This window comes from Brachybacterium sp. Z12, assembly GCF_014400405.1.
In the GTDB taxonomy this organism is placed as follows: Bacteria; Actinomycetota; Actinomycetes; order Actinomycetales; family Dermabacteraceae; genus Brachybacterium.
The window spans coordinates 2555048-2610689 of the sequence record NZ_CP060496.1 but is presented as its reverse complement, the minus strand read 5'-3'; the positions used below and the strand labels follow the sequence as shown (position 1 = coordinate 2610689).

The following is a 55642-nucleotide window of genomic DNA, read 5'->3' as shown; positions in this document are numbered from 1 at the left end:
GCGATCTCCTTCCTCTCCTCCGCAGAAGCGGGCGGGATCCGTGGCGAGACGCTACGCGTGTGCGGCCAGAACATGGTGGGGAAGTGAACGCCGCCGTGAACACCTCCGCAGCGCACAGCGCCCGGGAGCAGGTCAAGGACCTCTCCGACGTCCCCTCCTTCCCCGCCGTGTACGCCGCGGCGCTCGACCCCCGCGCTGCGCGGGGCCGGGGGCGCGGCGAGCCCGTGCTACCGACGATCGCGTACCGGGTCCGACAGGTGCGGATCGACGCCGAGCGCGCCCGCGACTTCGACCACCTCATGGGCGGGCCCGCCACCGACCTGGTCCACCCCGGCGTGCTGCACGTGCTCGCCTTCCCCGTCTCCCTCGCCCTGATGGCGCGGCGCGATTTCCCTTTCGCGCTGCTCGGGCTCGTGCACCTGCGCAACCAGGTGCTCCAGCACCGACCGGTGCGGGTCGGGGAGCTCGTGGACGTCGAGTGCCGGGTGCGCGACCTGCGACCGCATCGCAAGGGCCGCACCTTCGAAGCCGTCTCGACGATCCTCGGCGCCGACGGCGAGATCATCGCCACCGACGTCTCCACCTACCTGGCCAAGGGCGATGCACCGTCCCCCGAGCCTTCGACGCCCGACACGGTCCCGACCGATGGCGGCACCCCCACGGAGCGTCGCGCTTTCGAGGCGCCGACGCCGACGGGACGCTGGTCGCTGCCGGCCGATGCCGGTCGGCGCTACGCGGCGGTCTCCGGTGACGTGAACCCGATCCACATGTCGGCCCTCAGTGCGAAGACCTTCGGCTTCCCGAAGGCGATCGCGCACGGGATGTACACCGCCTCCCGCGCCTTCACCGAGTCGCGCGTGGACCTGTCCCGCCCGCTGCGCTGGGACGTCTCCTTCGACGCCCCGGTGACGCTGCCCGGCACCGTGCTGGTCGCCTATGAGGACGTCCGCGACGCCGGCACCGTCCGCTGTGTGGGCTGGCGGGCAGGCCGCGGGGACAAGGGCCCGCGGCGCTGCTTCGAGGTCGAGGTGACCACGCTGGACCGGTGAGCCGACGGCGGTCTCAGTAGTCTTCGCACTATGGCCATCACCCTCACGCGCCTCGACCCCACCGGTGCGGACCGCGACGCCCTCGTCGAATTCATGACACGGAACGAGTTCCCGTTCCATGTGCGCGAGCGCTGGAGCGCCGCAGACGTCGAGACCGCGATCAGCGACGGCGCATACCGCGACGAGGACAATGACTCGTTCTGGATCGACCACAGCGAGTTCGGGCGCATCGGATTCCTTCGTCTCGAGGACCTGAGCGACGAGGATCCGCTGTTCGATCTCCGTCTCGACGGTCCGTTCCGCGGCCGCGGTCTCGGAGCCCAGGCGCTCGATGCGGCGACCGACCACGTTTTCCGCACCATGCCGAGCGTCGGCCGCTTCGAAGGGCAGACCCGTGAGGACAACACTGCGATGCGGAAGACCTTCGTCCGCTGTGGCTGGCTGAAGGAAGCGCACTATCGCGAAGGCTGGCCGGTGGACGGCGGCGCGCCGCTCGCCTCGGTGGCATACGGCATCCTCCGACGAGACTGGGAGTCCGGACAGACGACCACGTTCGTCTGGGACGACCTGGTTCTCTGAGATCTCCGCAGCATGGATGCATTTCGATGACCGGGAGCATTCGATGACCAGGAACGCCTGTGGTGAGGCTGTTCGAAATGCGGGTACGCGACATTGTCGATGACTATCCCGCCACGCACCATCGTCGTGCCGCACGGGTGAGGCAGCAGGCCTGTGCGGATCCCCGCCCATGGTTCCTCCCCAGCGTTCACTTATCCACATCTGAGAGCTACTGAAAAGTAATATGACGCTCACGCTTCCCTTTATCGAATTGGAGTGCGAAAATACATGCATGTCATTCGATTTCGGCGGTGAGCGCACAGCGGTCCCGGGGGCTGACGACAGCTCCCGGGGGATGATGCCGCGCGACGGGCCGCCGAGGCGTCGCATGCGGGGCGGAGCGGCGGGCGCAACGCCGTCATCGCCGCGAATGATGAAGAACTCTTCATCGGGGGACCGACATCGATCGGGCCCGCTCCGCGCTCGCGGAGCTCGGTGCTCAGGGTTCGCGGTCGCTCGACGGACTGTCCCCTCAGGACACGATCGCGCTGCTGGTGGGTCTGCAGAAGATGTCCAGTGCAGTGGCGGCGGTGCAGGTTCGAGCCCTCGTCCATCTCGAGGCAGTCGTCAAGGAGGACTCCCTGCATCGCGGGGAGACGCCGAAGCAGGCGCTGAAGGTCGCGCGCACCGAGGCTTCTGCTGCGCTGAAGCGGTCGAAGGCGGCGACTGGGCAGACCATGTCCTCCTGCCGCCGACTGGTCCGGTCGATGCCCGGCATGCTCGCCGCCCTCGCTGAAGGCAAGATAGTCGCGGCCTCATGCCACCAGGTGAGCACGGTGATGGGCCCGGCCACCCCGGAGCAGCGTCGGCAGGTCGACGAGATCCTCACTGAGCATCTGGGCCACCTTGAGGACTGCGGTCCGCAGGAATGGGGCGATGAGGCGGACAAGGTGCTGCACACCCTGGACCCCGATGGCGCCGCTGCCCGCCACCAGCAGGCGAAGCGCGAGCGCAGCGTGACGGTGCGCCGGGGTCGGCACGGCATGTCCACGATCACCGCACACGTCAGCGGGCTCGATGGCGCGAGGATCCGCAAGGGTCTGTCGGTCGCCGCGGAGAAGGCGCGCGCAGGTGGTGATCGGCGCGGCCACCAGCAGATCATGGTGGATCTCTTCGCCGACGCCCTGATCGGTCGCGGGGACGGCGTCGACCCGACCACCCTCGACATCGGGGTGATCATCACCGACCGCTCGCTGTTTGCACCGGCCCACGCCGATGCCGCCATCATCGAGGGGTACGGCAGCGTGACCTATGAGCACATCCGCGCGGAGATGCAGCGCGCGATGGTGGAGGACGGGGACTCTGATCTCGCGCTGACGCTCCGTCGGCTCTACGCGGATGCTGACGACGGCCAGCTCGTCGCCGTCGAATCCCGTGCCCGGGAGTTCCCGAAGGCCCTGGCGCGCTTCATCCGGTTCGCCCACCAGACCTGCCGCGCGCCCCACTGCGACGCGAACATCCGCCAGACGGATCACATCGTGCCCTGGTCGCAGGGTGGTGAGACCTCGCTCGCCAACGGCAATGGCCTGTGCGCGGCGGACAACCAGAAGGAGGAGTCCGGGCAGACGGTGCGGGTGATCACCGACGAGAACGGGGTCCGCCGCACCGTCGAATGGACGAGCCGCTACGGACAGACGGCCCGACGGCGAGGCACCAACGTCGATCCCGTCGGCACGGCGCTCCGCCTCCGACAGCGAGAAGAGTCCGCACGACGAGCGGCGGAGCGAGATGAAGCCGCACAGATCGACACCGCACAGATCGACACCGCACAGATCGACACCGCGCAGTTCGACGCCGAGCGCTCACGAGACCATGCCGCCGACGAGCCGGGTAAGTCCTTCCATCGCGCCTTCGCCCGGATCGACCCGGAACGTTTCGCGCATCTGGACGTCCACCCCGCCGCGCCCCTGTCCCGCCGAGCCCAGAACTGGCTGCGCCGCCGACGCGCCGACTACGTCGTCGGCCGGCACCAGGCGGTCCCCAGCGGTGGTCCGCCGGGCGCGGATCGCACCTGACTCGACAGCGCGGCGTGCATAGTCCTCATCGGAGCTCGACGGCCCACGAGGTACACGCAGCGTCAGCGGGCGGTGGTGTCTTTGCACCCGGCGGGAGGCACTCTGCGGGAGCGAGTTCGGCGTCGGCCGCATCGGGACCGTCGTAGGCCTCCTCAGCCATGCACCGACTCCTCAGCCATGCGCCGACGGGAACAGCCCGACCTCCAGCGTTTCCAGCAGGTGGCGGGTGAACTCCTCGGCCCGCACGTCCGTGAGCACCTCGACGTTCGGGGCCCGGCCCCAGCGGCCCAACTCATCGCCCACGGTCTGGCCGCGGGTCAGGGTGCCCGTCAGCTCCACGTCCACCGCCAGCGGCCGGGTGCCGGCGAAGTCCCCGGTCACCGCATGGGCGGCGACCAGCGGGTCGTGGACGTGCGCCATCCAGCCGAAGCCGTCGGCCTCATGGAACTCGAAGTAGAAGCGCAGGGCGTCGGCGAGGATCGAGGCCACCGGATGGCCGGTCGCGGCGGCGAGGGCTGTGAACCTGTCCAGGGTGCCCTGGGTGAAGCGCACGGTCTCGGTCGCCTCGAGCGAGCCCAGCACCGGGCGCTGCGCGGCGCCGGTGAAGGCGGCGAGCACCTGCTGGGCGGCCTCGGGATCCACGGCGATGTTCCATTCGCTCGTCGGCCCGGTGTTCCCGCGATGGTGGATCGCCCCGCCCATGATGTGCAGGCGCTTCAGCAGCCGCGGCAGCTCGGGGTCGATCTGCAGGGCCAGCGCGAGGTTGGTGTGCGGGCCCAGGACCAGGCCCACCAGCTCCCCGGGGTGCGCGCGGGCCGCGTCGACCCAGAGCTGCGCCCCGGAACGAGGGTCCTCCGTGCGTGTGATCGCAGGCAGCACGGCGTGGCCGAGGCCGCCCGGACCGTGGGTGTCGTCGGCGTACATCGGCGGCTCGACCAGCGGCTGCGCGGCGCCCAGGGCGATCGGCGCCTGGATCTCGAGCAGCTCGCCCAGGGCGAGGTTGTTGCGATGCACCGCAGAGGCCGGGACGTTCCCACCGGTGGAGACGATGCCGACGATCTCGGTGCCCGGATGCGTGGCGAGATAGGTCAGGGCGATCGCATCGTCGATCCCGGTGTCGCAATCGACCAGCAGCGGCAGGTTCATCCTCCCAGGGTACGGGGCTGCGGATCGCAGCAGCCTCGCTGGTGAGGTCGTGGACTCGAGCAGAGGCCGGGCGCTGAGCCCTGGTCGGAGGGCGTGCCCCGCGGGAGGATGGCGGTATGGCACATCCGCAGATGTTCGAGGACGATCCGCTTGACCCTCACGCGACGTCAGGGAGGACGGTGGTCCCATGACCGAGACGACACAGCACGAGGACCTCACCGTGGGGCGCGTCGCCGACCTGGTCGGCGTCAGCGTCCGCACTCTGCACCACTGGGACGGCATCGGCCTGGTGCGTCCCGGCGGACGCAGCTGGTCGGGCTATCGGCTGTACGACGCCGAAGACGTGGCCCGGGTCCACCGGGTGCTCGTCTACCGCGAACTCGGTCTGGCGCTCGCCGAGATCGGACGGATCCTCGATGATCCCTCCGTCGACCCCGGCGAGCACCTCCGCCGCCAGAAGGGTCTGCTCGCCGAGCGGATCCGGCGGCTCGAGAGGACGGCACGCGCCGTCGACGAGATGATCGAGAGGACCACCATGACGCACGAGACGAACATCAGCTTGAGCCCCGAGGAGCAGGCCCGCATCTTCGGCACCGACTGGGATCCCGCCTACCAGGACGAGGCCCACGAACGCTGGGGAGGGACCGACGCCTGGCAGCAGTCCGCCGCCCGCACCCGATCCTGGGGCACGGAGCAGTGGCAGGAGGTCAAGGACGAGCTCGATGAGCTCGAGACCGCGCTCGCCGAGGCGATGGGCCGGGGAGTGGCGCCCGGCGGCGAGGAGGCGAACGCCCTGGCCGAGCGTCACCGTGCCACCATCGCCCGGCACTACGACTGCACGCACTCCATGCAGGTGGTGCTGGCACGGATGTACACCGAAGACCCGCGCTTCGCCGCGCACTACGACCAGCGCGCCGCAGGGCTCGCCGCGTGGTTGCGACGCGTGATCGAGGAGAACGCCCGCACCCACGGCGTCGACCCGGAGACCGCGACCTGGGAGTGAGGCTTCCCTCCTATGAAGAGAAAGGTGTCGCAGAACTGGCACCTTTCTCGCCATGGTGGGCCGGGCGCGCGGCGACCACGCACTACAGCCCTGGTGCGCGGCGAGCACGCACTACGCCGGCGGGGAGAGCTCGCCGAAGGCCTCCAGCAGGGGCATGACTCGCGGCCCCAGCTCCACCTGGGTGAGCAGCAGGCCCAGCGTCCCGTCGGGGTCGACGAAGAAGTCCGTGCCCGCGCCGCCGGACCAGCTCCAGCGGCCGCGGTGCGGGCCGTCGGCGACCACGCTCACCCCGAAGCCCCAGCCGGTCTGCTCCCAGAAGCCGGAGAAGAACGAGCCCGGTTGCTTCGCACTCGCGGGCACCTGATCGCTGCGCAGCATCGCCAGGTGCTCGGCCCCCAGCAGCTCGCCGTCACGCAGCGCACGCAGGAAGCGCAGATAGTCAGGCGCCGTCGAGAGCAGCTCGCCGTGGCTCATGTCCTGCGGAGGCGGGCCGATATGGGGGCCGCCGCCGATGCCCTCGAGCTCGACCAGCTGCCCGTCGGACTCCGTGTACAGGGCGGGCAGGCGGTCACGCTTCGCCACGGGCACGAAGTATCCGGTGTCGGCCATGCCCAGCGGGCCGAGCAGGGAGCGCTCGAGGTGCTCACCGGCGCTCATCCCGGTGAGACGGGACAGCAGGATCCCCAGCAGCCCGAAGGAATGGTGATAGCGCCACACCGTGCCGGGCTGTCCCACCAGCGGCAGGGAGCTGAGCGCCGCGAGCCAGTCGTCGGCCCCGAGGCTCGGCGGCAGCAGCCCGGCCTCGGTCCCGTTCGCCGCCATGGCGTGCTGCAGCGGCGAGTCGGCGAGGATCATCCCGTACCCGGACATGTTCGTCAGCAGGTGGCGCAGTGTGATCGGCCGCTCGGCGGGGACGGTGTCGGAGAGCGGGGCGTCGGGGGTGGTGAGCACGCGCGGCGCGCTGAGCTCGGGGAGCCAGGTCGCCACCGGGTCGTCGAGTGCGAGCGCGCCCTGTTCGACGAGGCGCAGCGCCGCCACGGTCGTGACCAGCTTCGTCATCGACTGGATGCGGACGATCGCGTCGGCCCGCATCGGTGGGCCGTCCACGGCCATGGATCCGATCGCTACCGGCTCCGGCTCGTGGCCCAACGCGAGCACGGCTCCGGGCACGGTGCCGTCCTCGACGGCGCGGAGCAGGAATGCGGGCGGCGAGGTCTGCGATGACATGCGCACAGCGTACGAGCGCGGCGCCAACGGCGACAGGGCCGAGACGGGGGATGTGCGGGGAGCAGGACCCGCCCGCGAGGCCCGGCAGAGGTTCCTTCTCTACACTCGCTCCATGAGCACCTTTGAGGATTTCGTGCTGTTGGAGCCTCGGGCTGTGCCGCTCGGTGGCCCCCGCGGGATGACCGTGCATCGCACCCTGCCGGCGAAGCGCACCTCGCTCATCGGCGCCTGGTGCTTCGTGGACCATTTCGGTCCCGACGACGTCTCCGCCGGTGACGGCATGCAGGTGGCTCGCCATCCGCACACGGGCCTGGCGACCGTGTCCTGGCTGTTCGACGGCGCGATCACCCATCGCGACTCGATCGGCAGCCACGCCCTAGTCCGGCCGGGGGACGTGGACATCATGGTGGCCGGCTCCGGTATCACCCACTCGGAGTTCTCCACCAACGACACCACGATCCTGCACGGCGTCCAGCTCTGGTACGCCCTGCCCGACCGCACCCGGTTCCGTGACCAGCACTTCGAGGTGCACAGCCCGCCCGAGATCCGCACCGCCACGGCCCGCGCCCGGGTGGGGCTGGGCAGCTTCCGGGCACGCGATGACGACGACGCGGTGCTGGAGCACACCAGTCCCGTGCACACCGACACCGCGCTCGGCATGGTCCAGATCGAGCTGAGCGCCGGATCCGGCCTGCGCATCGCACTGGACGTCGGGCATGAGCATGGCCTGCTCGTGGATCGCGGCGCCGCGCAGCTCAGCAGCGGCGCCAGGAGCACACTGGTGGCGGAGCGGGAGCTGATGCTGGTGCCGGACGGTACCGCCGAGCTCGAGCTCCGCGCCGAGGAGGGGGAGGATCTGCGCGTGATGCTGCTCGGTGGTGAGCCGCTCGGCGAGGAGATCCTGATGTGGTGGAACTTCGTGGGCCGCAACCATGAGGAGATCGAGCAGTTCCGGGCCCGCTACCAGGCGGAGATCGGTGCGGAGGGTACGCTCGCCGAGGCCCCGATCTCTCCGGAGGTCCGCTCCCGGGGCGGCCTGGAGGCCGACGCTGAGCAGTTCGGCCCCTTCGCCCCGCACACCCCCGCGGCTCTGCCCGCCCCCACGCTTCCCCACGGCCGGCTGCGCACACGCGGCCGCGTCGGCATCCCGAAGGACTGAACCCGTGCCCCAGAACCCCGCCGCAGACCCCTTCGACGCAGACCCCTTCGCAGACGATCTCTTCACGGGCGATCCCATCGACGCGGGGCCGGTCACCCCGGTGTCGCAGGGCCCGGACCAGACCGACCGCGTGATCATCGCCGCGGCGGAGGAGCTCGGGACCGGCTGCCCCTGCGACATGGTCGTGGTGGACGATGCGACCGGCGAGCTGACCGCCTTCGCGCTCGAGTCCGTCGCCGGGCACGAGGACGCCGTGGTGCTCAGCTGGGCCTCCTCCCTCACCCTCGCCACGATGCTGCAGGAGCGCTTCGCCGCGCAGATCGAGGCGGGCCGCCTGCGAGTCCCGACCGGTCCGGAGGCGATCCCCCGAGCAGGCCGCGGCCGAGGCCGACGGGCACATGCTGGTGCTGATGCGGCTGCCCAAGGCGGTGCACGCGCTCGAGGACCGGGCCCGTCGCCTCGCCGAGGCGGTGCGCGTCAGCGGCCAGAGCGGGCTCGAGATCGTCGCGGGCGGACGGGTCAAGCACATGACCCGGGCGCAGAACGACGTGCTCGCGACCGTCTTCGGCGAGGTCCGGGCGAGCCGCGGGATCGGGAAGTCCCGGGCCCTGGTCGCGACCGAGCTGCGGGAGGAGGCGCCCGCTCCGGCCGCTGCCGAGAGCACTGCCCGGCTCACGGTGCGCGGTCAGCAGCGGGACCTCGCCCTGCGCGGCATCGGCGCCGTGTTCGGCGGCGCCGGGGCGGACGCGGGCAGCCAGCTGCTGCTCAGCGCACTGGACCCGGCCGCGGCCGCAGGGGAGCTCGGCACCCTGACGCCCCGGTGGCCACCGCACTGGATCTGGGCTGCGGGAACGGGCTGATGACCGCGTACCTCGCCGCGGCTCTGCCCGAGACGGCGGTTCTGGGCAGCGATGCGGATGCCGATGGCGTCCAGTCCACCCGCGCGACCCTCGCCGCCAACGACCTCGAGCGCGAGGGCGTGGAGGTGTCCTGGGATGATGCACTGTCCCGGGTGGCAGATCGGAGCGTGGACCTGGTGCTGCTGAACCCGCCCTTCCACGACGGCACCGTGGTGGACGCGACGCTCGTGCAGGGGCTGCTCGACGCGGCCGCGCGGGTGCTGCGTCCGGGTGGGCAGCTGTGGTTCGTGCACAACTCCCACCTGCGCTACCGCACCGAGGTCGAGCGCCGCATCGGGCCCGTGCAGCAGCGTGCCCGCGACCGCCGCTTCACGGTGCTGAGCGCGACCCGCGCCTGAGCCCGAAGGCCGGTCCGTCCACCCGGAACGCAGGAGCGCCGCCCCACGAGATCGTGGAGCGGCGCTCTGCGGTGCGACGAGTGGTCAGCCCACCATGCTGCGCAGCACCGAGGTGAACATGGCCAGACCGTCGGTCCCGGAGCGGGTGCCCTCACCCGGCTGGTCCGGGCCGAAGCCGGCCTCGACCGCATGCTCGGGGTGCGGCATCAGGCCCACCACGTTGCCCTCGGCATTGGTGATGCCGGCGATGTCGTGGCGCGACCCGTTGGGGTTGGACTCGAAGCCTGCAGGGCCGTGGGTGGCACCGGCGGCGTAGCGGAACACGATCCGGCCCTCCGCCTCGAGCTCGGCGAGCGTGCGCTCGTCGGCGACGTACTGGCCGTCCTGGTTCTTCAGCGGGATCCGGATGACCTGGCCGGTCTCGTACCCGGTGGTCCAGGCAGTGCGGTTGTTCTCGACCGTGAGCGGTTGATCGCGGCAGAGGAACGCACGGTGCGCGTTTTTGATCATCGCGCCGGGCAGCAGATGCGTCTCGCACAGGATCTGGAAGCCGTTGCAGATGCCGAGCACCGGCATCCCGCCCTTCGCGGCGTCCACGACCTTGTCCATCACCGGGGCGAAGCGGCTGATCGCGCCGGCGCGCAGGTAATCGCCGTAGGAGAAGCCGCCCGGCAGCACGATCGCCTCGACATCCTGCAGATCGTCCTCGCCGTGCCACAGCGCGACAGGGTCAGCGCCGGCGAGCCGCACGGCGCGCAGCGCGTCCCGGTCATCCAGCGTGCCCGGGAAGGTCACCACACCGATGCGCATCAGGCTGCACCCTCCGCGGAGTCGACCTCGATGGCCACGACGTCCTCGATCACGGGGTTCGACAGCAGCGTCTCGGCCGCTTCGCGCAGGGAGGCGAGCACCTCGTCGGTGACCTCACCCTCGACCTCGAGCTCGAACCGCTTGCCCTGGCGCACCGAGGCGATGCCCTCGAAGCCGAGTCGCGGCAGCGCGGCGGCGACTGCCTTGCCCTGCGGGTCGAGGATCTCGGGCTTCGGCATGACGTGGACCACGACACGTGGCATGGGTGCTCTCCTGGGGACGACGGCCTCGATGGGCGGGCCGGACGGGTGGGGCATCAGGGGCGGGCTCGGGATCGACGCGGTGCGGCCGACGGGTCCGTGCCCGACCCCTTCATCGTAGCGAGCGTGGAGCCCTGCGCGGCAGTCCGCCCACGGTGGGGGACGCGTCGCCGGGCGAGGGTCTCAGAGCAGCCCGCGCTCGAGGGCGAGGGTGACCGCCCGGGTGCGGTCGTCCACGCCGAGCTTCGCGAAGACCCGCAGCAGGTGGGACTTCACCGTCGACTCGGCGATCGAGAGGCGCGTGCCGATCTGCGAGTTCGACAGTCCCTCCGCGACCAGGCGCAGCACCTCCAGCTCCCGCCCGGTCAGCTCTTCGGGGCGAGGCCCCCGCAGCGAGGAGGCCAGCACGGAAGCGGCGGCGGGGGCGAGGGTGGTGCGTCCGCTCGCGGCGCTCGCGATCGCCTCGAGGAGCTGCGGGGCAGGGGTGTCCTTGAGCAGGTAGCCGGTGGCGCCCGCCTCGATCGCCCGCAGGATCGCGGAGTCGGTGTCGTAGGTGGTCAGCACCAGCACCGGGACCGGCTGGTCCGCCGCGGCGAGGATCCGGGTGGCGGAGACTCCGTCGGTTCCGGGCATCCGCAGGTCCATCAGCACCAGGTCGGGCCGCTGACCTTCGCTCACCAGGCGCTCGACGCGACTCACTGCTTCGTCCCCGGAGCCGGCCTCGGCGACCACCCGGTGTCCGGCGCCCTCGAGCACCGCCCGCAGTCCGGAGCGGAAGATAGGGTGGTCGTCGGCGAGCACGATCCGCAGCGGCTCAGCGGTCACGGGGCACCTCCGGGGCAGGGGAAACGATGGCTGGGCCGGCAGCAGAATCAGCAGCAGAGCCAGCGAGAGAACCGGCGGCAGAGCCGGTGGACGAGCCGGCGGGAGGCTCCGCCGGGGAGCCGACGGCAGAGCCGGTGGATGAGTCGGCGAGGCGCTCCGCCGGGGAGCCGACGGCAGCATCGACGGGCGCTCCGGGCAGCACGGCGCGCAGCGAGGTGCCGCGGCCCCGGGCCGTCTCGATCTCCAGGCCGCCGCCCTCGGCCTCGAGCCGGGACCGCATCCCGGTCAGGCCGAATCCGGCGGTGGGCAGGGCGGGGTCGAAGCCGATCCCGTCGTCCTCCACCTCGAGCACCGCCTGACCGTCCTCGCGGGCGAGGCGGAGCCGCACCGTCGCCGCCGCGGCATGATGCTCGATGTTCCGCAGCGCCTCTTGGAGGGTGCGTAGCAGCACTACCTCGGCGCGCGTGGACAGCGGCGACCAGGCGGAGGTGTCCACCGAGCAGTCCACGGCGGTGCGCTGGGCGAGGTCGTCGGCGAGGCGGTCGAGGCTCGCGGCGAGGTCCAGCGGCTGCTGGGAGCGGGAGATCAGCGCCCGTGACTCGGCCAGTCCCTCACGGGAGAGCTCCTTGATCTGGGCGAGCAGCGGTGCGGGCTCGACGCCCGGCTGCCGGGCGGCCTGGGTGAGCATCGTGATGGAGGTGAAGGACTGGGCGAGGGTGTCGTGGATCTCGGCCGACAGGCGCACCGACTCCTCGTGGGCTCCGCGTCGGTGCTCGAGGGCGCCCAGCTCAGCGCGGGTCCGCTCGAGCGTGGTGACGGTGTCGGCGAGCTCCTCGGCCAGGGCGTGCCGCTGCGCGGAGATTGCCTCCGAGCGCCAGATCCAGGAGGCGATCACGAGAGAGAAGGCCGTGCGGCCGGCGCCGGTGGCGATCGCGATGGCGAGCGCCGGGCCCGTCGGCCCCGTGGAGAGCGTCTCCGGCAGCAGCACCAGCACCAGCCCGGTGCCCAGCACGAGCGTGGCGATCGCGCCGGAGCGGTAGCTCGGCAGCAGCACCCACATCAGCATGAACGAGGCGAACAGGTGCAGGCCCTGATCCGTGACCACCAGCGCGAGCAGGGACAGGGCGATCAGCACCGCGACGCTCATCGGGCCCGCTCCGGGAAGGCGCCGCAGCACCACCGCCCAGTGCGCGGCGGCGTAGGCGGCCACCCACAGCCCCATCACCAGCGGGTTCCCGGGCTGCGAGCTCAGCACCGGCCCGAGCACCGCGGTGACGAGCACCAGCAGGTGCAGCGGCCAGTTCGTCATCCAGCCGCGCTGCTCGGCCGAATCCTCCTCGAGGTGGCCGCCGGCGACCATGGTGCGCACGTCAGCCGGCGTCACGAGGGCTCCACCGGAACGTGGTCCTCGCCAGCACCAGCATCACGACCAGCCATGCGGTCAACACTAGTGCGGCCAGCGGCAGCACGGGCATGTCGCTCAGGCCGAAGGGCGCGATCTCGATCTCCTGCCCGAACTGCTCCGGCAGCAGCGAGACCCGCAGGCCGCGCGCGATCCAGGCCTGGGGGAACACATATCCCAGGTGCTGCAGCCAGGTGGGCAGCTCCGACATCGGGATGTAGCTGCCCGAGAAGAAGCTCAGCACCACGGTGATCGGGGTGGCCGCGGCGATCGCGGCGCGCCCCGAGGGGAGAGCGGAGGCGAAGGCGACCCCGGCGGCGGTGGCCGCGGCCGTGCCCAGCAGGAGCACCCACGCGAAGGTGAGCACCTGGTGCGGCATCGGCACATCGAACAGCATCCGCGCCACCACCAGCAGCAGGGCGGTCTGCAGCGTGGTGTTGATCAGCACCAGCACCACCTTGCCCAGCAGGTAGGCGCTGCGGGGCATCGGGCTCACCGCGAGGCGGCGCAGCGTGCGGTCGTCGCGCTCGGTGGCGATGATCTCCGCAGTAGACTGGAACCCGGAGGTCATCACGGCAGCGGCGATCATCCCCGCCAGGTAGTAGGTGGAGGTCTTCACCTCGGTGCCGTCCGGCATGGTCCAGGACTGGTCGAAGATGGTCGCGAAGATCGCGAACAGCACGATCGGGAAGGCGAAGCCGAAGAACACCTGCAGCGGCTCGCGGTAGAACTGCAGCATCTCCACGCGGGTGCGCATCGCCACCGCGGAGACGAGGCCGGGGAGCGGCGGGCGTGGGCGGGCGCTGCGGGGCGCAGGGACGGGGCGGCGGTCATCGGGACTCCTCCGAGACGAGGTCGAGGTAGATCTCCTCGAGGGACGGCCGGCGCACCTCGAGGTCGGGCAGATGGGGGTGCGCGGCCAGGAGCTCGCGCAGCAGCGGATCGGGATCGGGGACGGTGCGCCGCTGCGGTCCGTCGGGGCCGGTCCAGCTCACCGTGGCGGAGTCGCCGTGGGTGCGGTGGATCTGCGAAAGGGTGCCCTCGGCCACGATCCGCCCGGCGCGGATCACCGCGACGCTGTCCGCGAGATACTCGATCTCGTCGAGGTAATGGCTGGTCAGCACGATCGTGGTGCCCAGATCGCGCAGCGAGCGGACCAGCTCCCAGAACTCACGGCGCGCGGCGGGATCGAAGCCGGTGGTGGGCTCGTCGAGGAACACCAGCTCGGGCTGCGCGACGATCCCGAGCGCCACGTCGAGCCGGCGACGCTGCCCGCCGGAGAGCGTCGCGATGCGCGAGGCGGCCTTCTCCGCGAGGCCCGTGGCTGCGAGCAGCTCGGTCACGTCCCAGGGGTCCTCGCAGTAGGCGGCGTACTGGGCGACCATCTCGCGCACCGTGAGGGAGGCGCGCTCGGAGCCGCTCTGGGCCACGATCCCCAGGCGGTTGCGGTCCTTCTCGCACAGGCGCTGCGGATCCATGCCGAGCACGTCGATCGTGCCCGCGTCGGGACGGCGCAGCCCTTCGCACATCTCGATGGTGGTGGTCTTCCCCGCGCCGTTGGGGCCGAGCAGTCCGAAGATCCAGCCGCGCGGGACGGTGAGGGAGATGTCGTCGACCACCCGGCGTCCCGCGTAGGACTTCGTGAGGCGGGAGACGGTGAGCGCCGGGGGCGGCATCTCGGTGGGCAGAGGGGTGGTCTGCGGGCTGGTGCTGGTCATGCGTCCATTCTCGTGCCGGCAGGGGCGTGCGCGGCACCACCGGTGCGCCACACCCGCCTCCACCGATCGGTGGAGGGGACACCCCGCCCACCGGGCGGGGGCGGTCCAGCCGGCGGGTGGGAGTGGTCCAGCCGGCGGGCGGGAGTGGCCCAGCGTCCGGGCGCGAGCGGTCCAGCCGCCGGGCGGGGGCGGTCGGGCCCCTGGGCAGGAGCGACCGACGGGGATAGGTTCGGAGCAGCCCCGTTCCGTGCGCTTCCGGGAGGAACCGATGAAGATCCGCCACCTCGTCCACTCGTGCCTGCTCGTGGAGGTCGCCGGCCGTCGCCTGCTGATCGACCCCGGAGCCTTCAGCGCCGAGGCGGTGCGGGCCCTGGGCGAGGAGCTGCTCGCCGGCATCGATGCGGTACTGGTGACCCATCAGCATCCCGACCATCTCGAGCGCGGACTGCTCGCGGAGGTGCTCGCGCTCGCCCCCGACGCCCAGGTGCTCGCCGAGCCCGAGACCGCTGCGCTGCTAGAAGAGCCCGCCGACGGCCACGCCCCCGTGCCGGCGGAGCGGCTGCATGCCTTCGCCGCGGGACAGAGCCATGAGCTGCCCGCCCTCGACGGCATCGCCGCGGTACGGATCGATGCCGTGGGCGGGCAGCACGCCGTGATCCACCCGGACATCCCCCGAGTGGGCAACTCAGGGCTCGTGATCAGCGCAGGGACCGAGCCGAGGCTCGGCATCACCGGGGACTCGCTCGAGCCCCTCGCGGAGTTCCACGGCATCGACGTGCTCGCCTTCGCCGTCGTGGCCCCCTGGTCGAAGATGGCCGAGACGATCGACTTCCTGCGGGAGGTGAAGCCGGTGCTCGCCCTGCCCGTCCACGACGCGATCGCGAGCGACGTCGGCCGCCCGATCTTCCTGCGCCAGTCCACGCACCTCGCCCCCGAGGGCACCGAGGTGCGCGACTGGCCGGCCGACGGGACGATCGAGATCGCCGGGAGCTGAGCACGCCATGGAGCATGACGCCCCGCAACAGATCCAGGACGCCGTCGAGCGTGCCTTCCGCGCGGTGCCCCGCGATCGCTTCCTGCCCGCGGAGCTCCGCCACCGCACCGGGGAGGACGCCCCGCTGCCGATCGGCGACGGCCAGACCAACTCGCAGCCCACCACCGTGCGGAACATGCTCACCCTGCTCGAGGTGCACGAGGGCCACCGGGTGCTCGACCTCGGAGCAGGCTCCGGCTGGACCACCGCGCTGCTCGCCCACCTCGTCGGCCCCGTCGGCGAGGTGATCGGTGTCGAACGGCAGGAGTCACTGCTCGGCCCTGCGCGCGCCGCGCTCGCCGAGACCGTGCCCGACGCTCGCGCCGGTATCCGGGCCGCGAGACCGGGTGGGCTCGGAGCACCCGAGGAGGCGCCCTTCGACCGCATCCTCGTCTCCGCCGGTGCGCGGCGCTGCCCACCCGAGCTGGTCGAGCAGCTCAGCGAGGACGGGGTGATGGTGATCCCCGTCGAGCAGCAGATGCTGCGCGTGGTCCGTCGCGGCGAGGAGATCGAGCAGACCGTCAACGGCGCCTACCGCTTCGTCCCGCTGATCGAGGACCCTTCCTGAGGCGTGCGCCGTCCGCGCAGCGGGCACTGATGTGCACACCGGCTCGTGCCCCGGCTAGGCTGAGCCCGTGCACGGGAGTCCGGTGAGCCGGGCTGAGAGGGAGTTCTCGAACTCCGACCGTAGAACCTGATCCGGATAATGCCGGCGCAGGGAGCTCCGCCAGGTGAAAGTCGCTGCGCGCCCGTGCCCTTCGTGAAAGGCACGGCTCATGATCACCGCTCCCACCGGCATCGCCACCCCCACCGCGGGCCCTGCCCCGGATCCCACCGCGACCCCGCTCGGCTTCGGCGTCGGCGCCCGCCTGACCGCCTCCGTCATGACCGAGGACTACGCCCGCGTGCTGGTCGGGATCCTCTCCCGCCTCGACCTCACCGGCCTGGTGCGCGAGACCGGGGACGTCTCCACCTACCTCGGCGGGCACGAGTCCCATCTTCAGCGCGTCCTCATCGACCTCGCGGAGGAGCTCGCCCGCACCGAGCACCACGCGACCCTCTCCCTGGTCCTCTCCCGCGGCTGCCCCGGCGAGGTGGTCTGCGAGCTTCCCGAGGGCGCCGGCCCGCGGGGGACGGCGGTCCCCGAGCCCCGGCGCACCGGCCGCTACGCCGCCGCTGAATGGTCGCTGTACCCCCTGGCCGATCAGGTCACCGCGGACGGCACCGCCCCCGACCACATGCGGGACATCTATGCCGCGATCGACCATGCCCGTGAACTGGGCACCTTCCGCGGCTCCGAGCACTTCGTCACCCGCCTCGAGGGCGATATCGGTGATGTCATCTCCACCGCCGTCGCCGGCTGGCTGCTGGTGGGACGCAGCGTCCAGCACGTCACCAGCCACCTCACGGTCTCTCTGAACAGCCCCTCTCACGAGGTGCGCGAGCTGGAAGGGGAGGCACGATGACCGCGGTGGAGACCGCCGCCACGGCACGCCGCCGTGCCGGCTGAGCCTGCGCGAGATCGTGATGGTCGTCGTGCTCGGAGTGGTGTTCGGCTTCCTGTACTGGGTGTTCGTGCAGGCCTGGAACCTGCTCGCGATCGCGATGGGCCCTGCCGGGGACCTCGCCCAGCACGTGCTGTTCGGGTCCTGGCTGCTGGTGGGCCCGGTGGCCGTGGCGATCCTGCGCCGCCCCGGCGTGGGCGTCATCGCCGAGATGCTCGCCGCGATCATCGAGGTCGTCTTCCTCGGCAGCCCCGTCGGCCCGCTGCTGGTGCTGTCCGGAGCGCTGCAGGGCATCGGCAGCGAGCTGCCCTTCGCCCTGACCCGCTACCGCCGCTTCGGCTGGGGCGTGTTCGCGGCCTCGGGGGCGCTGGGCGCAGGGCTGGTGTTCTTCTGGACCGCCTACCGCTTCGGCTGGTACGGGCAGGATCTGTTCACGCTGCGCCTGATCGTCCAGGTGCTCTCCGGGATCGTGCTGGGCGGGCTGCTGGCGAAGGTGATCGTCCGCGCCCTCGACCGCACCGGCGTGCTCGCGAACTTCGCGATCGGTGCCACGAGCTCCAGCGATGGCGGCATCCCGGAGCGACGTGTCCGCTGAGCCCGGCCTGCTCGGCGGCTCCGCGACCACGAGCGATGCGGGCGCGATCGTCGAGGCTGTGGACCTCGAGGTGGTCCTCCCCTCGGGGGACGGCGTGGGCCCCTGGAGCGGCAGCATCCGCGCCGGAGAGCAGGTGCTGCTGCTGGGGCCCAGCGGCTCCGGCAAGTCCACCCTGCTGCGCACCCTCGCCGGAGCGATCCCCTCCCACCAGCGCGCCCGGGTCACCGGCTCCGTGCGAGTGGGCGGGATCGACCCGGTGGCCGACGGCGCCCTCGCGGCCGCACAGGTCGTGGGACACCTCGGCCAGGACCCGGCCGACGGGGTGTGCCTGCCGCAGATCGAGGACGACACCGCCCTGCCCCTCGAGAGCCGCTGCACCCCGCCGGAGGAGATCGGTGCCCGCGTGCAGGGCGCTCTCGAGCAGGCCGGCATCGGCGCGCTCGCCGATCGCGCCGCCGGGACGCTCTCGGGCGGTGAGCTGCAACGGGCCGGGCTCGCCGCGGCGCACGTCGCCCGGCCCCGGCTGCTGCTGCTCGACGAGCCCACCGCCATGCTGGACGCCGACGGGGTGCGCGCCGTGCGGGCCGCCGTCGACGCCGCTACCGCCTCCGGTGACGTCGCGACCCTCCTCATCGAGCACCGGCTCGATGACTGGGCGGGGGAGCGGGGTGTGGCCGGTCTGCCGGCACGGACCATCGCGCTCGCCGCCGACGGCCGCATCCTCGCCGACGGGCCGACGCCCCAGGTGCTCGCCGAGCACGGGGATGCCCTGCGGGACGCCGGATGCTGGCTGCCCCGGGAGCTCGAGCAGGCGCACCGCCCGGCCCATGCCCGCAGCTCGAGGGACGCGCAGACCGGTGGTGCCCCGGGCCCCGTCCTGCTCACGGCCCGCGACGCCGACCTCGGCCATGCCGGACGCACGGTGCTCGAGTCCGTCGAGCTCGAGGCGCGGGCCGGTGAGGTGCTCGCCGTGGTGGGTCGCAACGGGACCGGGAAGTCCACCCTGCTGGGCGCCCTGTCCCGCCTGGATCCGCCGCTGCGAGGCACGATCGAGGGCGCCGCGGCGGGCCTCGTCTTCCAGCGCCCGGAAGCGCAGTTCCTGGCCAGCACGGTGGAGGACGAGCTCGAGGCGTCCGGCGCCTCACCCGCCGAGGTCGCGCAGATGCTCGCCCGCCTAGGACTCGCCGCACAGGCCGGGGCGAGCCCGTTCCGTCTCTCCGGCGGCCAGCAGCGCAGGCTCTCGATCGGCGCGATGCTGCTGAGCGACCGCCCGGTGCTGCTCGCCGATGAACCCGGCTACGGCCTGGACCGTGCCGCCCAGCGCACTGTCCTGGACCTGCTGCGGGAGGCGGCGGAAGCGGGACGCGGCGTGGTCATGACCACCCACGACCTGCACTCCCTCGAAGCTGCGGATGCCGCCGTGGTCATCGCCGAAGGCCGTGTGCACGGCCCGATGCCGCCGCAGGCACTGCTCGAGGACCCCGACCTGCAGCGCCAGGCGGGCCTGCTCGCCCGGCAGGCACCGGACGCGGAGACGCCCCCGACCCCACCCGCCCCTGACGCACCCGCCCCGGACAGCTCCCTCCCCGTGGCGTCCGTCGGCCCGCGCGGAGCTCTGGCCCGCCGCGACCCCACCGTGCTGCTGGGGCTGCTGACCGCGCTGAGCATCGTGTGCATCGCTCTGACCGAGCCGCTGCCGCTGCTTCTGATGTACCTGCTGCTCAGCGGCGGGGCGATGATCGGCTGCCGGATCGGGCCGGTCGCGCTGCTGCGGGCGCAGCTGCCGTTCGTGGTGTTCGCGAGCGGGGTGCTCATGGTCAACATGCTCAGCCGCCCCGGCCACGAGCCCTGGCCGGACCTCCCGGTGCGGATCACCCAGGAAGGGATCGTCCTGGGCACCGCCCTGGCGCTGCGTGCGCTCGTGATCGGGCTCGGGGCACTCACCGTCGCACGGGCCACCGATCCCCGGCGCACCATGGTGATCCTGCAGCAGCACGCCCGTCTGCCCGCCCGGTACGCCTATGCGCTCCTCGCGGGGCGGCGGCTGCTGGACGACCTGTCTCGGCGCTGGGAGACGATCACACGCGCCCATCGGGTGCGGCTGCCGCTCACATCCCAGGGTGAGGTGGCACGGCTGCGGCCCCGGCACCTGGCACGCTGCGCCTTCTCGCTGCTGGTCGATGCGCTCCGCAGCGCGGAGAGGATCGCGCTGGCCCTCGAGCTGCGCGGGCTGGGCGACGGGGACCGGACCTTCTGGAAGCCGTCCACCCTCGGCCGCTCGGATCTGCTGCTGGTGGTCGGCGTCGGCCTCGTGGTCGCCCTGGTGCTGGTGGTGACCTGAGAGGAGGTCAGAAGGTCCGGCCGGTGAGCCGCTCGTACGCCTCGACGTACCGCGACCTGGTCTGTTCGACCACCTCGGCGGGCAGCTGCGGCGGCGGCGCCACCGCTCCCCGGTGCCAGCCCGAGGCGGCGGAGGTCAGCCAGTCCCGCACGAACTGCTTGTCCAGGCTGGGGGCGTGCGGCCCGGGGTGTGGGTGTCGGCGGACCAGAACCGGCTGGAGTCCGGGGTGAGCACCTCGTCGCCGAGCATCAGCGTGCCGTCGATGCGCGAGTGCCCGAACTCGAGCTTGGTGTCCGCGAGGATGATGCCCTGCTCACCGGCGATCCGACGGGCCCGCTCGAACACCGCGAGGGTCAGGGATTCCAACTCGGCGGTGAGCTCCTCGCCCAGCAGCTCCCGGGCCTGGGCGACGGTGATGTTCTCGTCGTGCTCCCCGGCCTCCGCCTTCGTGGACGGGGTGAAGATCGCCGGCTCCAGCCGCGACGCCTCGACCAGCCCGGAGGGCAGCACGTGGCCGCCCACCGAGCCGCCCGCACGGTAGTCGGCCAGGCCCGAGCCGGTGAGGTGGCCACGGGCGATGCACTCCAACGCCACCATGTCCAGGCCGCGGCAGCGCAGCGCCCGCCCCGCCACCTCCTCCGGCACGTCGGTCGCCGAGAGCACGTGATGGGGGACGATGTCCGCCAGCTGCTCGAACCAGAACAGGCTGATGCCGGTCAGCAGGCGCCCCTTGTCGGGGATCCCCGGCTGCAGGGAATGGTCGTAGGCGCTGATGCGGTCTGTCGCGACCACCAGCACCTCGGTCGCGGCCGACGGCTCGACGCCGCTGGGCACGTACAGCTCCCGGACCTTGCCGGAGACGGCATGGTCCCAGCCGGGCAGCTGCGGGGCCTCGGTCAGCGGGGCGGTGGTCGTGCTCATGCGTCCATCTCCTTCCGCTCGTTCCTCGCAGTTCGTCGACGAACGGTGCTCATGCGTTCTCCTCTCGCGCGGCCTGGTCGTCGGCGGCGCCCCTGGCGGGCGATGTCCGTGCGGTGATGGCTGCCCGCGAGACGGATCGCCTCGGTGGCGCTCAGGGCCAGCGTGCGGGCGGCCTCGAGGTCCGTGCCGGTGGCGACCACCGACAGCACGCGGCCGCCGGCGCTGACCAGGGCTCCCTCCGCGGTGGCGGTGCCGGCGTGGATGACATGGGCGCCGAGCTGCTCGGCGGCATCGATCCCGGTGATCGGGTCCCCGGTGCGCACCGCTGCGGGGTACCCGGCGCAGGCCAGCACCACGGTCACCGCGCTGTCCTCGCTCCAGGTCAGCTCCGCATCTTCAGCGAGCTCACCACGAGCGGCGGCGAGCAGCAGCGGGGCCAGCGGCGAGGTGAGGCGCTCGAGCACCACCTGAGTCTCCGGATCGCCGAAGCGGGCGTTGAACTCGATCACCCGCAGGCCGCGCGAGGTCAGTGCGAGCCCGCAGTACAGCACCCCGACGAAGGGGATGTCCCGGGCCGCCATCTCGGCGATCGTGGGGCGGGCGACGACGCGCAGCACCTCGTCAGCCAGATCCTTAGGCGCCCACGGCAGCGGGGAGTAGGCGCCCATCCCGCCGGTGTTGGGACCCTCGTCACCGTCCAGGGCGCGCTTGAAGTCCTGGGCAGGCGCCAGCGGCACCACCCGACTGCCGTCGCTGAGGCAGAACAGGGACACCTCGGGGCCGTCGAGGAACTCCTCGAGCACCACCGAGCCGCCGGCGGTCAGCACCGCCTCGGCGTGGGTGATCGCGGCCGTGCGGTCCTCGGTGACGACCACGCCCTTGCCGGCGGCGAGGCCATCGGCCTTCACCACGTAGGGCACGTCCGAGAGGGGGTTGACGCGGTCCAGCCCGGCCTCGAGCTGCTCCCGCGCGGTGACGGTCACGGAAGCGGCCGTGGGCACACCGGCCGCGGCCATGATCTCCTTCGCCCAGGACTTCGAGCCCTCGAGGTGGGCGGCGGCGGCCGACGGCCCGAAGACCGTGAACCCGGCCTCGCGCAGACGGTCCGCGGACCCGGCGACCAGCGGCGCCTCGGGGCCGATCACCACCAGGTCGGGCTGCAGCTCCTGGGCCAGGCGCACCTGGGCGTCGAGGTCGGTGACGGGGGCGTCATGACAGGTGGCGAGCTGCGCGATGCCGGGGTTGCCGGGCGCGGCGTGCAGCTCGGGAGCGGGGGTATCGGAGGCGAGTCGACGGATGATCGCGTGCTCGCGGCCGCCGCTGCCGATGATGAGGATCTTCACGCGGGCAGAGTACCCAGAGGAGGACGGGCGTCGAAGAAGTGCCCGCAGTGCGGCCCCGGACCGCTCTCGGCGCCGCCCTCCCGTCGCGCCCCGGGCGGGCTCCGCGCCATTACGATCGAGCGCATGCCCGACGAGTTCCAGGACCCACGCCCCGCCGCGCCCGCGCTTCGTGTGGCCACCCGTGACCGCTCCGACGTGAGGCTGCGGCTGGACCTCTCCTACGACGGCACCGACTTCCACGGCTGGGCAACGCAGCCCGGCCAGCGCACCGTCCAGGGCGAGCTCGAGCAGGCCCTGGCCCGGATCGCCCGTGTCCCTACCCGGGTCACGGTCGCCGGGCGCACGGATGCCGGAGTCCATGCCCGCGGCCAGGTCTGCCACCTCGACCTGCCGCGCGACGTGCTCGCCACCCTGCCCGGACGTTCCGATCGCAGCCCGGCCCAGGCGCTCGTGGGTCGCCTCGCCGGTGTGCTGCCGCAGGACGTCGTGGTCCACGTCGCCCGCGAGGTCCCCGCCGACTTCGACGCCCGTTTCGGTGCGCTGTGGCGCCGCTACCGCTACCGCATCTCCGACGGGCCCGCCGCCCACGACCCCCTGCGCCGAGACGTGCTGCGCCACCGCCGCCCTCTCGATGTCGCGGCGATGGCGCGCGCCAGCACGGCACTGCTCGGCGAGCACGACTTCCTCTCCTACTGCCGGCCGCGGGAAGGAGCCACCACCATCCGCGAGCTGCGGGAGCTGCGCTGGGAGCGCCCGGGCGAGGGTCGGGCTGATGAAGGCCTGATCGTCGCCACCGTCGTCGCCGACGCCTTCTGCCACCACATGGTGCGCTCCCTCGTCGGCGCGCTGATCGGAGTGGGGGAGGGGCGACGGAGCGAGGACTGGCCGGCCCAGGTGCTCGCGGCCCGCACCCGCGAGTCCGCCACCCGCGACCGCGTCGGCGCCGCACCGCTGTGCCCGCCGCAGGGGCTCACCCTCGACCATGTCGCCTACCCGCCCGACGAGGAGCTCGCCGCCTGGGCCGCACGCACCCGCACCCTGCGCCAGCCTCTCCCCGAGGAGCGCGAGGAGCACGAGGATGTCGCCCCCGCCGACCGCAGCGCCCCGGCACTGGTGGACCGCCTCGAGCCGTGACGGGAGCCAGGGCTGCGGACCGGGCACAGATCACAGCTCCGGAGCCCCGGTCCGCGTTGACGCTCCACTCCGCAGACCCGTAGGATGGGCGGTCGTTGTGCCTCGATGTGTGCCCAATTCCGCAGCCGTTCTCCCAAGTCCGGCGCGAAAGGGAATCTCACCCATCCAGGACCGCCGTCGCGTCGTGAGCGGAGCGGGCCGGGCGCAGCCACAGGGGCCATGCTTTTACCCGAAGGAAGCGTGCCCACGGTCCATCGAACCGTGTCTGGACGGCAACCCGCCGCCCGGGCACCACGACGAGAGAAGAAGGCACGAGTGCGTACGTTCACCCCGAAGCCCGGCGATGTCGAGCGCTCCTGGCACGTCATCGATGCAACGGATGTCGTCCTCGGCCGGCTCGCTTCCCAGGCTGCCCAGCTCCTGCGGGGAAAGCACAAGCCGGTCTTCGCACCCCATGTGGATGCAGGCGACTTCGTGATCATCATCAACGCTGACAAGGTTGCGCTGACCGGAAACAAGCGGGAGGCGAAGCTCGCCTACCGCCACTCCGGCTACCCCGGCGGCCTCCGCAGCATGCCCTACTCCGAGCTGCTCGAGAAGAACCCCGAGCGTGCAGTGGAGAAGGCCATCCGCGGAATGCTCCCCAAGAACAAGCTTGCTGATCAGCAGATCAAGAAGCTCAAGATCTACTCGGGCTCCGAGCACCCGCATGCCGCTCAGCAGCCCGTTACCTTCACCATCGATCAGGTGGCGCAGTAAGCGGGTGTCCCGCCACTCCGCCCTGCCGCACGGACGAACCAAGGAGAACCGTGACTGAGACCACCCCGATACCACCGAAAACCTCGAGGCCGTGACCGACGAGTCCGCACCCTCGAGCTTCACCACCGAGTCGACCGGCGAAGCCGCTGTCGGCGCCGGCCAGTCCGCGATCGAACCGGGCTACGGCACCGGTCGTCGCAAGCGCGCGATCGCTCGCGTGCGCCTGGTCCCCGGCTCCGGCCAGTGGACCCTGAACGGCCGCAGCCTCGAGGAGTACTTCCCGAACAAGCTGCACCAGCAGGAGGTCAACGACCCGTTCACGGCGCTCGACCTCAAGGGTCGCTTCGACGTGATGGTCCGCCTCCACGGCGGCGGCCCGTCCGGTCAGGCCGGCGCCGTGCGCCTGGGCGTGGCCCGCGCGCTGAACGAGATCGACGAGGAGTCCAACCGCGCGACCCTCAAGAAGGCCGGCTTCCTGCGCCGCGATGATCGCATCATCGAGCGCAAGAAGGCTGGTCTGAAGAAGGCCCGCAAGGCTCCGCAGTACTCCAAGCGCTGATCGGGCGCTGATCTGTGCGGGGCAATGCTCCGCACCGCTCACGCTGGACGCACGATGCCCTCGACCTCCGGGTCGGGGGCATCGTCGCGTTCGGGGTGGGGCGCTGGCGCTGGGCGCGGGTCGGTTACGGGTGCTGGGCTCGGGGCGGGCGCCGGCGCTCAGCCCAGCTGAGCAGCTGATCTGCTCAGCTCAGCCAACATCTGCTCAGCTCAGCAGCTCGCGCAGGTCCTCTGCCGTCACGGCGGAGCGGAACGCCTCGCCGCCGTCCGTGAGGGCGTCGAACAGCTCGGCCTTGCGCTGCTGCAGGGCGAGCACCTTCTCCTCGATCGTGTCCTCGGCGATCATCCGGTACACCATTACCTGGCGTTCCTGACCGATGCGGTGGGCGCGGTCCACGGCCTGGTTCTCCGCTGCCGGGTTCCACCACGGGTCCAGCAGGAACACGTAGTCCGCCTCGGTGAGGGTGAGGCCGAAGCCGCCGGCCTTCAGCGAGATGAGGAACACCGGCGCATCGCCTTCGCGGAATCCTGTCACGGCCGCGTCGCGGTCGCGGGTCGATCCATCCAGGTGCGCGTAGCGCACCTCGCGCCGATCGAGCTCAGCGGCGACCCGGTCCAGGTAGGAGGTGAACTGGCTGAACAGCAGCACCCGGTGTCCGCCATCGATGACCTCCTCGAGCCGGTCGAACAGCGCCTCCAGCTTCGAGCTGGGCACGTCGGCGTAGGCCTCGGCGTCGACGAGGGACGGATCCAGCGCCATCATCCGCAGCAGGGTCAGGGAGCGGAACACGATGAAGCGGCTGCGGTCCAGGTCGGTGTCGATCAGGCCCAGCACCTTCTTCCGCTCACGCTGCAGCACCGAGTCGTAGACCGCGCGGTGCTCGGGCGAGAGCGTCACCCTGAGCACTTCCTCATGCTTCTCCGGCAGCTCCGAGGCGACCAGCTCCTTGGTGCGTCGCAGCAGGAAGGGCCGGATGCGCCGACGCAGCAGCTCCATCCGCCCGGGATGGTCACCGGTCTCGATCGGGAGGGTGTAGCGCTTGCGGAATCCGATCGCGGTACCCAGCAGGCCCGGGGAGACCAGGTCGAGGATCGCCCACAGGTCATCCAGTGAGTTCTCCATCGGAGTGCCCGTGATCGCGAGGCGGAAGTCGGCCCGCACTCCCTTCGCCGCGCGGTGGGTGCGGGAGCGGCGGTTCTTCACGAACTGCGCCTCGTCGAGCACGAAGCCCTGGAACCGTGCCTCGGCGAACTCCTCCTCGTCGATCCGCAGCACCGAGTAGCTGGTCACCAGCAGGTCAGCGCCGATCGCAGCGGCCGGCAAATCAGTACCGCGCGAGCCGGAGGTGCGGTCCAGCACCCGCACCTCGAGCTCCGGGGCGAAGCGCTCGGCCTCGCGCCGCCACACCGGCAGCACCGAGGCGGGGGCGACCACCAGGAACGGCGGGGCCTGCGGATCCTGTTCACGGGCGCGGGCGATCAGGGCGAGGGTCTGCACGGTCTTGCCCAGGCCCATGTCGTCGGCGAGCACACCGCCGAGGCGGTGGGAGTACAGGAAGGAGAGCCAGGTGAAGCCCTCGCGCTGGTAGGGCCGCAGCTCGGCCTGCAGGGAGCGGGGAGCTCCGGCGGCGGAGAATCCTCGAGCGTGCGCAGGGACAGAGCGGTCGAGCTCCAGTCCTCGCTGGTGACCGTCTCGTCGGCCATCTGCTGCAGGTCGTCCCACATGTCCACCTGGAAGCGGGAGATCTGCTGATGCTCCGGCTCCCACTCTGCGAGCGCCTCACCCTCGCGGATCAGCTCGCGCAGCGTGTCGAACGCCGGGTGATCGAGGGAGAAGTAGGTGCGGTCCTGGAGCAGGAGCTTGCTGCGGCCCTGGGCGAGGGCCACGAAGAGGCTCGGGAACGGGATCTGCCGCCCCTCGATGGTGATCTCGAAACCGAGGTCGAACCAGTCGTTCTTGCCCGGCGAGGCCTGCTGGGTGATGCGGACCTGCGGCGCCGCATCGAGTTCCCGGTAGGCGTGGCGGGTGCCGGTGATCTCCACCTCGACGTGGTCCATCGCGGCGAGCTCGTCCAGCACGTGCTCGGTGAACAGGGCGGTGTCGGTGCCGCTGAGCAGCTCGGGGAGTCGGTCGCGACCAGCGGCCACAGGGTCATCGCGGCGGCGATCACCTCGTCCTCGTGGGCAAGGTCGCGGTGGGCGCCCTGGCGCTGGTCCATCGGCAGGCGCCGGTCCGGGTCGAAGTAGTGCCAGGACCAGCGCAGCGACAGCCGGTCGCCGGTGGCGTAGGCGGCGGTGAGGTGCAGGGCGGGCCGTCGGGCGGCGGGCAGCTCCACGCTGCCGTCGAGGCTCGAGATGGTGGTCAGCGTCCGCAGCTGCGGGTACGCGACCTCGAGGAAGGTCTGGCGGTCCTCGGCCGGGATCACCAGCGGTTCACGACGCTGCAGCAGGGTGCGCAGAGCGCGCGGCACCGAGGAGCCCAGCGACGCGAGCCGTGCGGCCAGCAGGTCGTCGTCGGTGGGCTCGACGTCGAGCACCCCGGAGCCTCCCAGGAGCCGGCCGCGCGTGGTCTGTGCTCCGGCGATGGTGAGGTGGGGCCTGATGTGCAGCTCTCCGGTGGTCTCCTCGACCTGGAGGTCCAGCCCGGAGTCGCCGTCCGCCACTAGGTCGATGGCGGCCAGGCCGCTGCCGGGCAGGAACTCCACCCCTGCGGTGCGGGCATGCTCGAGTGACTGCCATAGCAGCGGGGAGGTGATGGAGTTCAGCCAGAGGTGGTCGATCGCGCCGCTGGAGTAGGAGCGCTCCACCGAGGCCGCCGCGAAGATCCGGGTGAGCGCCTCACCGTGGGCCGCGTCGTACTCGCGACCGGCGAGGCGGAACTCGAAGGTGCGCCAGGACAGGTCCCCCTTGATCCAGGCGCCCTTGCGCCCCCGGGTCAGGGGCCGCATCCCCAGCCACAGCTCGGCACCTGCCTCGACGTGTGCGGGGGTCGCGATCTCGCGATGGTGACGGGAGGTGCCGGCTCCGGTGGTGCCCGCCTCGAGGTCGAAGCGCAGGGCCAGTGGGCGCGGCAGCGAGGCCGTGCCGGCGTCGGTGGTCTGCGCAGAGCTCAGCAGCGGGCGCAGCACGCTGCGCCATTCTGCGGGCGGGCTCTCCCGCATCGCCTGCGATCCGAGGTCGTTGAGCCGGTAGAGAGTCGCCGCGACGTGCAGACAGGCCTCGCCGACGGGGCAGTCGCAGGCTGAGCTGCGCGGCCGCCACAGGCCACCCGGTCCCGGGGTGTGGAAGCGGCGCGAGACGGAATCCTCCTCGTACTCGGCCAGCACCACGTCGGCGTGATGGATTGCGCCGTCCTGCTCGGAGACCTCCGCCGAGACGGTCAGGGCCCCTGCATCCCAGCTGAGATCCGTGACACGGCCCGCACGGGCCGCACCGAGGCCCCTGCTCGCGGTGCGATCGCCCACATGATGGCTGATCGCAGAGGGGAGCAGGCGAGGGAGCAGGACGGGATCGGACATCCCTCCAAAGTAACCGGCGCAACGCTTCGGTGACGAGGAATCTGAGGAGTACGGCCCCCTCCAGCGGGTAGTCTCACAGCGGACCTCCGGCTCGGTTCCTGTGCGCGACCTGCTCGCGCGGCCGTGCTCGCGGGGGCCTGCTGACCCCCGAATCCCCATGAGGAGAACCCTGTGGCACGACTCTTCGGCACCGACGGAGTGCGCGGACGCGCGAATGGCGACATCACCGCGGAGCTCGCGGTCGAGCTGTCCGTGGGCGCGGCCCACGTGCTGGGCACCCTGGGTGCCTTCGGTGGCACGCGGCCCAAGGCGATCGTCGCCCGCGACACCCGCCCCTCCGGCGACTTCCTCTCCGCCGCGGTTTGCGCGGGTCTGGCCGCCGCCGGGGTCGATGTGTGTGACGCCGAGGTGCTGCCCACCCCTGGCCTGGCCTTCCTGGTGCAGTCCACCGGCGCCGATCTGGGCGTGATGATCTCCGCCTCGCACAATCCGGCGCCTGACAACGGCATCAAGTTCTTCGCGCGCGGCGGCACCAAGCTGCCCGACGAGGTCGAGAACGCGATCGAGGCCCGTCTCGGGGAGGAGTGGGACCGCCCGCAGGGCACCGACGTCGGCACCATCTCTCGGTACGAGGGTGCTGTCGAGGCGTATGTCCAGCACCTGGTCTCGACTGTCGACCGTCCGTTGACCGGCCTGACCGTGGTCGCGGACTGCGCCAACGGTGCCGCGTACCTCTCCGGCCCCGACGCCCTGCGCCGCGCCGGGGCGACGGTGCACGTGATCGGTGACCGCAGCGACGGCGGCCTGATCAACGACGGCTGCGGCTCCCCACCTCGGCCCGCTGAAGGCCGCGGTGCTCGAGCACGGCGCCGACATCGGTGTCGCCTTCGACGGCGACGCCGATCGCTGCCTCGCGGTCGCCGCCGACGGCGAGATCATCGACGGGGACCAGATCATGGCGATCCTGGCGTTGGATCTCAAGGAGCGCGGCAAGCTCCACGACGACACCCTGGTGGTGACCGTGATGAGCAACCTCGGGCTCAAGATCGCGATGAAGGAGCACGGGATCGTGCTCGGCCAGACGGGCGTGGGGGACCGCTACGTGCTCGAGGAGATGAACCTGGGCGGTTACTCCATCGGTGGTGAGCAGTCCGGGCACGTGATCATCGCCGAGCACGCCACCACCGGTGACGGCGAGCTCACCGCCCTGCACCTGCTGCAGCGCATGGCCGAGACCGGCCGCACAGCCCGCGAGCTCGCGAACGTGATGACCCGCCTCCCGCAGGCGCTCATCAACGTTAAGAACATCGACAAGGCCAAGGCCACCATCGACCGCGGCGTCTCCGACGCCATCGCGGCGGCGGAGGCGGAGCTGGGGAGCACGGCCGTGTGCTGCTGCGACCCTCCGGCACCGAGCCGGTCGTGCGCGTGATGGTCGAGGCCCCCACCGACGAGCAGGCGACCGAGATCGCCGAGCGCCTCGCAGGCATCGTCCGGGAGCGCGTCGGGCTCTGACCCGATCCTGGCGGGCCCGCCGCCGATGGCCTCTGGGACGCGCCCGTCGAGAACGCGGATTCCTGCCAGAACTGGAAGGGATCGGTGGTCTCGGCGGGCGTGTCTTTTTGTGAGGGCTAGACCTTCCGCAGCAGCACCGAGTGCACGCGGTGCTGGCCGTCCTTGCGCAGCACCAGATCGGCGCGGCCGCGCGTGGGGACCACGTTCTCGGTCAGGTTCGGGCCGTTGATCGAGCGCCAGATCCCCAGCGCCGTCTCCTTCGCCTCCTCGTCGGTGAGCTCCGCGTAGCGGCGGAAGTACGAGCGCGGATCGGAGAAGGCGGTGCGCCGGAGCTTCAGGAACCGGTCCACGTACCAGCGCTGCACGTCCTCCATCCGGGCGTCGACGTAGACGGAGAAGTCGAAGAAGTCCGAGACCGCCATCCCCAGGCGGCCGTCACGGCGGGGACGGGCCGGCTGGAGCACGTTGAGCCCCTCGACGATCAGCACGTCCGGCTTCTCGACCACCACCCGCTCGTCCTCGAGGATGTCGTAGGTCAGGTGCGAGTAGACGGGCGCCTCGACGCGCTCGTGCCCGGCCTTCACATCGGCGACGAAGCGCAGCAGGCGGCGCCGGTCGTAGCTCTCGGGGAACCCCTTGCGCTGCATGATGCCGCGCGCCTCGAGCTCGGCGTTGGGGTAGAGGAAGCCATCGGTGGTCACCAGCTGGACCTGAGGGGTGTTCGGCCAGCGCGCCATCAGCTCCCGGAGCAGTCGCGCGGTGGTGGATTTGCCGACCGCCACCGACCCGGCCACACCGATCACGTACGGGGTGCGCTGCTGATGCTGGTCCAGGAAGTCCTCCCGGTCGCGGCGCAGCGCCTGGGCGGCGGCGACCTGGATGTTCAGCAGGCGCGAGATGGGCCGGTAGACGGCATCGACCTCCTGCAGGTCGAGACGATCGCCCAGGCCGCGCAGGCGGGTGACGTCGTCCTCGGAGAGCGGCAGGGGGTCTGTCGGGACAGCCTCGCCCAGTCCTCCCGTGAGATCTCCTCGAACGGGGTGACGGTGCTCGACGCTGAACCGGCCTTCATGGAGTTGATTGTTCCAGTACCGCGGGCACTTCCCGTCCACGGCGCTGTGAGATGAGACCCGTTCGGGCCCGGCACCTCGCCCCGGCGATGCCCGACGAGGTCTGGAACACGCGCCGTGGAACCACGCGGAGAGGGGCCGAGGGTGCCCGTGCGCGAATCTGACCAGTCATGCGCAGGTTCGGCCACGCGCATGCAGCGACCCCTCCGGAGGTGAGGAAGGACTCGCACCGAAACGGCTCCGGCCGCGAGATCCGGAGACGGGATCATTAGCGTGATCGGCATGTGTGGAATCGTCGGATACGCAGGCCCCAGCGCCTCAGCCCCCTCTTCTCGTCCCGTGGACGTCGCCCTCCAGGGTCTCGCCCGCCTCGAATACCGCGGATACGACTCCGCGGGCGTCGCGGTGATCGACGACGGGACCGTGCACGTGACCAAGCGCGCCGGGAAGCTCGCCAACCTGCGCGAGGCCCTCGCCGACTCCGCCGAGACCACCGGGGTGTCGCGATCGCCCACACCCGCTGGGCCACCCACGGCGGCCCCACCGACACCAACGCCCACCCCCACCTGGGCGGCCGCGAGGGCGAGATCGCCGTGGTGCACAACGGCATCATCGAGAACTTCGCCTCCCTCCGCGCCGAGCTCGAGGCCGACGGCTACTCCTTCACCTCCGAGACCGACTCCGAAGCGGCCGCGCACCTGATCGCCCGCGAGATGGAGCAGGCCGGGGACCTCACCGAGGCGATGCGCCGCGCCGCCGCCTCCCTCGAGGGCGCCTTCACCCTGCTCGCCGTGCACCGCGACGCCCCGGACACCGTGGTCGCCGCCCGCCGCAACTCCCCGCTCGTGGTGGGGCTGGGGGAGGGAGAACTTCCTCGGCTCCGACGTCGCCGCCTTCGTGGACTCCACCAAGGAGGCCCTCGAGATCGGTCAGGACCAGGTCGTCACCGTCAGCGCCGACTCCGTGGCGATCATCGACTTCGACGGCGTCGAGGTCACCGACGCCAAGCGCTACACGATCGAATGGGACGCCGCGGCCGCACAGAAGGGCGGCTACGACTCCTTCATGGCCAAGGAGATCCACGAACAGGCCGGCGCCGTGGCCGACACCCTGCGCGGGCGGCTCGAGAACGGTTCGCTCCAGCTGGACGAGATGGACATCGACCCCTCCGTGCTGCGCAGCATCGACAAGATCGTGGTGGTCGCCTGCGGCACGGCCGCCAACGCCGGCGCCGTCGCGAAGTACGCCATCGAGCACTGGTGCCGAATCCCCACCGAGGTGGAGCTCGCCCACGAGTTCCGCTACCGCGACCCCGTCGTCACCGAGAAGACCCTCGTCGTCGCGATCTCCCAGTCCGGCGAGACCATGGACACCCTGATGGCCGTGCGCCACGCCCGCGAGCAGGGCGCGAAGGTGATCGCGCTGTGCAACACCCGCGGCTCGACCATCCCCCGCGAAGCCGACGCCGCGCTGTACCTGCACGTCGGCCCCGAGATCGCGGTCGCGTCCACCAAGGCCTACCTGGGCCAGATCGCGGCCTGCTACCTGCTGGGCCTGTTCCTCGCCCAGACGCGCGGCAACCTCTACCCCGACGAGATCGCTGCGCTGATGGGCGACCTCGAGCAGATCCCGGACCAGATCCAGCAGGTGCTGGACAGCTCCGCACAGGTCGAGCAGCTCGCCCGCGACATGAAGGACACCACCAGCGTGCTCTTCCTGGGCCGCCACGTCGGCTACCCCACGGCGATGGAGGGCGCGCTCAAGCTCAAGGAGATCGCCTACATCCATGCCGAGGGCTTCGCCGCCGGGGAGCTCAAGCACGGCCCGATCGCCCTGGTCGAGGAGGGGCAGCCGGTGTTCGTCATCGTCCCCTCCCCGAACGGCCGCCACTCCCTGCACTCCAAGGTGGTCTCGAACATCCAGGAGGTGCGCGCCCGCGGCGCCCGCACCCTGGTGATCGCCGAGGAGGGCGACGACGCGGTGCTGCCCTACGCCGATGAGGTGATCCGGGTGCCCGCCACCCGCACCCTGTTCGCCGCGCTGCTGACAGTGATCCCCCTGCAGATCTTCTCCTGCGAGCTCGCGACCGCGAAGGGACTGGACGTGGACCAGCCCCGCAACCTCGCCAAGTCCGTCACCGTGGAGTGACCTGGCACCTCCACAAGGCCCAGCTCGGGGTGTGATACTGCCGGGGTGAGCACTTTCCCGACCGCGACGCACAGGCCCGGCCCCGATGACAGCTTCGGCGGCCGGGCCTTCGCACCCCGTGACGACGGCACCATCGCGGGTGTCGGCATCGACGTGGTCGAGATCGGGCGGCTCAGCGCGATGCTGGAGCGGACCCCCGCCCTGCTCGAGCGGCTGCTGACCCCCTCCGAACGAGGCCTGTCCGCCGCCTCCCGCGCCGCCCGCGTGGCCGCGAAGGAGGCCGTCGGCAAGGCCCTCGGCGCCCCGGGAGACTTCTCCTGGCAGGACGTCACCGTCGAGCGCACCGAAGTGCGCCGCCCCTACCTGCGCCTGCGCGGTGCCACCCTGCGCGCCGCCGAGGCACAGGGCGTCGCACACCTGCACCTGTCCCTCTCCCATGACGGGGAGATCGCCACCGCGATCGTCGTCGCCGAGCGCGAGGCGGGCACACCGGGAGCAGCCGGAGCCGCCGCCGACGAGGTTCGGCCACGATGATCCGCGCCTACGACGCCCAGACGGTGCGGGACGCCGAGTCGCCCCTGCTCGCCGCGGGGGAGCCGCTCATGCTCCGCGCCGCCCGGGCACTGGCAGACCATGTCTCCGCCCGTCTGGACACATCCGACGGCCGCACCGGCAGCACCACCGGCACCGGCAGTGCCACCGGTACTGCCCCGCCGCAGGTCCTGGTCCTGGCAGGTGCCGGTGCGAACGGTGGCGACGGGCTCCACGCCGCCGCGATGCTGCGCAGCCGGGGATCGCCGCCGACGCGCTGACCACCGCAGAACGAGTCCACGCCGAGGGCGCCGACGCGCTGCGCACTGCGGGCGGCACGCTCATGGCGCTCGCCGACACCGCTCCGGGCATGCTCGAGGAGCACCTCGCCGAGACCGATCTGGTCCTCGATGCGATCCTCGGCCTCGGCGGCCGCCCCGACGTCCCCGCGGCCCTCGCCCCGTTGCTGGCTGTGGTGCGTGCACGCGGCGTCCCCGTGATCGCGGTGGACCTGCCCAGCTTCGTCGACGCCACCACGGGACAGGCCGCTCCCGAGGCCCTGCACGCGAGCGAGACCGTCACCTTCGGGGCGGTCAAAGCCGGCCTGCTGCTGCCCGGCGGCGCCGAGCGCGCCGGCGCCCTCCACCTCGTCGACATCGGGATCGCACCGCACCTGCCTGCGGCGCCCTCCGTGCTCCGGCTCGAGGACTCCGATGCCCGTGCCCTGCTGCCCCGACCGGGCCGTGAGGCGAGCAAGTACTCCCGCGGCGTGGTCGCGCTCGCTGCCGGCAGCGACCAGTACCCGGGTGCCGCTGTGCTCGCCGCCTCCGGTGCCGCCCGCGCCGGCGCCGGTATGGTCCGCTGCCTGGCCCCGCAGAAGGTCCTCGACCTGGTGCTGCGGGAGCGGCCGGAAGTCGTCGGCCACCGCATCGAACGTGCCGTCGGCGGCGCCGATGCCGTGGACCTCGATGCTGTGGGCCGCACCGACGCGCTCGTCGTCGGGCCCGGGCTCGGACCCGACGATCCCCGCGCCGCCGCCGGCGTGGACCGCCTGCGCAGGAAGGGCGGCACCGCGGGCGGGAGCATCGAGCGGGGCGTGATCGACGCCGGCGCCCTCGATGTGCTGACTGCCGAGCACCGTTTCGGGCCCGACGTGGTCCTCACCCCGCACCGCGGCGAGGCGGAGCGCCTGGCCCGCCGCCTGGACCTCGACCCCGAGCTGCCCGGTGCGCTGCTCGCCCCGGCCCGCCGCCGAGGCCACCGGCGCGACAGTGCTGCTCAAGGGTGCGATCACCCTCATCGCGCCCGGGGACGGCGGGACGTTGCGCGCCCAGGACGACGCGACGCCGCAGCTGGCGACCGCCGGCACCGGGGACGTGCTCGCCGGGGTGCTCGGCACCCTCCTCGCCGCGGGCCTGACCGGCCCCGACGCCGCCGCGCTCGCCGCGATCCTCCACGGCCGTGCAGGCCGCCTCGCCTCCCGCGACGGCCTCCAGCCCCTGGTCGCCCTCGAGGTGGCCGCGCACCTGCCCGCCACGATCGGGACTATCCTGGCGGACGCCCACGTGATCCAAGGAGCCCGATGACCATCGCGATCCCTGCCGAGGACCCTCGGCACGTGCCCAACCGGGCCGTGATCGACCCCTCGGCGATCACCCAGAACACCCGCGCGCTCGGCACCCTGCTCGAGGAGCAGACCGCCCTGATGGCGGTGGTGAAGGCCGACGGCTACGGCCACGGAATGCTCACCGCTGCCCGCGCCGCGATCGAAGGCGGCGCCACCTGGCTCGGCGTCGCCCACCCCGCCAGCGCCCTCGCCCTCGCTCGCGCCGGGCTCGACGCGCAGATCCTCACCTGGCTGTACGAGCCGCACACCGCGAGGACCGTGCTGCCCGAGGTCCTCGGCTCCGGCGTGGACGTCGCCGTCGGCTCCCCGGAGATGCTGACCCTGGTCTCCGAGGCGGCGCGGCAGGCCGACCGCCGCGCCCGCGTGCACCTGAAGATCGACACCGGCATGGGCCGCAACGGGGTGCTGCCCTGGCAGATCCATGAGATCGGCGCCGCCATGTGGGAGGACGAGTTCATCCAGCTCACCGCCGCCTGGACCCACCTCACCAATGCCGACGACCCGAACGATCCAGCGACCGATCAGCAGGTGGAGCTGTTCGACTCGGCCTGCGAGGCGCTCGCCGAGGAGGTCGGCCCGATCCCGCTGCAGCACATCGCGAACTCCGCCGCCACGCTCACCCGCCCCGATCTGCACCGCGACATCGTGCGCCCCGGCATCGCGCTGTACGGCTACCCGCCGGTCCCCACGGACGTGCCGCTGCGACCGGCGATGACCCTCACCAGCCGCCTCGCCCTCATCAAAGAGGTGCCCGAGGGGCACAGCATCGGCTACGGCCGCATCCGCTCCACCGACCGCCGCACCTGCCTGGGACTGGTGCCGATCGGTTACGCCGACGGCCTGCACCGCACCGGCAGCGACCAGTGCGGCGTGATCGTCCGCACCGAGTCCGGTGACCGCCGCGCACCGCAGGTGGGACGCATCAGCATGGACCAGATCGTCATCGACCTCGGCCCCGACACCGAGGCCCGCGCCGGCGACGAGGTGTTCCTCTTCGGTGACGCCGGTGGCGCCCCGAACGCCCCCGCCGCCTCCACCGCCGAAGACTGGGCCCGGGCCGCCGGGACGATCCCCTACGAGATCCTCACCTCCGTCTCCGGCCGCGTCTCCCGCGAGGTCCGGTCGTGAACGCACTGCCCGTGCGGACCCGTGACGCCGAGGGCACCCGCGCGGTGGCACGTGCACTGGCCGCAGTGCTGCGCCCCGGGGACATGCTCGTGCTCGACGGCCCCCTCGGCGCCGGCAAGACCACCTTCACCCAGGGCCTGGGCGCCGGGCTGGGCGTGCGCGGCCCCGTCGCCTCGCCCACCTTCGTCATCGAACGCGTCCACCCCAGCCTCGGCGAGGGCCCCGACCTGGTCCACGTGGACGCCTACCGTCTCGGCGGCGGCGGGGAGATCGACGACCTCGACCTCGAGGCGGACCTCGACCGGGCCGTCACCGTGGTGGAGTGGGGCCGCGACCGGGTCGAGCACCTCGTGGACTCGTACCTCCTGATCGAGCTCGAACGGCCCGACCACGTCGATGACCCGGACGACCCTGATGAGCCGCGCACCCTGCGCCTGACCCCGAGCGGGCCCCGCTGGGACGAGCCGGCCGTGCTCCGGCTCGAGGCGGCACTGGCCACCATCACCGGCCCGGACGGCACCGCCGGGCCGGGGAGACCACCACGACCGAACGGGTCGCCGCGCCCACCGAGGGGAACCGCTGATGCTGCTGGGAATCGACACCTCCGGTGCGGTGAGCGTCGCCGTCGCGCGCGGGGAGCTCACCGGCCCCGCCCCCGAGATCCTCGAGGTCCGCGCCGACGAGCGGTCCCGCCACCACGACGAGGTGCTGCTGGCCCTGATCGACGAGGCCATGCGCGCCGCAGGTGCGGAGCGGGCAGAGCTCACCGGCGTCATCGTCGGCCGCGGCCCCGGGCCGTTCACCGGCCTGCGGGTGGGCCTGGTCTCCGCCCGCTCCATCGCCGCGGTGCTCGGCGTGCCGCTGCACGGGCTCAGCTCCCTCGACGCCCTCGCCCATCAGGCGCTCGCCGCTCACGGGCCCGCGCAGGACGGTCCGGTGACGGTGGGGGTCGCTCTCGATGCCCGACGCCGCGAGGTGTACCACGCGCGCTACCGCCGCGAGGCGGACGGCGAGGTCACCCGGACCGCCGACCCCGCGGTCGACGCCCCCGCCGAGGTCGGCGAGCAGCTCACCGCCTGCGACATCCTCGTCGGCTCCGGGACCGGGATCTACCCGGACCTGCTGCCCGCCACCGCTGATCTGGTGCACGTCGACGCCGGGCACCTGCTGCTCGCCGCCGCTGAGCTCAGCGCTCGCGGAGAGGACCTCAGCAGCACCGAGCCGATGTACCTGCGCGAGCCCGACGCAGCCAAGCCCACCGCGCGCAAGAGCGCCCTGGGCCGCTGAGATGGTCGGCGACGCTCAGACGCCGGGCACCGCGGAGTCGCCCGGAACGGACACGGACTGGGCGCTGCGCCCCGTCACGATCGAGGACGTCGAGGAAATCGCCTTCGCAGAGCTCGAGCTGTTCCCGGACGAGTCCTGGAACGTGTTCCAGCTCGCCGCCGAGATCGAGCACCCCGACCGCCGCTACGTCCTGGCCGCGCAGGGGCCGCAGGCCGACGGTGCGCTGCTCGGCTACGCCGGGATCATGCTCGCCGGCGACCTCGCCGACCTGCACACCATCGGCACGCGCCGTGAGGGTGCCGGCATCGGCCGCGCGCTGCTGGGCTGGTGCGAGGAGCAGGCCCGTTCGGCAGGGGCCGGGCGGATGCTGCTCGAGGTGCGGGAGGACAACTCCCGGGCCCGGGCGTTCTACGCCGCCGCGGGCTACCGGGAGATCGACCGTCGGCGCGGGTACTACCGCATCCGCGGCCGACGGATCGACGCGCTGGTGATGGAGCGCGCACTGTCCTAGACGTGGGCGCGGACCTTCTGGAACAGGTCCGGATAGCGCGCATCGATCCGCACCACTGCGATCCGCAGGCCCACCAGGAACACGACCGCCCCGGCGACGAGCGCCAGCACGCCGGCGAGGACCGTCAGCGCCATGCTGCCGACCACGGCGCCCCAGATGCCCACGCCGAGCGCAGGCAGCAGCGGCACGAACACGGCCAGCATCGCCACCGTCATCGCGATCATCGCGTTCGAGCTCGAGGCGGACTTGTCCTTCATCGGGTTGGTGCCGGGGGCCGAGCTGGGGTAGGGGAGCATCGCCCCCACCACCATCGAGATCCCCCAGCCGCAGACCATCGTCCCCAGCGAGCCCAGCACCGTCATCGGCAGCAGCTGCGGCATCCCGTACAGCAGCGGGATCGTGACCGTCACCAGCACCACGCCGGGCACCATCAGCAGCGCCATCGCGGCGATGCGACCCAGCAGGTTCGCGCGCGACGGGAGCCCGGTGACGATGTTGACCCAGCCGGCCGGGCCGTCGAAGCCGATCTCGTTGGCCAGGCTCATCCCGCTCATCCCGCACATGAAGATCGTCATCCCGAGCATCATCGGGCGCGACTCGGGGAGCATGAACCCCATCGCCACGAAGAACACGATCATCACCGGGTAGAGGCCGAGCGCCGCGAGATAGCGGGTGTCGCGCCGCCAGTAGCGCAGCGACTTGCCCATCACGGCACCGAAGGCGCCGGCAGGGACGAACCGCGGTACCAGCGGCGAGACCTTGGCGTCGCCCGAGGAGGCGTCCCCGGAGAGAGCGGAGGTGAGGGAGAGATCGATCGATCGCCTCCACCACAGCCACACCAGCACAATCGTGCTCGCGCCGATCACCGCGCGCAGCAGTGCGGTCAGCACCCGCCCCCCGGCGAGATCCATCGGCACCGAGAAGAGCGCGCCGATGGGCGTCCACGCCAGAGCTTCGACGATCCCGGGCAGCCAGCGCTCCAGCAGGGCGAAGTTCATGTCGCCGATGCGCTGCATGCCCAGCGAGAAGCCGTAGATCACCACGAACATCAGCAGGAAGCCGAGCATCCCGCCCACCTCGCGGCCGCTGCGGGACGAGGAGCGGCTGGCCGAATGCGCGAACCAGGCACGGGGCAGCAGCAGGCACAGCGCGAAGGCGGCGAGGTTCGCCGGGATCAGCGCCAGAGCGCCGAGGATGATCCACGCTGCGCTCTGACCGAACACGATCAGCCACAGCAGCTCGAATCCGGTCGCGGCCGCGATCGCGAGCAGCGTGAAGAGGCTCGGCAGGCTCAGCGCCGCGGCGGCGAACATACCCGGCTGGAGGTCCTTCGCGCTGCGGGGGAAGAGCGCGAAGGCCCGTGGATCCAAGGTGTCGTCGAGCCCGAAGGCGACCACCGGGATCAAGAACCACAGCAGCACGGTGAGGGCCCCGAGCCCTCGCACCACCAGGGGAAGGTGGAGCCCTCCCCGGCCCACAGCGTCGTCCCCAGGAACAGGAACACCAGGCCCACGAGCCCGCCCAGGGCGTACAGCACCCCGAAGATGGTGCCGATGAGCTTGCCGATGTTCTTGCGGTAGGACCGCTTCCACAGCGTCCACTTGAGCTTCAGCTGCAGGCGGAGCAGGGACTTCTGGGAGATCTCACCGTGGTGGACGCCCGTCGCTGAGGCGGTGGCGACATGCTCGCTGCTCAGGACTCCAACCACGACAGGCTCCCCTCCGCGACGTCGCCGCCGCCGACCAGATCGATGAAGGTCTGCACCAGGCTGCCGCCCTGCCGGACCTCGTCGAGGGTGCCGTCGGCCATCAGTTCGCCGCCGGCGATGATCGCGACGTGGCTGCACAGCCCCTCGACCAGCTCCATCACGTGGCTGGAGAGCACCACGGTGCCGCCGCCGGCGACATAGGCGGTGAGGATCGTGCGGATCACCTGGGCGGAGACCGGGTCGACCGCCTCGAGCGGCTCGTCCAGCACCAGCAGCCGCGGTGCGTGCAGCAGGGCGCTGGCCAGCAGGATCTTCTTGGTCATGCCGGCGGAGTAGTCGACGACGAGCTTGCCGTCCTCACCCGCGAGGTCCAGGGCCGACAGCAGCGACTCCATACGCTCCTCGACCACGTCGGCCTTCATCCCGCGGACCAGCCCCACATAGGTGAGCAGCTCGCGGCCGGTGAGCCGGTCGAAGGTACGCAGACCGTCCGCGAGGACCCCGAGCCGGGCCTTCGCCCGCTGCGGCTCGACCCACATATCGTGACCGAGCACGAGGGCGGCGCCGGCGTCCGGGCGCAGCAGGCCGGTGGCCATCGACAGGGTGGTGGTCTTGCCGGCGCCGTTGGGTCCCACGATCCCGTAGAACGACCCCTGAGGCACATCCAGCGAGATCCCGTGGACGACCTCGGTCTTGTCGAAGGACTTGCGCAGCCCCCGGATCGACAGGGCGGTGTGGTCCGGGACAGCGGCGTCGGCGGCGATCGGTGCGGCGATGCCGTCAACCGGGCGCGGGGCGCTGAGGGGCGCTGCGGGAGGGGCATCGGGGGCACGGAGCTCGGGGAGGGTGACGGATGGTCGCTGTGCATGCGTCCACGGTAATGCGCAGGGTGCCGATCCCATGCCCGTCGCTCGGCGAGACGGGGGCCGACCTTCGTCGGCCTCCCGGCTGTGCCCGCGTGCTGACGCCACGGTGCCCGCGACTAGGATGCCCCCTGAGCCGCCGTGGCTCGCGGAAGGAGTCCCATGTCGAAGCTGCGCCCCACCCCACGGGCCACGAGCCTCGCGCCGGAGGTGGAAGAGATCCCGCTCGGCGTCCGCCGTGCAGCGGCCTGGTCCTGGCGCCTGATCGTGGTCGTCGCGGCCTCGGCCCTGATCCTCTGGGGCCTGCTGCAGATCACCACCATCGTCATCCCGGTGGTGATCGCGATACTGCTCGCCGCGCTGCTGACACCGGTGGTCAAGGTGCTGACCCGCTTCACATTCCTGGGCCGCGGAGCGGCCAGCGGCGTCGCTCTGTTGGGGCTGCTGCTGGTGATCTCGGGGATGTTCACCCTTGCAGGGCGGCAGCTGTTCGCGCAGTTCGCCGACATCCAGGAGAAGGCGGTCACGGGCTTCCAGGGACTGGTGGACTGGGCGACCGCCACCTTCCAGATCGACACGCCGATGATCAACGCGGCGATCGACGAGGGGCTCGAGCAGCTCCAGCAGTACTCCGGTCAGCTGGTCAGCGGCGCGCTCAGCACCGCGGCGGTGCTCGGCAACGTCGTCACCGGCATCGTGATCTGCCTGTTCACCCTGTTCTTCCTGCTCGCAGGCGGGGCAGGGATCTGGCGCTGGGTGGTGGGCCTGCTGCCGCCGGCGGCCCGCATCCCCACCCACGAGGCATTCCGCCGCGGCTGGAAGGCGCTGTCGGCGTACATGCGCACCCAGATCCTAGTGGCCGCCGTGGACGCCTTCGGCATCGCGATCGGCATGGTGGCACTGGGGCTCGGCTCCTATGCGGTGCCGATCTGGCTGCTCGTGTTCCTGTTCTCCTTCGTCCCGCTGGTCGGTGCGATCGCCTCCGGCGCCATCGCGGTGCTGCTGGTGCTGGTGCTGAACAACTGGGTCGGTGCGGTGATCATGCTGGCGATCGTGCTCGTGGTGCAGCAGGTCGAGGGCAACGTGCTCCAGCCGTTCCTGATGGGCAAGGCCGTCGAACTGCATCCGCTGGCGGTGTTCCTCGGAGTGGCCGGCGGTGCGATGGTCGCAGGCATCCCCGGGGCGCTGTTCGCGATCCCGCTGCTCGCCTTCCTCAACGCCACCCTGCTGTACGTGGTGGGCAGGGATCCGAGCCCCGACCTCGGGCAGGACCGGGCCGGCCGGGAGCACTTCGCCGCGCTCACCCGGAAACACCCGGCCCCGGCCCCAGCCTCGGGCGGCTCCGGAGGGATGAAGCTCGCCGTTCCGGTACTCCCCTCGCTGCGCCTCTCCCCGCGGCGTCAGGCCGTTGCAACCACGAGCGCAGGCACGGGCGCGGGCACGGGCGCGGCTGCCGCGCCGCTCACCGCCCCGGAGCCCACGCCGCGGGCGGCGACCCCGAGACCTCGCGGGAGGATGACGGCGGCGCAGCTGAGCACGACGCGCCGGGCCCGGATCGCGGGCATGACGCCTGAGCCCGCGCGGGTTTCCCGCTCGCACGACGACGAAGGCCCCCATCCTCGGCAGCAGCCGGGGGCGGGGGCTTCGTCGTACGTGCATGCGCTCAGCCCGTGAGGGCCGGCGCCGCGGGCTCACGCCTTGTAGGGCGTGGCCTTCAGGATCTCGATCGGGAACGACTTGCCGTTCGGCGCGGTGTAGTCGACGGTGTCGCCGACCTTCGCGCCGTGCAGCGCACTACCTAGCGGCGACTCCGAGGAGTACACCTCGAGGTCGTCGTCGCCGTCGGCGATCTCCCGGTTGCCCAGCAGGAACGTGCGCTGCTTGCCGGCCATGGAGATGTCCACGACCATGCCCTGCTCGACGACGCCGTCGTCCCGCGGGGCCTCGCCGACCACGGCGTTCTTCAGCAGACGCTGGAGATCCGCGATGCGGGACTCCATCTTGCCCTGCTCCTCACGAGCGGCGTGATATCCGCCGTTCTCCTTGAGGTCCCCTTCGTCACGAGCCGCGGCGATGCGCTCGGTGATTTCGGCACGACCCGGACCTTCGAGCTCAGCGAGCTCCTTGGCCAGACGGTCGTACGCGTCCTGGGTGAGCCAGGCGGCATCAGGCTGGCTGCTCATGGGGTCACTCCTGTCGTCCTCAGTAGTGCGCATCGGGAGAAAGACCCCCCATACGCGAATCACGGGGCACATGTCCTCATGCGCCCCGTGTGCGGGTGATGATGAATCGGCGATGTGCCGGTTCCCGAGTACTTTACACGCAGCAGAACGCTTTCCCGGGGACCTTCGGAACGATTACGCGCACCGAGTAATCACCTGCGGGGACCCGGCTCTGCTGTCTGCCGGCCTGTCTGGGAGCCCTCTGCCGGGCGGGTTCAGAGCGCAGAGCAGCTGACGACCTCCGCTGAGACCGCGTCGCCCTGGGTGGAGATCTCGACGTGGTGCGCGCTCTGACGGTCCTCCTGAGCAGGGATCGTCGCCTCGACGAAACCGACCTGTGCCCGGCCCTTGTTCAGGGCCTGGACCCGGCAGCTCGCCTCGGTGCCCGGATCCATCGTCACCACGAAGTCGACGGCGATCACGTCATCGGCGAGATGCTCGTAGGAGAGGATCTCCGACTTCACCGGGCTGCTCGAGGCCTGGATTCCGACGTAGACGACGACAGCCATGAACACCGCGGCGACCAGCCCGATGAGGAGGCGTGCGGTGCGGCGGCTGACGAAGGGCCCGCCGTAGCGGTCCGCCTGTCGATCCCTGACATCGTTCATGGGCACAGTCTCCCAGACCCGCCCGTGCTGTTCCCGTGAGCCCGGCGGCGAGACGCGAGGCACCCGTCACGTCGTGCCCGGGCCCGTCGGCCGCCCGCACTGAAGGGCACCGGCTCCGTCCAGAGGTGGTGGCGTAGGATCGGACGCCGGTGCGACCCTTTCCCGCCGCGCGCGCAAGGCGCCCGCACCACCCCTGTGGATCCCGTCCCTGTCCTGCCGTCTCCGAGGAGTCCCGTGACCGTCCTGCTGCCCGCCCCCGATGAACCCCTGCGGATGGTGGCCGTCCACGCGCACCCGGACGACGAATCGTCCAAGGGCGCGGGCTCGACCGCGCGGTACGCGCGGGAAGGGGTCCAGGTCACGGTCATCACCTGCACCGGTGGTGAGCGCGGCGACGTGCTGAACCCGCGCCTGCGCGACGACCCCACCGTCACCATCGAGGCTCTTCCCGAGATCCGCCGCAAGGAGATGGAACGGGCCAAGGAGATCCTGGGCGTGGACCACGAATGGCTCGGCTTCGTCGACTCGGGCCTTCCCGAGGGCGACCCGCTGCCCCCGCTGCCCGCCGGGAGCTTCGCGGCCACCCCGATCGAGGAGGCCGTGCGCCCGCTGGTCGAGGCGGTGCGCCGCCTGCGGCCCCACGTGATGACCACGTACGACGAGAACGGCGGCTACCCGCACCCCGACCACATCCAGGTCAACCGCATCAGCGTGGCCGCCTTCGACCTCGCCGCGGATCCTGACTTCGCGCCCGAGCTCGGCGAGCCCTGGTCGATCGCGAAGCTCTACTACATCAACGGCTTCCACCGGCAGCGCTTCTCGGCGGTCGCCCGCCACCTGCGCACCGAGGGCACGCCCAACGAGACTCTCGACCAGATGCTCCAGCACTATGACGAGAGCCAGGACCGCCTGCTCACCACCCGCGTCGACGTGCGCGACTTCCTCGGTGTTCGGGACGATGCACTGCGGGCGCACGCCACCCAGGTCGATCCCGAGGGTCCCTTCTTCCGCATCTCGCACGACGCGGAGACCGCGGCGTGGGGCACCGAGGACTACGAGCTCCACATCTCTCGGATCGGGGTCAAACTTCCCGAGACCGACCTGTTCGCAGGCCTGCGCCACGAGAACGTGGAGGCCCGCCCATGAGCGCCGCCGATCTCTTCCTGGGCGCCGGCGTGCTGCTGGCAGCCCCCAACCCCTCGGACGGCGGAGAGCTCAACTCCGTCACCGTCTCCCCGGGCCTGCCCGGCTTCTTCGCCGCTTTCGTGCTCGCGGTGCTGGTGGTGCTGCTGGGGGTCAGCATGACCCGCCACACCCGTCGCATCCAGGCGCAGGCGAGGGTCAAGGAGCGCATGGAGGCCGAGGAGCGCGCGGAGGCCGAGGCGGCCGCGGAGCAGAGCACGGCCGACGATGCGGCTGATGCCGCAGAGTCGGCCGACGGCGCGGACGGCCCGGCCGCTGGGCCGATCGAGTCGGCCGACGGCGAGGATGGCGCCCCGGAGGGCGACGAGCGCCGCTGAGCGCGCGCCCGCTCAGCTGACGGCGACCGCCACCGCCGCGAAGTGGCAGCCGAAGCCGATCAGGGTGCCCGCATGGAAGAGTTCATGGAACCCGAACCACGCCGGTGAGGGGTTCGGACGCTTCAGCGCATACATGACCGCGCCCGCGGTGTAGGCGAGCCCGCCGATCACCAGCAGCCAGACCACGGCCCATCCGCCCCCGGCCTGCAGCTGCGGCATGTAGAAGACCGCGACCCAGCCCAGCGCGATATAGGCGGGCACGTAGATCCAGCGCGGCGCCCCGGTCCAGAACAGACGGAAGCACACCCCGATCAGCGCGCCTCCCCAGGCGATCGAGAGCAGGGTGATCGCCGGGCGCGGTTCGAGCATCGACACTGCCAGCGGCGTGTAGGTGCCGGCGATGATCAGGAAGATGTTCGCGTGGTCGAAGCGCCGCAGCATGATCGCCTTCTGCGGGGTCCAGGTGCCGCGGTGATAGACGGCGCTGATGCCGAACAGCAGACCTGCGGTGAGCACGAACACCGCGCAGGCCAGGCGGATCAGGAACGTCTCGCCGACCGCCACCAGCAGCAGCCCGAGCACCAGCGAGGTGGGGAACGCGATCAGGTGCAGCGTCCCCCGCAGGCGGGGCTTGGGCAGCTGCAGCCCGAGCTGGGTGGCACGGCGTGCCATCGCGCGGGTGAGGGTGCGCGGAGCGAAGGGGAAGGCCTCTGCGGTGGGCAGATCCTCGTCGCCGGGCAGCTCCGTGCGGCCGCTCTCGGAGACCGCGTCGACGATCTCACGAGGGGCGGGATCCTCGAGCGACGGGTGGTCCTCGGAGTGATCGGGAGAGTCGGGGAGGCTCCCGGCGGAGTGCGGGTCGTGCCCTCGGCGGCGTCCGGAGTTCATGGGATCACCGTAACTTACGGGGCCGTAGGTTGGTCGTGTGCTCGCTGTGCGCATCCGGTGTCGATTTCCTGAGTTCGTCAGGACCTCGGGCGGCGTGATCGATAATGGAGGAGTGCGCGCCGAAGTCCGCGTCGGCGGCACAGCACCACAGCGGCGGGCGACGCAGGTAAGCGGCGCCGCGCAGGCACGATCACCAGCAGGACGGAACGGAGGCTGCGATGGACGACGACGGTCTTCTCTACCGCGTCTACGAGCGCAGGCTCACCAAGGAGCTCGAAGCCTTCTCGCTCCCGCAGCACCTGGGCGTCATCGTCGACGGCAACCGCCGCTGGGCCAAGGAGGCGGGGAGACCACCGAGCACGGCCATCGGGTGGGCGCCGCGAAGATCCTCGAGTTCCTCTCCTGGTGCGAGGACCTCGAGATCCCCCTGATCACCGTGTGGATGCTCTCGACCGACAATCTCCGCCGCCCGCCCGAAGAGCTGGTCGCCCTCTACGAGATCATCGCCGACACCATCGAGCAGATCATCGACGCCGGATACTGCGTACGCCTGACCGGCAACGCCGAAGCGCTGCCCCAGGAGGTCCGGGCAGGCATCGCCCGCGCCCAGGAGCAGACCGTTCCCGCCTCCCGCCTCACCGTGAACGTCGCCATCGGGTACGGCGGGCGCGAGGAGATCGTCGACGCCGTGCGCGAGCTCGTGCGCGAACAGGCCGCATTGGGCCTGGACGGCGAACAGATCGCCTCGGCCATCAGCGTCGAGTCGATCACCGAGCATCTCTACACCCGCGGCCAGCCCGATCCCGACCTCATCATCCGCACCTCCGGGGAGCAGCGTCTCTCGGGCTTCCTGCTGTGGCAGTCCGTGCACTCGGAGTACTGGTTCTGCGAGACCTACTGGCCCGGGTTCCGCCGGGTGGACCTGCTGCGTGCGCTGAGGGACTTCTGCCGCCGGGAACGCCGCTTCGGTGCCTGAACTCGCCCGAGCGCCTGCGCGGCCCGCGGTGTGAGCGGTGGCACACTGGAGGTATCGGGAGCTCGGCAGAACGCCCGATGACGATCGGGTGAACGTCGTACCCGCACCCTGCGGGACGCGCCCGATGGCGGGCGCCGGCGGGGCTATGGTCCAGGCATCCGCTCGATCTCGGGAGGCTCCCATGGATGAGACCACCACTGCGCGCGAGACGATGCCCGCCACCGACGGCATGGCATCGTTCGGCTCCAGCACCGGGTCGGCGGTGATCGGAGCTGCGAACCCGGACGGTGCGCCGGTGGTGCCCTCCCTGCGACCCGGCGCCGCACAGCAGATGCTTGCGGAGATCGAGACCGGCGTGATCACCTACGTCCTGGACACCTCCGTGCTGCTCTCCGACCCGCTGTCCCTGCACCGCTTCGCCGAGCACGACATCGTGCTGCCGATCGTGGTGGTCACCGAGCTCGAGGCCAAGCGGCACCACCCCGACCTCGGCTACTTCGCCCGGCAGGCCCTGCGCATCCTCGACGACCTGCGAGAACAGCATGGGAACCTCTCCGTGCCGCTGCCGATCGGCAAGGATGGCGGCCACGTGCACGTCGAGCTCAACCACATGAGCGCCGCCTCCCTGCCCGACGGGTTCCGCCTCGGCGACAACGACACCCGGATCCTCGCCGTCGCCAAGAACCTGCAGCTCGAGGGGAAGAACGTGGTGCTGGTCTCCAGGACCTGCCCATGCGCATCAAAGCTTCCGCCTCCGGGGTCCACGCCGAGGAGTACCGGGCCGAGCTCGCCCGCGACCGCGGCTACACCGGCATGGTCACCGCCGCCGTGGACGAGCAGACCACGACCGACCTCTACGCCGGGCAGACCGTGGAGATCCCCGAGGTCGCCCACCACCCCATGCACACCGGCCTGACCATCACCAGCCCCCGCGGCTCCGCCCTGGGTCGCATCACCCGGGACAAGCAGGTGACGCTGGTCCAGGGCGATCAGACGGTGTTCGGCGTGGCCGGCCGCTCCGCCGAGCAGCGAGTCGCGATCGACCTGCTGCAGGACGAGTCCATCGGCATCGTGTCCCTCGGCGGCCGCGCCGGCACCGGCAAGAGCGCCCTGGCACTGTGCGCGGGTCTCGAAGCGGTCCTCGAGCGCCGCACCCAGCGCAAGATCATGGTGTTCCGCCCCCTGTTCGCCGTGGGCGGCCAGGAGCTCGGCTACCTCCCCGGCGACCAGAGCGAGAAGATGGGCCCCTGGGGCCAGGCGGTGTTCGACACCCTCGGCTCGATGGTCTCCCAGAACGTGATCGAAGAGGTCCTCTCCCGCGGCATGCTCGAGGTGCTCCCGCTGACCCACATCCGCGGCCGCTCCCTGCATGACGCCTTCGTGATCGTCGACGAGGCGCAGTCCCTCGAGCGCAACGTGCTGCTGACCATGCTCTCCCGCATCGGCCAGAACTCCCGCGTGGTGCTCACCCACGACATCGCCCAGCGCGACAACCTCCGCATCGGCCGCTACGACGGGATCGCTTCCGTGGTTGAGGCGCTCAAGGAGAAGGAGCTGTTCGCGCACATCACGCTGCAGCGCTCCGAGCGGTCCAAGGTCGCCGAGCTCGTCACCCACGTGCTGGACGAGCCGATCCCGTGAGGCGGAGCGGCGCGGAGGCAGGTACTCGGGGCCCGGCTGCGGAGTTGGGTCGCGAGGAGTGGTGCTGAGTGTGCTGAGGGGACCGTATACGGGGTCGTGTGCACGCTGAGTACCCGTGCGTGCGCGGCGGCCGTCAGTCCCACGGTTCCTCCCCACCTCTGCGTGCGCGGCGGCCGTCAGTCCCACTGCCCCTCCCCACCTCCACGCCGTGCACATTCCGGTGAGGCCTCTGTAAGCTCGCCACGCGAAGTGGTCAGATCGATGAGGTGAAGATCAGCGGAATCGAGCACCAGAGCCTCATTCGCGCGAGGGGCGCAGTCGAAGGATCTTCGACGTTGGGTGCGGACCGGAGCGGTGTCGACCGTCGCTCCGTGGTACCTCAGGGCGGGCGCACCACCCGGGATCGTCGCGCTGCTCGAGCTCGGTCTCCGGCCCACCTGCCTCGACGCCGCGTCGCTCCACGGAATCTGGACTCCGGTCCATGGGGGTACGCACGTCTTCCGTCCCCGTCGGCCGCTCACCGACCCGACGTTGACGGGCCGGACCGCCTATCCGGTGCGTCGTCGGAAGTCCGAGATCATCACCTTGGGCAGGAAGGAGCAGTTGATCCTGCACGGCCCTCACCTGACTGCATGGCCGAACCACGATCCCGTCCCTGACCTGGACATGGTGCTCGCCCACGCGGCCCGCTGCCTCCCGGTCGAGAAGGCGGCGGTGCTCTTCGAGTCTGCGATGCACCGAGGAAAGCTCACTCCGAGAGCCGTGGAGCAGATCGTGGCGTCGCTGCCGGTGCGGTTGCGTCGGCGGTTCGCACGGCTCCGATCTGATGCGGAGTCCGGGACCGAGACGCTCGTGCGGTGGTGGCTCGAGTCCCGGCGATTCCCGGTGACGCCGCAGGCCCGGTTCCCGGATGGTCTGCGCAGGATGGACCTGCTGGTGGGAAGGAGCTGGGTGATCGAGTGTGACAGCCGCGAGTTCCACGACGACCCGCTCAGCTATGCGAAGGATCGTGCGCGCGACCTGTACCTCACCTCACGTGGTTTCCGTGTGACCAGGCTGTCATGGGAACAGGTGTCCTTGGACTGGGAGAGCACCGAGAAGATGCTGCTGGGAATCCTCCGACGTGGCGATCACCTCGACGCGCCACGTCCGTGAGCGAGCAGGAGCGTCGCGGGTGGTCAACGCGGATGTTCACCAGGGGAGAGGGGTATCGGGCCAGGGTTCTCCCGCGTCGAGCTCGGCGCGCCATGACGCGAGCTGCGTACGGGCGTCGGCGAGGCGGCACTCCTTCTCGTCCAGGAGCTCGTCCATCCGTTCGAGGCTCGCACGGGCCGCGGCGACGCGACCGCGCACAGTAGGGGAGGTCTTCGCTCCGAGCAGGTCACGCACCTCGGCAAGTCCGAAGCCGATGCCGCGCAGCGCGGTGATCACCCTCAGCTGGTCGAGGACGGCTGGATCGTAGCGTCGGGCACCGCCGCTGCTCCGAGGTACCGCTGGGAGCAGCCCCTCGCGCTCGTAGAAGCGCAGCGCATCGGGGCTCACTCCACTGAGTCGGGAGACTTCACCTATGGGAAGTGACATACCAGGAGTACAGCACGAGTGCGAGCGCCACGCCGGCGGCTCGCACCAGATGGTGGCTGAGATGGAAATCCCCGATGGAGCGCCCCCATACCAGCGGTGCCGCACAGATCAGGAGACCGGCGAGCGTCGCTACCGCGATCAGAGGCTCCCGCGGTCCCGCGGCGGAGATCCGCTCGGGCACGGCCGCGAGGCCAACGGCGCCCACGCTCAGCAGGGCCGCCCCGAGATAGGCGAGTAGCGGCACTCCGAGCGCCGCCGAGGAGAGCCCGGTGGTGGGTGCGGCCTGAGTGAAGGCCACCAGGGCGAGAAGCTGGGACAGGGCGAGGAGTGCGAAGGGCACGAGCAGAAGGATCCACATGCCCTGAGCCAACTCCCTGGAGTGCGCTCCAGGTCAAGCACCGGCGGGTGGGCGGAGCAGAGTCGGCAGGGGTGCGGTCCCGCACGGCAAGGGCAGGGCTGAGCTGCGCGGGGTGGTGTTATTCGTGCTGGAGGGGCCGTATATGGGGGTACCGGCACGCGGGGCACCCGTGCGTGCGATGTGGCATTGCGAAGGGCGCCCCACCCGGAGGTGGAGCGCCCATTCCTCGCGAGGACGGCCGGCGCAATCGCCGCAGCGGCTCAGTCGCCGTCACGACCGCAGGGGCCGAGCCGCACCTTCCGCCGCAGCTGCGGATCAGGCTTTCGGCGCGGTCATCGACAGCACGTCGAGGGCCGAGTCCAGCTGCTCCTCGGTGAGCTCGCCGCGCTCGACGAAGCCGAGGGCGATCACGGCCTCTCGCACGGAGATGCGCTCGGCCACCGCGTGCTTGGCGATCTTCGCGGCGCTCTCGTAGCCGATGAGCTTGTTGAGCGGGGTGACGATCGAGGGGAGGCCTCGGCGTAGAAGCGGGCCTTCTCCTCGTTGGCGACCAGGCCGTCGACCGTCTTGTCCGCCAGCACGGTGGAGGCGTTGGCGAGCAGGCGGATCGACTCCAGCAGGCTCGTGCCCATCAGCGGGATCTGCACGTTCAGCTCGAAGGAGCCCTGTGCGCCGCCCCACGCGATGGCCGCGTCGTTGCCGACGATCTTCGCGCAGACCATGAGCACGGCCTCGGGGATCACGGGGTTGACCTTGCCCGGCATGATCGAGGAGCCCGGCTGGAGGTCGGGGATCGCGATCTCGCCGAGGCCGGTGTTCGGGCCGGAGCCCATCCAGCGCAGGTCGTTGCAGATCTTGGTGACGGACACGGCGATGGTGCGCAGTGCGCCGGACATCTCCACCAGGCCGTCTCGGTTGGACTGCGCCTCGAAGTGGTCGCGGGCCTCGGTCAGCGGCAGCTCGGTCTGCTCGACCAGGTTCGCGATGACCTTCTGCGGGAAGCCGATCGGGGTGTTGATCCCGGTGCCCACGGCGGTTCCGCCCTGGGGGACCTCCGCGGTGCGGGGCAGCGCCGCCTCGACGCGCTCGATGCCGTAGCGGATCGAGGCCGCGTATCCGCCGAACTCTTGCCCGAGGGTCACGGGGGTCGCGTCCATCAGGTGGGTGCGACCGGCCTTGACCACGTTCTTCCACGCCTTGGCCTTCGTCTCGAGGGACACGGCGAGGTGGTCCAGCGCGGGCAGCAGCTTCTCGACGACGCCCTGCGTGACGGCTACGTGCACCGAGGTGGGGAACACGTCGTTGGAGGACTGCGAGCAGTTGACGTGGTCGTTCGGGTGCGTCTCCACACCGGCGTTGGTGGCGAGGGTCGCCAGCACCTCGTTCATGTTCATGTTCGAGCTGGTGCCGGACCCGGTCTGGTAGGTGTCCACCGGGAACTGGTCGTCGTGCTCGCCGGCGATGACGGCATCGGCCGCGGCGACGATCGCGTCGGCGATGTCCGCGTCCAGCACACCCAGGGCGCTGTTCGCGCGGGCGGCGGCCTTCTTCACCTGGGCGAGGGCGTGGATGTGTGCGGGCTCGAGCCCCTGGCCGGAGATGGGGAAGTTCTCGACCGCACGCTGGGTCTGTGCCCGGTAGAGGGCGGCCGCGGGGACGCGCACCTCGCCCATCGTGTCGTGCTCGATGCGGTAGCCGTCCTGCTGCGCGGCGGGCGTGGACTGGTTCATGGAGGGCCTCCCTCGAGGGTCGTCGTGCGGTGGGTCGGTGAGAAGGGACGGTGAACGGGTCGGGCTGTGGGGGCGGCCGGGCCGGTGGAGCAGCTTCCCGGCGGCGAGTCAGGTGAGTTCGTGGCCCCAGGGCGGGTTCGCGCCGGCGCGGGAGACGGTGATCGCGGCCAGGGCGGCGGCGTGCTGCATCACGGTGGCGGCCTCATCGCTCGTCATCGCGGCGAGGGCTGGGCGCTGAGGGGCCCCGAGCAGGTTCTTCGACGCCAGTGCGTCGAGGATCCCGGCGGAGAAGGTGTCTCCGGCGCCGACGGTGTCGACCGCGTCGACCACGACGGGAGAGACCTGCACACGGCCCGAGCGGACGAAACCCACGGCGCCCTCGGCGCCACGTGTCAGGACGGTCAGCGCCGGCCGAGATCGCGCCATCCGGCGACGACGTCCTCGACATCGTCGGTGCCGTACAGCCAGGCGACGTCCTCGTCCGAGGCCTTGACCAGGTCGCTGAGGGCGATGCTCGCCTCGACACGTTCGCGCACCTGTGCCGCCTCGCCCATCAGGGAGGGCCGAGCGTTGGGGTCGTAGCTGATGGTGGAGCTCTCGCGGCGTCGGCGGAGCACATCGAGCACCGTCTCCGCGCCGGGTTCGAGCACCGCGGCGATCGAGGAGGTGTGCACCGCCTCCACGTGGGCGGGCAGTCCCGACGGGTCTGGGTCCCAGAGCAGGTCGAACTCGTAGGTCGCGGCGCCGTCGGCATTCAATCGGGCCAGCGCGGTGGAGGTCGGCGCGGAGACCGAGCTGCCCGGGGTCAGCCGCACCCCGGATTCACCGAGATGGGCTCGGATGGCGTCGCCGCGCGCGTCGTCGCCGATGCGCGTGAGCAGGTCGGTGGGATGGCCCAGGCGGCTCAGCGCCACGGCCACGTTCATGGGGGATCCGCCGGGGTGCTCTCTACGTGCGCCGTCGGCTTCGACGACGATATCGGTGAGTGCTTCTCCGACGATGAGGAATCTCGCGGTCACCGCTCGATCATCGCAGGTTTCGCGGGGCAGGGCGAACGAGAGAGTCGGGGGTGGGATGCTCTTCCGCGGTGCGCGTTCGATGCGGGGCGGCCTGCTGTGGGGCGGCCGACGCGGTGGCACGCCTCACCCTGGGAGGCCCGATGCGAGCGAACAGGGACAATGGGCGACATGCACGATGCCCACCATGAATCCCCTGCGGAGCCGGAGCGGACCGCGCCCCCGGCGCCGAGGCCGCAGCCGAAGTCCGCTTACGAGCTGCCGTCGAAGAAGAACACCGTCCTGCGCAACATGCTGTGGGCGCTGGGACTGACGATGGCCGTGGTGGTCGTGGTCGGCATCGGGTTCTTCGGGGTGGGCAGCGATCTGCAGCGCGAGCCGCTCGAGAACTCTGAGCTGGATGTCGCAGCGAGTGCGGAGCGCGCCCAGCGGGATGCACCGTTCCCGGTGGCCGTGCCCGAGATGGGGGAGGGGTGGGTCGAACGCTCAGCGCGCTACACGGATGGGCAGAGCCCCCGCTGGGTGGTGCAGTACAGCGATCCGCAGGGACAGCTGGTCACCCTCACTCAGGAGTCGGAGGTGAGCTCTCCGATGCTCTCCGCCGCTCTGCCGGGCAGCACAGTCCAGGACGAGCTGAGCATCGACGGGACCGAGTGCACGCTGCTCAGCGGTGGTCAGCAGGGCGCTGAGCAGCTCGGCATCTCCTGCGAGGGGGAGGGCTGGGGCTTCCTCGTCCATGGCGATGCGGAGCAGGCAGAGCTCGAGGGGCTCGCGAGCTCAGCGCTCGCATCCATCGGCTGAGCGAGTCTTCCCCACCGGTACTGATCACCGCTCGGCGGAGCCCTCCGAGCGGCGGGCTGCCACGGCGTCGTCCAGTCGTTCGCGGGCGCCGTCCAGCCACTGCTGGCAGCGGCGCGCGAGCATCTCGCCGCGCTCCCACAGCCCGATCGAGTCCTCGAGCCCGCCCTGCCCGGATTCGAGCCGGCGCACCACCTCGACCAGCTGGTCACGAGCGGCCTCGTAGGAGAGCTCGGCGATGTCTGCGGGCAGCGGCTGCTCACCCTCCACGGGGGTGACGGCATCGGGGGCGCCTGCGGACGGGTCTCCTTCGGCGGCGGTCAGATCGTTCTCGGGGCTGGTGCTCGGGGTCATCGGGTCTCCTCGGAGGCGGATGGGCTGGACGGGACGGGCTGTGCAGGCGGGGTGTAGGGGTCGGTCTCGGTGCGCTCCACCCCGAAGCGGCCCCCGCCACCCGGACGGAGAGCGCCTGGCCCGCAGCGGAATGCTCGGGGGCGCGGATGATGGTGCCATCGGCGTCCTGCACCACGGCGTAGCCGCGCTCGAGGGTGGCGAGCGGGCTGAGGGAGCGCACCTGGCGCCCCAGGTGATCGACCTCGTCGGCCGCGCGGTCCAGGCGGGACCCGATCAGGGTGCGGGCCAGGGAGATGCGCGAGCGGATCTCGTCGGCCCGCCCGGCGAGGATGGTGGAGGGGTTCTCCAGCACGGGCCGGGACCGCATCGCATCCAGCGCGGACTGCTCGCGCTCGATGCGGGCGCGGATCGCGGAGCGCAGCCGGGTGCGGCCCAGGTCGAGCTGTTCGATCTCGGCCTGGATATCGGGGACCACGCGCTTGGCGGCGTCGGTCGGGGTGGAGGCGCGGACGTCTGCGGCGAGGTCGATCAGCGGCGTATCCACCTCGTGGCCGATCGCCGAGACGATCGGTGTCCGTGCGCCGGCGACCAGCCGGGTCAGCTGCTCGTCGGAGAAGGGCAGCAGGTCCTCGAGGAGCCGCCGCCGCGGGAGATGATGATGACGTCGATCTCCTCGCGCTCGTCGAGCTCGCGCAGGGCCGCGGAGACCTCACGCACCGCCTTCACCCCTGGACGGCGACCTCGCGGATCTCGAACTGCACGGCGGGCCAGCGGCGCCGGGCGTTGACCACCACATCACGCTCCGCGGCGGACTCCCGGCCGCAGATCAGCCCGACCACACGGGGCAGGAAGGGCAGCGGCTGCTTCCGGGATGCGGCGAACAGCCCTTCCGCAGCCAGCACCCTTTTGAGCTGCTCGAGCCGTGCCAGCAGCTCGCCGAGGCCCACGGGGCGGATGTCGTCGGCCTCCAGCTGGAGGGTGCCGCGCTTGGTCCAGAAGGAGGGCTTGGCGTGGATCACCACGCGCGCCCCGGGCACCGGCTCGACGGGCAGAGCGCGCAGCACATGCTCGCGCACGGGGACCGAGAAGGACATGTCCACGTCGATGTCCCGCAGCGTCATGAAGCTCAGACCGGAGCCCGGGCGCCGGTTGAGCTGCACGATCTCGCCCTCGACCCAGATCGGTGACATCCGCGCCACGTACTCGCCGACCTTCACGGACAGCTGCCGCAGCGGCCACGGATTCTCCGGGGTGGTCTGCGCTGCGGTGGGAGCCAGGGCCGGCCGGGGAGCCGTGCCGCCGTCCGCGCCCGGCTCGGGAGAGGTCTGCGTCATGGGTCCACTCTGGCACGACCGCCGGACAGCT

The 55642-nt window shown here is 71.4% G+C and carries 52 protein-coding genes, 9 pseudogenes and 1 riboswitch (1 of these 62 only partly in view); of the genes and pseudogenes, 33 read left to right on the top strand and 28 right to left on the bottom strand.

Translation table 11 applies throughout. From position 1 onward, the window contains the following. From H3H54_RS13755 to H3H54_RS13740, 4 genes are all read left to right on the top strand, one after another. A protein-coding gene (locus H3H54_RS13755) for a 3-oxoacyl-ACP reductase (protein ID WP_262424304.1) crosses the window boundary here: on the top strand, positions 1-87 show its 3' portion. 1254 nt of this gene lie to the left of the window's left edge; only the last 87 of its 1341 coding nucleotides appear in the window; its start codon lies beyond the left edge, outside the window; its stop codon occupies positions 85-87. Continuing rightward, positions 84-1049: a MaoC/PaaZ C-terminal domain-containing protein gene (locus H3H54_RS13750; protein WP_262424303.1), complete on the top strand. Its 966-nt coding sequence runs from the start codon at positions 84-86 to the stop codon at positions 1047-1049. The genes H3H54_RS13755 and H3H54_RS13750 overlap by 4 nt, the downstream gene beginning before the upstream one ends. A gap of 30 nt (positions 1050-1079) precedes the next feature. Continuing rightward, on the top strand, positions 1080-1628 hold the full coding sequence (locus H3H54_RS13745) for a GNAT family N-acetyltransferase (protein ID WP_262424302.1): 549 nt from the start codon (positions 1080-1082) through the stop codon (positions 1626-1628). A 533-nt stretch (positions 1629-2161) separates the two neighbouring features. Further along, complete coding sequence (locus tag H3H54_RS13740; protein WP_262424301.1) at positions 2162-3682, top strand: HNH endonuclease signature motif containing protein; 1521 nt, start codon at positions 2162-2164, stop codon at positions 3680-3682. A gap of 171 nt (positions 3683-3853) precedes the next feature. On the opposite strand, the gene H3H54_RS13735 is transcribed toward H3H54_RS13740, so the two are convergent. Next, on the bottom strand, positions 3854-4828 hold the full coding sequence (locus tag H3H54_RS13735; protein ID WP_262424300.1) for a nucleoside hydrolase: 975 nt from the start codon (positions 4826-4828) through the stop codon (positions 3854-3856). Positions 4829-5015: 187 nt separating this feature from the next. On the opposite strand from H3H54_RS13735, the gene H3H54_RS13730 reads away from it, so the two are divergent. Beyond that, complete coding sequence (locus tag H3H54_RS13730; RefSeq protein WP_262424299.1) at positions 5016-5831, top strand: MerR family transcriptional regulator; 816 nt, start codon at positions 5016-5018, stop codon at positions 5829-5831. Positions 5832-5942: 111 nt separating this feature from the next. Here H3H54_RS13730 and H3H54_RS13725 read toward each other — a convergent pair whose 3' ends face one another. Beyond that, positions 5943-7058, bottom strand: coding sequence for a serine hydrolase (locus tag H3H54_RS13725; RefSeq protein WP_262424298.1), 1116 nt, complete (start codon positions 7056-7058; stop codon positions 5943-5945). A gap of 112 nt (positions 7059-7170) precedes the next feature. Here H3H54_RS13725 and H3H54_RS13720 point away from each other — a divergent pair, with 112 nt between their 5' ends. The 3 genes from H3H54_RS13720 (at position 7171) to H3H54_RS13710 (ending at position 9475) form a co-directional block, all read left to right on the top strand. Continuing rightward, entirely contained in the window at positions 7171-8217 is a 1047-nt protein-coding gene (locus H3H54_RS13720) for a pirin family protein (RefSeq protein WP_262424297.1), read from the top strand. Between the two features lie 398 nt (positions 8218-8615). After that, positions 8616-9077, top strand: coding sequence for a hypothetical protein (locus H3H54_RS13715; protein ID WP_262424296.1), 462 nt, complete (start codon positions 8616-8618; stop codon positions 9075-9077). Next, complete coding sequence (locus H3H54_RS13710; protein WP_262424295.1) at positions 9038-9475, top strand: class I SAM-dependent methyltransferase; 438 nt, start codon at positions 9038-9040, stop codon at positions 9473-9475. The genes H3H54_RS13715 and H3H54_RS13710 overlap by 40 nt, the downstream gene beginning before the upstream one ends. Before the next feature lie 84 nt (positions 9476-9559). On the opposite strand, the gene purQ is transcribed toward H3H54_RS13710, so the two are convergent. From purQ to H3H54_RS13680, 6 genes are all read right to left on the bottom strand, one after another. Next, positions 9560-10285 carry a phosphoribosylformylglycinamidine synthase subunit PurQ gene (gene purQ, locus H3H54_RS13705; protein ID WP_262424294.1) on the bottom strand — a complete coding sequence of 242 codons (726 nt, stop codon included), beginning with the start codon at positions 10283-10285 and terminating at the stop codon, positions 9560-9562. Then, the gene (gene purS, locus H3H54_RS13700) at positions 10285-10548 is read right to left on the bottom strand and encodes a phosphoribosylformylglycinamidine synthase subunit PurS (RefSeq protein ID WP_262424293.1); all 264 of its coding nucleotides are present in this window, start codon (positions 10546-10548) and stop codon (positions 10285-10287) included. Before purS ends, purQ begins: the two co-directional genes overlap by 1 nt. A 180-nt stretch (positions 10549-10728) precedes the next feature. Further along, the gene (locus H3H54_RS13695) at positions 10729-11370 is read right to left on the bottom strand and encodes a response regulator transcription factor (RefSeq protein WP_262424292.1); all 642 of its coding nucleotides are present in this window, start codon (positions 11368-11370) and stop codon (positions 10729-10731) included. Next, positions 11360-12754 carry a sensor histidine kinase gene (locus H3H54_RS13690; RefSeq protein ID WP_262424291.1) on the bottom strand — a complete coding sequence of 465 codons (1395 nt, stop codon included), beginning with the start codon at positions 12752-12754 and terminating at the stop codon, positions 11360-11362. Before H3H54_RS13690 ends, H3H54_RS13695 begins: the two co-directional genes overlap by 11 nt. Continuing rightward, positions 12741-13529 carry an ABC transporter permease gene (locus tag H3H54_RS13685; protein WP_262424290.1) on the bottom strand — a complete coding sequence of 263 codons (789 nt, stop codon included), beginning with the start codon at positions 13527-13529 and terminating at the stop codon, positions 12741-12743. Before H3H54_RS13685 ends, H3H54_RS13690 begins: the two co-directional genes overlap by 14 nt. Before the next feature lie 73 nt (positions 13530-13602). Beyond that, positions 13603-14490, bottom strand: a complete 888-nt coding sequence (locus H3H54_RS13680; protein ID WP_262424289.1) for an ABC transporter ATP-binding protein — start codon at positions 14488-14490, stop codon at positions 13603-13605. Positions 14491-14758: 268 nt separating this feature from the next. On the opposite strand from H3H54_RS13680, the gene H3H54_RS13675 reads away from it, so the two are divergent. The 5 genes from H3H54_RS13675 to H3H54_RS13655 all read left to right on the top strand — a co-directional run bounded on the left by H3H54_RS13675 (position 14759) and on the right by H3H54_RS13655 (position 19964). Continuing rightward, positions 14759-15484: an MBL fold metallo-hydrolase gene (locus H3H54_RS13675; protein ID WP_262424288.1), complete on the top strand. Its 726-nt coding sequence runs from the start codon at positions 14759-14761 to the stop codon at positions 15482-15484. A 7-nt stretch (positions 15485-15491) separates the two neighbouring features. Next, entirely contained in the window at positions 15492-16091 is a 600-nt protein-coding gene (locus tag H3H54_RS13670) for a protein-L-isoaspartate O-methyltransferase (protein ID WP_262424287.1), read from the top strand. A 61-nt stretch (positions 16092-16152) separates the two neighbouring features. Continuing rightward, a riboswitch (TPP riboswitch) is annotated at positions 16153-16261 on the top strand. Between the two features lie 38 nt (positions 16262-16299). Next, a complete protein-coding gene (locus H3H54_RS13665; protein ID WP_262424286.1) occupies positions 16300-16989 on the top strand; it encodes a Ykof family thiamine-binding protein in 690 nt (229 codons plus the stop codon). A 61-nt stretch (positions 16990-17050) separates the two neighbouring features. Continuing rightward, positions 17051-17623, top strand: coding sequence for an ECF transporter S component (locus H3H54_RS13660; RefSeq protein ID WP_262424285.1), 573 nt, complete (start codon positions 17051-17053; stop codon positions 17621-17623). Further along, positions 17613-19964: an ATP-binding cassette domain-containing protein gene (locus tag H3H54_RS13655; protein WP_262424284.1), complete on the top strand. Its 2352-nt coding sequence runs from the start codon at positions 17613-17615 to the stop codon at positions 19962-19964. Before H3H54_RS13660 ends, H3H54_RS13655 begins: the two co-directional genes overlap by 11 nt. 7 nt (positions 19965-19971) lie before the next feature. On the opposite strand, the pseudogene H3H54_RS13650 reads toward H3H54_RS13655, so the two are convergent. Then, positions 19972-20885: pseudogene (locus H3H54_RS13650) on the bottom strand (phosphoribosylaminoimidazolesuccinocarboxamide synthase). Next, positions 20882-22228: a phosphoribosylamine--glycine ligase gene (gene purD, locus H3H54_RS13645; RefSeq protein ID WP_262424283.1), complete on the bottom strand. Its 1347-nt coding sequence runs from the start codon at positions 22226-22228 to the stop codon at positions 20882-20884. The pseudogene H3H54_RS13650 and the gene purD overlap by 4 nt, the downstream one beginning before the upstream one ends. 123 nt (positions 22229-22351) lie before the next feature. Between purD and truA the strand changes: the two genes are divergently transcribed. From truA to rpsI, 3 genes are all read left to right on the top strand, one after another. Beyond that, on the top strand, positions 22352-23362 hold the full coding sequence (gene truA / locus H3H54_RS13640) for a tRNA pseudouridine(38-40) synthase TruA (protein ID WP_262424282.1): 1011 nt from the start codon (positions 22352-22354) through the stop codon (positions 23360-23362). Positions 23363-23677: 315 nt separating this feature from the next. Then, entirely contained in the window at positions 23678-24121 is a 444-nt protein-coding gene (gene rplM / locus H3H54_RS13635) for a 50S ribosomal protein L13 (protein WP_262424281.1), read from the top strand. Between the two features lie 91 nt (positions 24122-24212). Continuing rightward, positions 24213-24680 (top strand): 30S ribosomal protein S9, encoded by a 468-nt coding sequence (gene rpsI / locus H3H54_RS13630; protein ID WP_262424280.1) that lies wholly within the window; start codon positions 24213-24215, stop codon positions 24678-24680. Between the two features lie 204 nt (positions 24681-24884). On the opposite strand, the gene H3H54_RS13625 is transcribed toward rpsI, so the two are convergent. The 3 genes from H3H54_RS13625 to H3H54_RS13615 are packed head-to-tail and all read right to left on the bottom strand — an operon-like array spanning position 24885 to position 28197. After that, a complete protein-coding gene (locus H3H54_RS13625) occupies positions 24885-26234 on the bottom strand; it encodes a DEAD/DEAH box helicase (protein ID WP_262426489.1) in 1350 nt (449 codons plus the stop codon). After that, the gene (locus H3H54_RS13620; RefSeq protein WP_262426545.1) at positions 26159-26566 is read right to left on the bottom strand and encodes a hypothetical protein; all 408 of its coding nucleotides are present in this window, start codon (positions 26564-26566) and stop codon (positions 26159-26161) included. The genes H3H54_RS13625 and H3H54_RS13620 overlap by 76 nt, the downstream gene beginning before the upstream one ends. After that, positions 26473-28197, bottom strand: a complete 1725-nt coding sequence (locus H3H54_RS13615; RefSeq protein ID WP_262424279.1) for an SWIM zinc finger domain-containing protein — start codon at positions 28195-28197, stop codon at positions 26473-26475. The genes H3H54_RS13620 and H3H54_RS13615 overlap by 94 nt, the downstream gene beginning before the upstream one ends. A 171-nt stretch (positions 28198-28368) precedes the next feature. On the opposite strand from H3H54_RS13615, the pseudogene glmM reads away from it, so the two are divergent. Beyond that, a pseudogene (gene glmM / locus H3H54_RS13610) lies at positions 28369-29712 on the top strand (phosphoglucosamine mutase). Positions 29713-29828: 116 nt separating this feature from the next. On the opposite strand, the pseudogene coaA reads toward glmM, so the two are convergent. Beyond that, positions 29829-30784, bottom strand: a pseudogene (gene coaA / locus H3H54_RS13605) (type I pantothenate kinase). A gap of 280 nt (positions 30785-31064) precedes the next feature. Here coaA and glmS point away from each other — a divergent pair. The 9 genes and pseudogenes from glmS (at position 31065) to H3H54_RS13560 (ending at position 38014) form a co-directional block, all read left to right on the top strand. Next, positions 31065-32930, top strand: a pseudogene (gene glmS / locus H3H54_RS13600) (glutamine--fructose-6-phosphate transaminase (isomerizing)). A gap of 45 nt (positions 32931-32975) precedes the next feature. Further along, positions 32976-33464, top strand: a complete 489-nt coding sequence (locus tag H3H54_RS13595) for a holo-ACP synthase (protein WP_262424278.1) — start codon at positions 32976-32978, stop codon at positions 33462-33464. Next, complete coding sequence (locus H3H54_RS13590) at positions 33461-33742, top strand: NAD(P)H-hydrate epimerase (protein WP_316249038.1); 282 nt, start codon at positions 33461-33463, stop codon at positions 33740-33742. Before H3H54_RS13595 ends, H3H54_RS13590 begins: the two co-directional genes overlap by 4 nt. A 62-nt stretch (positions 33743-33804) precedes the next feature. Continuing rightward, positions 33805-34608 (top strand): annotated as a pseudogene (locus tag H3H54_RS13585) (NAD(P)H-hydrate epimerase); the annotation flags it as partial. 124 nt (positions 34609-34732) lie between these two features. Then, positions 34733-35047: an NAD(P)H-hydrate dehydratase gene (locus tag H3H54_RS13580; protein ID WP_262426487.1), complete on the top strand. Its 315-nt coding sequence runs from the start codon at positions 34733-34735 to the stop codon at positions 35045-35047. Next, positions 35044-36216 (top strand): alanine racemase, encoded by a 1173-nt coding sequence (gene alr / locus H3H54_RS13575; RefSeq protein ID WP_262426486.1) that lies wholly within the window; start codon positions 35044-35046, stop codon positions 36214-36216. The genes H3H54_RS13580 and alr overlap by 4 nt, the downstream gene beginning before the upstream one ends. After that, positions 36213-36710: pseudogene (tsaE, locus tag H3H54_RS13570) on the top strand (tRNA (adenosine(37)-N6)-threonylcarbamoyltransferase complex ATPase subunit type 1 TsaE); the annotation flags it as partial. The gene alr and the pseudogene tsaE, both read left to right, overlap by 4 nt. 88 nt (positions 36711-36798) lie before the next feature. After that, on the top strand, positions 36799-37503 hold the full coding sequence (tsaB, locus tag H3H54_RS13565) for a tRNA (adenosine(37)-N6)-threonylcarbamoyltransferase complex dimerization subunit type 1 TsaB (protein WP_262424277.1): 705 nt from the start codon (positions 36799-36801) through the stop codon (positions 37501-37503). Between the two features lies 1 nt (position 37504). Next, a complete protein-coding gene (locus tag H3H54_RS13560) occupies positions 37505-38014 on the top strand; it encodes a GNAT family N-acetyltransferase (protein ID WP_262424276.1) in 510 nt (169 codons plus the stop codon). Here H3H54_RS13560 and H3H54_RS13555 read toward each other — a convergent pair. The 3 genes from H3H54_RS13555 to H3H54_RS13545 are packed head-to-tail and all read right to left on the bottom strand — an operon-like array spanning position 38011 to position 40624. Continuing rightward, positions 38011-39462, bottom strand: a complete 1452-nt coding sequence (locus H3H54_RS13555) for a hypothetical protein (protein ID WP_262424275.1) — start codon at positions 39460-39462, stop codon at positions 38011-38013. The genes H3H54_RS13560 and H3H54_RS13555 overlap by 4 nt on opposite strands. Beyond that, positions 39417-39722: a hypothetical protein gene (locus H3H54_RS13550; RefSeq protein WP_262424274.1), complete on the bottom strand. Its 306-nt coding sequence runs from the start codon at positions 39720-39722 to the stop codon at positions 39417-39419. Before H3H54_RS13550 ends, H3H54_RS13555 begins: the two co-directional genes overlap by 46 nt. Next, the gene (locus H3H54_RS13545; protein ID WP_262424273.1) at positions 39707-40624 is read right to left on the bottom strand and encodes an ABC transporter ATP-binding protein; all 918 of its coding nucleotides are present in this window, start codon (positions 40622-40624) and stop codon (positions 39707-39709) included. The genes H3H54_RS13550 and H3H54_RS13545 overlap by 16 nt, the downstream gene beginning before the upstream one ends. 123 nt (positions 40625-40747) lie before the next feature. Between H3H54_RS13545 and H3H54_RS13540 the strand changes: the two genes are divergently transcribed. Continuing rightward, on the top strand, positions 40748-42259 hold the full coding sequence (locus H3H54_RS13540; protein ID WP_262424272.1) for an AI-2E family transporter: 1512 nt from the start codon (positions 40748-40750) through the stop codon (positions 42257-42259). Between the two features lie 17 nt (positions 42260-42276). Here the strand turns inward: H3H54_RS13540 and greA are convergent, their stop codons facing one another. After that, positions 42277-42768: a transcription elongation factor GreA gene (gene greA / locus H3H54_RS13535; RefSeq protein WP_262424271.1), complete on the bottom strand. Its 492-nt coding sequence runs from the start codon at positions 42766-42768 to the stop codon at positions 42277-42279. Positions 42769-43022: 254 nt separating this feature from the next. Further along, the gene (locus H3H54_RS13530) at positions 43023-43415 is read right to left on the bottom strand and encodes a DUF4307 domain-containing protein (protein WP_262424270.1); all 393 of its coding nucleotides are present in this window, start codon (positions 43413-43415) and stop codon (positions 43023-43025) included. Positions 43416-43649: 234 nt separating this feature from the next. Here H3H54_RS13530 and mca point away from each other — a divergent pair, with 234 nt between their 5' ends. Both mca and H3H54_RS13520 read left to right on the top strand, forming a co-directional pair. Further along, a complete protein-coding gene (mca, locus tag H3H54_RS13525; protein WP_262424269.1) occupies positions 43650-44561 on the top strand; it encodes a mycothiol conjugate amidase Mca in 912 nt (303 codons plus the stop codon). Further along, positions 44558-44935 carry a hypothetical protein gene (locus H3H54_RS13520; RefSeq protein WP_262424268.1) on the top strand — a complete coding sequence of 126 codons (378 nt, stop codon included), beginning with the start codon at positions 44558-44560 and terminating at the stop codon, positions 44933-44935. Before mca ends, H3H54_RS13520 begins: the two co-directional genes overlap by 4 nt. A 12-nt stretch (positions 44936-44947) precedes the next feature. Here the strand turns inward: H3H54_RS13520 and H3H54_RS13515 are convergent, their stop codons facing one another. After that, positions 44948-45823, bottom strand: coding sequence for a hemolysin III family protein (locus H3H54_RS13515; RefSeq protein WP_262424267.1), 876 nt, complete (start codon positions 45821-45823; stop codon positions 44948-44950). 218 nt (positions 45824-46041) lie between these two features. On the opposite strand from H3H54_RS13515, the pseudogene H3H54_RS13510 reads away from it, so the two are divergent. The 3 genes and pseudogenes from H3H54_RS13510 (at position 46042) to H3H54_RS13500 (ending at position 49595) form a co-directional block, all read left to right on the top strand. Next, positions 46042-46799 (top strand): annotated as a pseudogene (locus H3H54_RS13510) (isoprenyl transferase). A 331-nt stretch (positions 46800-47130) separates the two neighbouring features. Continuing rightward, positions 47131-48440: pseudogene (locus tag H3H54_RS13505) on the top strand (PhoH family protein). 603 nt (positions 48441-49043) lie between these two features. After that, entirely contained in the window at positions 49044-49595 is a 552-nt protein-coding gene (locus H3H54_RS13500) for an endonuclease domain-containing protein (RefSeq protein ID WP_262424266.1), read from the top strand. A 36-nt stretch (positions 49596-49631) separates the two neighbouring features. On the opposite strand, the gene H3H54_RS13495 is transcribed toward H3H54_RS13500, so the two are convergent. The 5 genes and pseudogenes from H3H54_RS13495 to H3H54_RS13480 form a co-directional block, all read right to left on the bottom strand. Further along, positions 49632-49982, bottom strand: a complete 351-nt coding sequence (locus tag H3H54_RS13495; protein WP_212647589.1) for a MerR family transcriptional regulator — start codon at positions 49980-49982, stop codon at positions 49632-49634. 19 nt (positions 49983-50001) lie between these two features. Beyond that, on the bottom strand, positions 50002-50379 hold the full coding sequence (locus H3H54_RS13490) for a hypothetical protein (protein WP_262424265.1): 378 nt from the start codon (positions 50377-50379) through the stop codon (positions 50002-50004). Between the two features lie 315 nt (positions 50380-50694). Continuing rightward, a pseudogene (locus tag H3H54_RS13485) lies at positions 50695-52109 on the bottom strand (class II fumarate hydratase). Between the two features lie 108 nt (positions 52110-52217). Then, entirely contained in the window at positions 52218-52535 is a 318-nt protein-coding gene (locus H3H54_RS19065; RefSeq protein ID WP_316249037.1) for a PfkB family carbohydrate kinase, read from the bottom strand. Next, a complete protein-coding gene (locus H3H54_RS13480; RefSeq protein WP_316249036.1) occupies positions 52511-53128 on the bottom strand; it encodes a PfkB family carbohydrate kinase in 618 nt (205 codons plus the stop codon). Before H3H54_RS13480 ends, H3H54_RS19065 begins: the two co-directional genes overlap by 25 nt. 168 nt (positions 53129-53296) lie before the next feature. Here H3H54_RS13480 and H3H54_RS13475 point away from each other — a divergent pair, with 168 nt between their 5' ends. Further along, complete coding sequence (locus H3H54_RS13475; RefSeq protein WP_262424264.1) at positions 53297-53926, top strand: DUF4245 domain-containing protein; 630 nt, start codon at positions 53297-53299, stop codon at positions 53924-53926. Positions 53927-53950: 24 nt separating this feature from the next. Here H3H54_RS13475 and H3H54_RS13470 read toward each other — a convergent pair whose 3' ends face one another. The 3 genes from H3H54_RS13470 to H3H54_RS19055 all read right to left on the bottom strand — a co-directional run bounded on the left by H3H54_RS13470 (position 53951) and on the right by H3H54_RS19055 (position 55611). Beyond that, on the bottom strand, positions 53951-54277 hold the full coding sequence (locus H3H54_RS13470; RefSeq protein WP_262424263.1) for an exodeoxyribonuclease VII small subunit: 327 nt from the start codon (positions 54275-54277) through the stop codon (positions 53951-53953). Continuing rightward, a complete protein-coding gene (locus H3H54_RS19060) occupies positions 54183-54869 on the bottom strand; it encodes an exodeoxyribonuclease VII large subunit (protein ID WP_316249219.1) in 687 nt (228 codons plus the stop codon). Before H3H54_RS19060 ends, H3H54_RS13470 begins: the two co-directional genes overlap by 95 nt. A gap of 130 nt (positions 54870-54999) precedes the next feature. After that, positions 55000-55611: an exodeoxyribonuclease VII large subunit gene (locus tag H3H54_RS19055; protein WP_316249035.1), complete on the bottom strand. Its 612-nt coding sequence runs from the start codon at positions 55609-55611 to the stop codon at positions 55000-55002. Between the last annotated feature and the right edge of the window lie 31 nt (positions 55612-55642).

Excerpts from the sequence above, each read along its gene's own strand:
- H3H54_RS19065 (WP_316249037.1), bottom strand. The coding sequence starts at position 52,535 with ATGGCGCGATCTCGGCCGGCGCTGACCGTCCTGACACGTGGCGCCGAG.
- H3H54_RS19055 (WP_316249035.1), bottom strand. The coding sequence starts at position 55,611 with ATGACGCAGACCTCTCCCGAGCCGGGCGCGGACGGCGGCACGGCTCCC.
- H3H54_RS13515 (WP_262424267.1), bottom strand. The coding sequence starts at position 45,823 with ATGAACTCCGGACGCCGCCGAGGGCACGACCCGCACTCCGCCGGGAGC.
- H3H54_RS13615 (WP_262424279.1), bottom strand. The coding sequence starts at position 28,197 with ATGTCCGATCCCGTCCTGCTCCCTCGCCTGCTCCCCTCTGCGATCAGC.
- H3H54_RS13675 (WP_262424288.1), top strand. The coding sequence starts at position 14,759 with ATGAAGATCCGCCACCTCGTCCACTCGTGCCTGCTCGTGGAGGTCGCC.
- H3H54_RS13540 (WP_262424272.1), top strand. The coding sequence starts at position 40,748 with ATGTCGAAGCTGCGCCCCACCCCACGGGCCACGAGCCTCGCGCCGGAG.
- truA (WP_262424282.1), top strand. The coding sequence starts at position 22,352 with ATGCCCGACGAGTTCCAGGACCCACGCCCCGCCGCGCCCGCGCTTCGT.
- H3H54_RS13735 (WP_262424300.1), bottom strand. The coding sequence starts at position 4,828 with ATGAACCTGCCGCTGCTGGTCGATTGCGACACCGGGATCGACGATGCG.
- H3H54_RS13475 (WP_262424264.1), top strand. The coding sequence starts at position 53,297 with ATGCACGATGCCCACCATGAATCCCCTGCGGAGCCGGAGCGGACCGCG.
- H3H54_RS13545 (WP_262424273.1), bottom strand. The coding sequence starts at position 40,624 with ATGGGATCGGCACCCTGCGCATTACCGTGGACGCATGCACAGCGACCA.
- H3H54_RS13590 (WP_316249038.1), top strand. The coding sequence starts at position 33,461 with ATGATCCGCGCCTACGACGCCCAGACGGTGCGGGACGCCGAGTCGCCC.
- tsaB (WP_262424277.1), top strand. The coding sequence starts at position 36,799 with ATGCTGCTGGGAATCGACACCTCCGGTGCGGTGAGCGTCGCCGTCGCG.
- H3H54_RS13665 (WP_262424286.1), top strand. The coding sequence starts at position 16,300 with ATGATCACCGCTCCCACCGGCATCGCCACCCCCACCGCGGGCCCTGCC.
- H3H54_RS13730 (WP_262424299.1), top strand. The coding sequence starts at position 5,016 with ATGACCGAGACGACACAGCACGAGGACCTCACCGTGGGGCGCGTCGCC.
- greA (WP_262424271.1), bottom strand. The coding sequence starts at position 42,768 with ATGAGCAGCCAGCCTGATGCCGCCTGGCTCACCCAGGACGCGTACGAC.
- H3H54_RS13745 (WP_262424302.1), top strand. The coding sequence starts at position 1,080 with ATGGCCATCACCCTCACGCGCCTCGACCCCACCGGTGCGGACCGCGAC.
- H3H54_RS13520 (WP_262424268.1), top strand. The coding sequence starts at position 44,558 with ATGAGCGCCGCCGATCTCTTCCTGGGCGCCGGCGTGCTGCTGGCAGCC.
- H3H54_RS13680 (WP_262424289.1), bottom strand. The coding sequence starts at position 14,490 with ATGACCAGCACCAGCCCGCAGACCACCCCTCTGCCCACCGAGATGCCG.
- H3H54_RS13660 (WP_262424285.1), top strand. The coding sequence starts at position 17,051 with ATGGTCGTCGTGCTCGGAGTGGTGTTCGGCTTCCTGTACTGGGTGTTC.
- purS (WP_262424293.1), bottom strand. The coding sequence starts at position 10,548 with ATGCCACGTGTCGTGGTCCACGTCATGCCGAAGCCCGAGATCCTCGAC.
- H3H54_RS13670 (WP_262424287.1), top strand. The coding sequence starts at position 15,492 with ATGGAGCATGACGCCCCGCAACAGATCCAGGACGCCGTCGAGCGTGCC.
- H3H54_RS13470 (WP_262424263.1), bottom strand. The coding sequence starts at position 54,277 with ATGACCCCGAGCACCAGCCCCGAGAACGATCTGACCGCCGCCGAAGGA.
- H3H54_RS13715 (WP_262424296.1), top strand. The coding sequence starts at position 8,616 with ATGCTGGTGCTGATGCGGCTGCCCAAGGCGGTGCACGCGCTCGAGGAC.
- H3H54_RS13560 (WP_262424276.1), top strand. The coding sequence starts at position 37,505 with ATGGTCGGCGACGCTCAGACGCCGGGCACCGCGGAGTCGCCCGGAACG.
- H3H54_RS13725 (WP_262424298.1), bottom strand. The coding sequence starts at position 7,058 with ATGTCATCGCAGACCTCGCCGCCCGCATTCCTGCTCCGCGCCGTCGAG.
- alr (WP_262426486.1), top strand. The coding sequence starts at position 35,044 with ATGACCATCGCGATCCCTGCCGAGGACCCTCGGCACGTGCCCAACCGG.
- H3H54_RS13720 (WP_262424297.1), top strand. The coding sequence starts at position 7,171 with ATGAGCACCTTTGAGGATTTCGTGCTGTTGGAGCCTCGGGCTGTGCCG.
- H3H54_RS13685 (WP_262424290.1), bottom strand. The coding sequence starts at position 13,529 with ATGCGCACCCGCGTGGAGATGCTGCAGTTCTACCGCGAGCCGCTGCAG.
- H3H54_RS13490 (WP_262424265.1), bottom strand. The coding sequence starts at position 50,379 with ATGTGGATCCTTCTGCTCGTGCCCTTCGCACTCCTCGCCCTGTCCCAG.
- H3H54_RS13530 (WP_262424270.1), bottom strand. The coding sequence starts at position 43,415 with ATGAACGATGTCAGGGATCGACAGGCGGACCGCTACGGCGGGCCCTTC.
- purQ (WP_262424294.1), bottom strand. The coding sequence starts at position 10,285 with ATGCGCATCGGTGTGGTGACCTTCCCGGGCACGCTGGATGACCGGGAC.